The sequence below is a fragment of the Nonomuraea sp. 10N515B genome (genome assembly GCF_052245915.1).
Taxonomy (GTDB): domain Bacteria; phylum Actinomycetota; class Actinomycetes; order Streptosporangiales; family Streptosporangiaceae; genus Nonomuraea.
On the sequence record NZ_JBQQBQ010000056.1, the window covers coordinates 1 to 54,314 of the forward strand.

A 54,314-nucleotide genomic window follows, 5' to 3' on the forward strand; every position below is an offset into this window, starting at 1 on the left:
TTCGTCCCCTTCGTGTTGATATGAGCGAATCGAAGGATTACGGAGTGGCCGTCTCTTGTCACATGGATCTCACCCGTACCAGTCCAAGGCTTGATCACCCGCACACCATCTCCCTGGACGTGAACCGCAACTCCCGGCTAAGTACGAACCGGAAGGTCAAGGACTTCTTCTGAATTGCGCATGGAGAGGTCGTTCAGGATCGGGCGGGAAACGGTCACCCGCCTTTCGAAAACACTATGGAAAACTTCGGTGACACTGGGTAATATTTGCGATGGGTGACGACGCTGTGACAGGAGGTGCATAAATGGCGACCCGCCGCTCCACCACCAACAAGCAAGACCTGCCGTCGGTGGTGCAACCGCAGCGCGCCGCCACCCCGGCCCAGGACCCCGGCCTGGAGAAGCGGCAGTTCGGGCAGCGCGCCCGGCTGGCGCTGACACCCGCCCAGGCCCGGCTTCTCGACGAGCAGGCGCACGCGGCCCGCGCAATGTGGAACCTGTTGCACGACTGGTGGACGATGCTGGCCAGCAACCAGCGCACACTGGCTGCGGCGGATGCGGCGATCCGGCAGGCCCGCCAAGACATCGACTGGCTCGCCGTGCTGCCCGCCCAGGCCGCGCAGGCCGTGCTGAAGACGTACTTCCAAGCGTGGAAGAACTGCTGGGAGGGCCGCGCCAATGCGCCGACCTTCAAGGCTCGCTTCCGGTCGGTGATGTCGGTGGACATCCCACAGGGCCGCGACCTGCAGGTCACGCGGGTGCACCGCCGCTGGGGCATGGTCAACATTCCCAAGGTCGGCCGGGTCCGGTTCCGCTGGACCAAGGACATGCCCGTGGGCAAGAAAGCCACCGCCGACAACCGCATCACCGGGGCGCGGCTGGTCAAGGACCCGCTCGGCTGGCACATCGCCTTCCGCGTTCAGACCCACGAACCCAAGCCCGCACCCCACACGGGGCCGGAAGTCGGCATCGACGCCGGCGTGGCCGTGCCGCTGGCCCTCTCGGATGGCTACCATCACACCCACGAGGAATGGAAGTCCACCAAGGACAAGCCGAACGCCTGGCTGACCGACAAGGAGCAGGCCACGCTGCGCGCTTTGGAGCGACGGGCGGCCCACCGCAAGAGCTTCCGCAAGCCGGGCGAGCGCACCTCGCGCCGGCTGCGGACCACCTATGACCGGATCGCGCGCCTGCGTGCAAGAGCCAAGCGCCGGGCGATCGACTGGCAGCACCAGACCACCACCTTGATCGCCCGCACCTACGGTGTGATCGTGGTGGAGGACCTGGCCATCACGAACATGACCAAGAGCGCCAAGGGCACCGTCGAGGAGCCGGGGAGGAACGTCGCACAAAAGTCCGGCCTGAACCGCGCCATCAGCCAGGAGGCCTGGGGCCGCACCGTGACGATGCTGACCTACAAGGCGGCACACTATGGCGGCACCTTGTGCAAGGTTCCCGCCCCTGGCACCTCCCTGCGCTGCTCGGCCTGCGGGTTCACTACCCCGGGCAGCAGGGAGAGCCAGGCCGTGTTCGTGTGCAAGAACGAAGGCTGCGGATGGTCCGGTAATGCCGACCACAACGCCGCCCGGAACACCTTGCACTTGTATCGGATGGGCCTTGCGCTCGTCCCGGCTGCCGGGAGGGCAGTCGTCAGGCGCGCTCGCCGCGTCAAGCCCGCCACCGCAAGGTAGGGGGGAATCTCCTTTCGTTTGCGGAGGAGAGCACTTCAACACTGGAGCTGGATGCTCATGGATGCTCATGGCCGTCGCCGTGCTCGGCCTGGTGCATCTGACCAGACGTCGCGCCACGGTCCTCGGCCACGTGGCGGGGGCGCTGACGATGCTCGGCTACCTCGTCCTTTCCAGCCTGCCGCTGGGCGACCCCGTGGAGTGGTGGCTGGGGCAGCACTACACCCCGAGCAGGCGGGGAAGAGCTTCGACGAGATGATGAACCTACCCGATGATCTTCGGGTATCAGCTCCCGTGGATGTTCTTCGGCCTCTTCGGCCTGCCGGTGCTGCTTGTGGCCGTGTGGCGGACCGGGTTCGTGGGCTGGTGGGTGCCGCTCGTCGTGGCCGCCGGCTACGTCGGCTCCTTCGCGGTCCCGTACGGCCCCGCGACCGTGCCCTTCTGGGCCGCCCCCGTCGTCGCCCTCGGCTGGATCGGGGTGAAGATCCTCAGGATGGGCGACGAGGCGTGGGCGGCGTATTACCCCAGCGGGGGGATCCAATCGACGGAGACCGCGAATATGACGAAGAACCCGAGCACGATCCGGTAGATCACGAAGCCCGTGAAGCGGTGGGTGCTGATGTACCGCAGGAACCAGGCCACCGCCAGATAACCGACGATGAACGAGATGATCGTGGCGAGGATGGTCGGCCCCCACGCTGGGGCCGGCCCATTGCCGATCTCACTGAGCTCGAAAATGCCCGACGCCAGGACGGCCGGGATGGCCAGCAGGAACGAGTATTTGGCCGCGTCCTCGCGGCGGTAGTCGAGCAGCAGGCCCGCGGTGGTGGTGCCGCCGGAGCGGGACACGCCGGGGATCAGCGCGAGGGCCTGGGCGAAGCCGTAGACGATGGCGTGCGTGAAGCTGAGGTGCTTCTCCAGCGTGAGCTTGTTGCGGGCGGTGCGGTCGGCGAACCACAGGATGAGCGCGAAGACGATCAGCGTGGTGCCCACCAGGCGCAGGTCGCGGAAGACGGTCTCGATCTGGTCCTTGAGCACCAGGCCGAGCACGCCGATCGGCAGCGTGCCGACGATGACATACCAGCCCATGCGGGCCGCCCAGTGGCCGCGCAGCTCCTTGTTCCACAACGACCGCGTCCAGGTGGAGATGATCTCCCAGATTTCCTTGCGGAAGTAGATGATCACGGCCGTCTCGGTGCCGATCTGGATGACGGCCGTGAACGCCGCCCCCGGGTCCTGCCAGCCGGCGAACGCGGAGACCACCCGGATGTGGGCGCTGGAGGAGATCGGCAAGAACTCCGTGAGTCCTTGGATCAACCCCAGAATCACCGCTTCGAACCAGCCGATCACAACGACACCTTTCGAAAACACGAGAGTGACGAGGTGAGGTTAGCGGAAATAGGGGACCCGGGAGCCGCTCTCAGGCGCGACTAGAGCTTCCAGAGGTGGGCGTTGGCCCTGGCGAAGTCGGCGAAGTCGCGGGCCGGGCGGCCGAGCGCCTGCTGGACGCCGTCACTCACGCTCGCGTTGCGGCCGTCGAGGATCTCGGTGAACATCGCGGACAGGCTCTCCGCCTCCGCCTGGGGCAGGCCGTGCGCGACGGCCGCGGCCACGTACTCCTCCGGCGTCACCCGGACGAACGAGATCTTCCTTCCGGCAGCCTGGGACAACTCCTCGGCGGCGTGCGCGAACGTCAGCAGCCGCGGCCCGGTCAGCTCATACAGCTTGCCGATGTGGCCGTCCTGGCTGAGCGCCGCCGCGGCCACGTGGGCGATGTCGTCGACGTCCACGAACGGCTCGGGCACGTCGGCGGCGGGCAGCGCGATGACGCCCTCGCGCACCGGCTCCAGCAGGAAGTCCTCGCTGAAGTTCTGCATGAACCAGCTGCAGCGCACGATCGTCCACTCCGCTCCCGACTCCTGGACGGTCACCTCGCTGGCCTGCGCCTCCGGCTCGCCCCGGCCCGACAGCAGGACCAGCCGCCGCACCCCGTTGCGTACCGCGAGCTCGGTGAACGCCTTGATGTCGTTGTAGGCGCCGGGGAAGGCCGCGTCGGGGTAGTAGGCGAGGTAGACGGCCGAGACGCCGGCGAGCGCGGCCGGCCACGTCGAGCGGTCGGCCCAGTCGAAGGGCGGTGTGGCGGAGCGGGACCCGATGCGTACGGGCAGGCCGAGAGCGGTGAGCCGGTCGGCCACGCGGCGGCCGGTCTTTCCCGTGCCGCTGGTTACCAAAATCGTCATGTGTCCAGTAAGCCGCCGTGCGCGGCAGACTCTCCATGGTTGAGAAGCGCAATCCCATATGCGATCGTCTGGCCATGGACCAGCTCGCGGCATTGCTCGACGGCCCACGCGCGCGTGGCGCCTTCCTGCTCCGCGTGATCCTCGATTCGCCCTGGTCGCTGCGCATCCAGGACGAGGCGCCGCTGGCGGCCACCGCGGTGGTGCGCGGGCAGGCGTGGGTGGTGCCCGACAAGGGCGAGCCGGTACGCGTCGGGCCGGGCGAGGTCGTGATCAACAGAGGGCTGGAGCCGTACACGCTGGCCGACGATCCCGGCACCGCGCCGCAGATCGTGATCCACCCAGGCGAGCGCTGCACCACACTCGACGGCGAGTCGCTCGCGCAGGCCATGGACCTGGGCGTGCGGACGTGGGGCGACAACCCCGACGGCGACACCGTCATGCTGACCGGCGCCTACACCATGGAAGGCGAGGTCAGCAGGCGGCTGCTGGAGGCACTGCCCCCGATGATCGTCCAGCCCGGCGGACCGATCGCCGCGCTGCTCGGCGCCGAGATCGTCAAGGACGAGCCGGGGCAGGAGGCGGTCCTGGACCGGCTGCTCGACCTGCTGCTCATCGCGGTGCTCCGGTCGTGGTTCGCCACGCACGAGGCGCCGGCCTGGTACCGCGCCATGAGCGACCCGGTGGTCGGCAAGGCCATGCGGATGTTGCACAACAACCCCGCCCACCCCTGGACCGTCGCCGCCCTGGCCGCCGAGGTCGGCGTCTCCAGGGCGTCGCTGGCCCGGCGCTTCACCGAGCTGGTCGGCGAGCCGCCCATGTCCTTCCTCACCGACTGGCGTCTCGCCCTGGCCGCCGACCTGCTGCGCGAGCCCGACGCCACGATCGGGTCCGTCGCGAGGAAGGTCGGATACGGCAGCCCGTTCGCGCTCAGCGCGGCCTTCAAGCGGGTGCGGGGGATCAGCCCGCAGGAGTACCGCGTACGGGACGCGACGGCCGGAGCGGTGACGTGAAACCGCTGCTGCTGCTCGACGTGGACGGGGTCCTCAACCCCATGGGCCGGCCCACCCCCGACTTCCGCCGCTACCGGTGCACGATCGACGGCGAGCTCTACACCGTCCACCTCAACCCCAGGCACGGCCGCCGCCTCCTCGACCTGGCGCTGGCCACCGGGGCGGAGTTGGTCTGGGCGACCACCTGGGAGCACCACGCCAACGACTGGATCGCTCCCAGGATCGGGCTGCCCTCGCTGCCCGTCATCCCTATGACGCCGGACTTCCCGCCGCCCCCGCCGAGCGAGTACGGCGAGCTGTTCAAGACGCCGCACGTGGCGGCGTACGCCGGACGCCGCCCGTTCGTCTGGTTTGACGATCAGGTGTGGGCGGAGGACGAGGATTATCTCAGGGTGCATCAGGGTCTGGATGATTTCCTCCTCATCCACGTCGACCCGGCACGTGGACTGACCAGCCGCCATCTGGGCATGGCACGAGAATGGCTGACCCTTACAGGGTTTTCTCAGGGTTCTTAGCGGGAGTTCTGCGGCCTGGCTGTCCGTTTTCCAGATAGGTCGTCATTCACGGAGGAATCAATCATGTACCGCTCACGAGAGCACAGGATCATCGCGGGAGTCTGCGGGGGCCTCGCCGACAAGATGGGCCTGCCGCCCACTCTCGTCCGGATCCTCTGGCTGCTCCTGTCCCTTATCCCGGGCCCGCTGTGGGTCGTCTACGTCGTCATGTGGATCCTCATCCCCGAGGAGCCCAAGGGCTACCGCACGGCGTAGTCCCCGCGGCCCGGCAGAGACCCCGGACACGCCGTCCGGGGTCCGATGAGTTTCGCCGCTCCCGCTGGTCTCCATCACAGGCATCGAGAAGGAGCGACCACATGACAACCGAACCCAAGACCCGCACCCTGGAGGTCCCCGGCGCCACTCTCGCCTACGACGTACGGGAGTCCGCGGCGAGCACCGTGCCGATCCTGCTGATGATCGGATCGCCGATGGATGCCAGCGGGTTCGCCAGCCTGGCCGGGCACTTCCAGGATCGTACGGTGGTGACCTATGACCCGCGAGGGATCGGGCGGAGCAAGCGGACCGACGGCGCCGCCGAGTCGACGCCCGAGCTGCACGGCGACGACCTGCACCGGCTGATCGACGCGCTTGGCGGCGGGCCGGTGGACATCTTCGCCAGCAGCGGGGGCGCGGTCAACGGACTGGCGCTGGTGGCCCGGCATCCGGAGCAGGTCCGCACGCTCGTGGCGCACGAGCCCCCGGCCGCCCAGGAATTGCCGGACCGGGAGCAGGCGCTGGCCGCGGTGGTGGACATCCGCCAGACGTACGAGCGGGACGGTTTCGGACCCGCGATGGCGAAGTTCATCGCGATCACCAGCCTGCGCGGCGAGATCCCGGCTGATTTCGCCGATCAGCCCGTTCCGAACCCGGCCGATCTCGGGATGCCGACGGAAGACGACGGTTCCCGTGACGACCCGCTGTTCGGGCAGAACCTCATGACCTGTACGCACTACCGCCACGATTTCGAGGCGCTACGTGCTGCGCAGACCCGCATCGTCGTCGGCGTCGGAGCCGAATCGGAGGGCGAAATGGCCTACCGCGGAGGTGTGGCGGTCGCCGAGCGGCTCGGCACGAAGCCGGTGACCTTCCCCAGCCACCACGGCGGCTTCCTCGGCGGCGAGTTCGGCTATAAGGGCGACCCGGACGCCTTCGCCGTGACGCTCCGCCAGGTCCTGTCCGCGTAGGGCGGATTCTGATCCCCGCGCAGGCGCCCCCGCTGCCCGCGCGCCCGAACGGGCCGCGCAGCGGAGTGCTGCGCGGCCGCTGCTGATGGTCAGCTCCCGGCAGGCGGTTGCCCCTCGGAGCCGCCGACGTCGTTCCAGGTGGGGTCCTCGACGGCGACGCACGGCTTGACCGGGCCGGTGATCAGGCCGGTCGTGAGCCGCCAGAGCACGCCCTCCTTCTCCTGCCCGGCCGACGGGTCACTCTCGGCGAACTCCAGCAGCAAGGTCTGGTCCTTGCCGATGTACTTCGGATAGATCTCCAGGCCGCCGTCTCGCGGCCGGGCGACGTTGGCCGAAGGCGACTTGCGGAACTCCTCCGTGCCTGGCCGCCCCTGGCCCCCGGCGCGTTTGCCCCGGTCAGGATCGCACTCCGTGCCGGCCTTGAGGTAGGTGACGTCGGCCGTGACGCCGGCGTCCTTCAGATCCCGCTCCAGCCGGTCGGCGTCGCGGAACTCGTTGATCTCCACCAGTACCGTGCCATCGGCGCTCTTGCTCACGGCGTAGGCGGGCGTTTCGGTCCCCGTCACCAGCGGCACCGCGATCGCCGCCGCGGCGGTCAGCCCCGCTACCGCGCCCCCGGCATAAATCCTGCGGGCGATGCGTCGGCGCCGTTCGGCGCGGGCCGCGATCTCGGCTTTCAGATCCATCAGCAGGTGCTCCTCGAATCTCATCCTGGTGCTCCATCCATGACGAAGGGCAGGTTCCGCAGCGTGCGGCGGGCGCGGTGCAGCCGTACCTTGGCGGCCCCCTGCCGGATGCCGAGGGCCTGCGCCGCCTCCGTGACCGTGAGCTGGTCGATGACGACCAGCTCGAGCACGGCGCGTTCGCCCTCGGGCAACCCGGCTATGGCCTCGAAGGCCCGCCTGGCATGCCGCTCGGCGTCGATGCGCTCTTCGAGCCTGGCGACGTCGTCGGTGTCCAGCGGGCGGCGCCCGCTCACCCGATCCGTCAGCTGGTGCTGCTTGTACGCCCGCCGCCGCTCCGCTGAGATCGTCTTGCGGGCCACTCCGTAGAGCCACGCGATCTCGGTGCCCAGCTCGGCCCGGTAGGTGTGGGCGGAGTCGAGCACTGCCACGAACACCTCGGCCACGAGATCTGCGACCGTGTGCGGGTCGTCGACGCGACGGGCGAGGAAACGGGTGACCGCATCGACGTGCCGCCGGTAGAAGGCCTCGAAGGCCACAGGATCTGTGGCGATCTTCGCCTGTTTGCGAGGCACCGGCCGTGCTCCCTTCGTCGATTCACACCCCTGCTTGGCGAGAACCGGGGAAAGGGTTACAAGACTGGACCATTGTGGCGTTGAGCTGGGCATGCGCTGGTGTCCTGGATGCGCCTTATCCTCGAAGCATGAGGGCAAGGCCGCTGACACTCATTCAGGACGATCTCGTCGACTACGACACGGCGATGGAGCGCATGACCGACCTCGTCGGGCAGCGCCAGCGGGACGAGCGGCCGGACACGCTCTGGCTGCTCAGCCATCCGTCCGTCTACACCGTCGGCCGCCGCACGCCGCTCACCCACCTGCCCGATCCCACGCGCGGCATCCCGGTGGTCGAGACGGGGCGCGGCGGGCAGCTCACCTACCACGGTCCCGGGCAGCTCGTCGGCTACCTGATCGTCAAGTTGGACCAGGACCAGGGCATCGTCGACTACGTGCGCGAGGTGGAGCTGCGGCTGGTGGAGGCGCTGGGCAAGCTTGGGCTGCCGGCCGAGCGGCGCGACACCCCGCCGGGGTCCGAGCTGCTCACCGGCGTCTGGACCGTGGAAACCGGCCGCAAGATCATCTCGATCGGGATGCGGCAGAGCCGGGGCGTGACCAGCCACGGATTCGCGCTCAACGTGGACGGCGACCTGACGCCCTGGAACTGGGCGATCGCCTGCGGGATGCCGGACGTGGACATGACCTCGCTCAGGCGCGAGCTGGGGACTGCTTCCATGGACGAGGTCCGCACGGCCGTGGCCGCCGCCTTCGAAGCGTCCTGACCTCGGGGACAGCTGCGCGGAAACACCTGCACGTCGGCGTTGTGCTGACAAATCGATGACGATCATCGACGGCCCTTGGATGCTCAGTGGGTACGGCTCGCGGAAGCCGTACCCACTGACAAGGCGTCAGGCGGTCGGGACCTCGTCGACGGTGCGGCGGGGACCCGTGAACCAGTGCTTGGCCGACACCGCCCACCACAGGGCGATGCCGACGAGCACGAGCCCCACCGCGATCGGCGCGTAGTTGACCGACGTCCAGGTGAAGTCGGGGTTGCCCGGCACGCCGGCCGGCGAGAACGGCATGATGAAGTAGATCGAGACGATCACGATCTCGGCGCAGGCGATCCAGCACAGGACCCGATACTTCTTGCCGAGGGTCCACGGGCCGGGCTCGAAAGAGTCGCCCATGCGCAGCCGCAGCCAGATCGGGATGAGGAACGCCAGGTAGAGCCCGATGACCGCGATCGACACGACGGCATAGAACGCGACCGGCGTGCCCGGCAACCCGGGAGGGGCGTACAGCGCGGGCAGGGTGATCAACGCGGCCACCACGCAGCCCATGAGGATCGCGTTGACGGGGGTGCGGTTGCGGTCCACCTTGGACCACAGCCGCCATCCGGGAATCGCGCCGTCACGCGAGAACGCGTAGGTCATCCGCGACATCGACGTCACGCAGCTCATCCCGCAGAAGAACTGCCCGATCGTGGAGATCGCGAAGATCGCCGTGGCCAGCGGAGAGGAGAGCGCGGTCTCGAAGATGGCGCCGACGAACCCGCCGCCCTTGTTGATCGCCTCCACGTTCGTCGCGGCGAACAGGAACGACAGCAGCAGGATCCAGCCGCCGATCGCCGAGTAGAAGATCGACTGCCACAGGCCGCGTGCCGCGCTCTTGGCGGCTCCCTGCGTTTCCTCCGACACGTGCGCGCAGGCGTCGTAGCCGGTGATCGTGTACTGGGTGAGCAGGAAGCCGAGCGGCAGCACGTACAGCCAGAACGGCAGCCCGTCGGAGCCGTCGCCGAAGCCGGAGTTGTTGTTCGTGCCGAAGAAGACGAAGTCGGCCGTCTGGTGCTGGCTGGGCGCGAAGATCAGGATGGCGACGATGATCGCGGCGCCGGCGACGTGCCACCAGACCGAGACGTTCTGCAGCACCGAGATCAGCTTGTGGCTGTAGATGTTGATCAGGGCGTGCAGCGCCAGAATGATCACGAACAGCAGGAACGCCTGGGGGAGCGTGGCTTCCCAAGCGCCGCCGGTCAGCCGGTTGAGGGTGATGTTGAGGAACGTTGCGCAGCCGTAGTCGACCGACGCGGTGACGGCGATGAGGCCGATCAGGTTGAGCCAGCCGGTGAACCAGCCGTGGATCGGCTTGCCCATCTTGGCGGCCCACCAGTAGATGCCGCCCGCCGTCGGATAGGCCGACACCAACTCCGACATGCAGAAGCCGATGATGAGGATGAACAACGAGATCAACGGCCAGCCCCATGAGATGGCGATGGGGCCGCCGTTGTTCCAGGCCTGTCCGAAGGTCGTGAAGCAGCCGGCGAGGATCGAGATGATGGAGAAGGAGATGGCGAAGTTAGAGAATCCGCTCCAGGTACGGGCCAGCTCCTGCTTATAGCCGAGCTCGGCGAGTCGCCTGGAATCCTCGTCAATGGTCATGAGGTCTCCCTGGGGGCGCGGAGGACGCTCCAATTGGACTACATCTAGACCATTTCCTTTCAGGTGACAAGGCGTTACAGGCGAGTTTCGATGCGGTCAGGGCAGAAAGAAGCCCGCGGCCCGGTGGACCGCGGGCGGTAGGTTACTGGCCGAATGCGTCGTTCGCGGCCTGGCAGAAGGCCTTGAGGTCGTCCGGCTTGCGACTGGTAACGAGCGTGTTCGGGCCGGCCGTGCACACCATGACCTCCTGGTCCACCCAGGTCGCGCCGGCGTTGCGCAGGTCGGTCTGGAGGCTGGGCCAGGACGTGAGCGTACGTCCGCGCACCACGTCGGCCTCGATCAGAGTCCAGGGCGCGTGGCAGATGGCCGCCACCGGCTTGCCCGCGTCGAAGAAGGCGCGGACGAACTGCACGGCCTGCGGCACCGTACGCAGGTAGTCGGGGTTGGCGACACCCCCCGGGAGTACGAGGCCGTCAAAGGCGGTCGCGTGGGCGCCGTCCGTCGTGTCGTCCACGGCGAACATATCGCCCTGGCGCAGGTGGTGGAACGCCTGGATGTGGCCGGGTTCGGTGGAGATGAGCCGGGCCGCGCCACCGGCCTGCTTGACCGCCTTCCAGGGCTCGGTGAGCTCCACCTGCTCCACTCCCTCGGGAGCGACCAGGAACGCGATGGTCTTGCCGTTCAGCATGTGAACTCCTCCCCACGGGCTTTCCCTCCACCTATCCGCCGAGGTGAGATGTATGCGCATTTACCCCCTAGGGGTATACTGTCGCCATGACTGTTACGACATACCAGGTTGAGGGCATGACCTGCGGCCACTGCGTCAGCTCGGTGACCGCCGAGGTCGGCAAGGTGGCCGGAGTGAGCGGGGTCCAGGTGGACCTGACGTCCGGGGCCGTGACCGTGACGAGCGCGGAGCCGCTCGACCGCGGGCTGGTCGAGGCGGCCGTGACCGAGGCCGGTTACGAGCTGGCCGGCAAGGTTGAGCTGCTGCCGCAGGTGGGCGGCTCCTGCTGCGGCTCCGGCGGTTGCCACTGACCTGTCCGGCAAACCTTCGCTGAGATGATCAGGGGCGCGCGGGCGTGCGGCGCCTGAGCCAGAGCGCGTGCGCGCCCCACGCGGCGCCCGCCCCCACCGCGTACCAGAGCAGGTCGGGCGGGTTGAACGTGCTGCCGAGCACCGGCTGCAGGGCCGGCGGAATCTCGCCGAGCTGGGCGAACTCTATGGCCCAGCTCAGCACGGCGGCAACCGCAGCCGCCGCCCACGGCCGCGTCCGGGGTCGGACGAGCAGGACGAGTGTGTAGATCAACACGGTGTAGAGAGCGTCGCCCGCGTATTTGGACACCGGGCCGTCCCACACCAGCCGCACCCCCAGCCCGGCCGCGATCGTCAGGGCGGCGGCGAGGGCGATGGGCAGGCGAGACACGCAGCTCACGGTAGTCCCAAGAGGACTGAAAATTTACACCGCCGAAGGAAACGAAGATGAAACAATTTTCCGTGATGCGTTGACACGTGGTCTTCGTATGGTGTGCCTTTCTCTACACAGGAATCCCCGCCTGAAGGTGAGGCACTTATGAGGAAATGGCTCGCGCGCCTGGCAGCGCTAGGCGTGGCGCTTTTAGTAGCAGGTCAGGGCACCACCGCCGCCCTTGCCCAGGACCCGTCGGCGGGGAAGAAGACCATGCGCGTCGGCGCGACGCAGGCCATGGACTCGATGAACCCGTTCCTGGCCGTCCGCCTGGTCTCGACGTCGATCCACCGCTGGATGTACGGCTTCCTCACGGTCCCCGACTCCAAGACCCTGCAGCCCAGCCCCGACCTGGCCGAGTCGTGGACCACGTCCGAGGATGGGCTCACGTGGACGTTCAAGATCCGCGCCGCCAAGTGGTCGGACGGCAAGCCGATCACGGCCGACGACGCGGCCTGGACGTTCAACAAGATGATGACGGACGAGGCCGCCAAGACCGCCAACGGCCCGGCGGTGGAGAACTTCGAGAGCGTCACGGCCAGCGGCCAAGACCTGACCATCAAGCTCAAGTCCCCGCAGGCGTCCATGCTGGAGAACCCGGTCCCGATCATGCCGAAGCATGTCTGGGAGTCGGTCACCGACATGGCCAACTACGACGCCGAGAAGTACCCGAGCGTGAGCAGCGGCCCGTACATCGCCGTCGAGCACAAGAAGGACCAGTACGTCAAGCTGCAGGCCAACCCGAACTACTGGCGCGGCGCACCGAAGATCAACGAGCTGCAGGTCATCTTCTACGACAACCCGCAGGCCGCCATCGCGGGACTGAAGAACGGTGACATCGACCTGATCGGCCGCCTGTCGCCGCCCGAGTTCCAGGCCATCCAGAACGACCCGAAGATCGAGGCGTGGAACACTCAGGGCCGGCGCGCGGCCTACCTGCAGATCAACCACGGCGCCACCACGACCGACGACAAGCCCGTCGGTGACGGTCACCCGGCGCTGAAGGACGTCAAGGTCCGCCAGGCGCTGCACTATGCCATCGACAAGCAGAAGCTGGTCGACGAGGTCCAGAACGGCCTGGCCAAGCCGGCCGACGGCTCGATCGTGCCGCCCATGTACACGGACTTCTTCTGGGAGGCCGCCGGCGACGCCAAGGTCGCCTACGACGCCGCCAAGGCCAACCAGCTCCTCGACGACGCCGGCTACAAGAAGGGCGCCGACGGCGTCCGCACGATGCCCGACGGGAAGCGCAAGCTGGAGTTCCGCTTCACCATCCACACCGACACCCCGATCGAGGACAAGCTCGCCGAATACCTGACGGGCTTCTTCAAGGACATCGGCATCACGCTGACCACGGTGAAGCTGGACTCCAGCAAGTTCAGCGAGGAGACCGGCGTCACCGGCAACTTCGACATCGCGATCAGCGGCTGGTCGGTCAACCCCGACCCCGAGGAGGTCATGGCCACGCATCTGTGCAGCCGCAGGCCGGCCCCGGGCGGTGAGGGCGGCGGCACCGAGTCGTTCTTCTGCGACGAGACCTTCGAGAAGCTCTACCAGGACCAGCTGAAGGAGCTCGACCGGCCCAAGCGCGCCGAGATCCTCAAGCAGATGCAGGAGCGGCTCTACACCCAGGCGCCGATCATCGCCATCTACTACCCGAACGACCTCGAGGGCTACCGCAAGGACCGGATCACCAGCATCACCCCGATCCCCGAGACCAAGGGCCTGCTCTACGGCGGCAGCGGCTACTGGCCGTTCTACACCGTGGACGTCAAGGCCACGGCGACGGGCGGCGGCGCGTCCGGCGGCGGCTCCAACACCGGCCTCATCGCCGGGATCGTCGGCGGCGTGGTGGCCGTGGGCCTCGTGGCCTTCCTCGCGACCAGGCGACGCAAGAGCACCGCAGACGAACGCGAATGACGACTCCTCTCGAAGCAGCAGAGCCCGCCGCCGTCCAGGCGGCGGGTCCTGGTGACGCGCGCCCCACCCACCGCGGCACGGTGCAGTACGCGCTGTCCAAGGCCGGTGGGGCGTTGTTCAGCATCGCCATGGTGATCGTCGGCACGTTCTTCCTGTTCCGGCTGCTGCCCGGCGATCCGGTACGCAACCTGGCGCAGGGCCGCAACATGACCCCGGCCCAGCTGGATCTCGAACGCCGCCGGCTCGGCCTGGACAAGCCGCTCATCGAGCAGTTCGTCGACTTCGTGGGCGACACGCTCCGGCTCGACCTGGGCACGTCGTACGAGTACAAGCGGCCCGTGCTCGACCTGATCGGCGAACGGCTCGGCCCGACGCTGCTGCTGGCCGGGACGGGCCTGGTCATCGCGGTCAGCCTCGGCATCTGGCAGGGGACGCGGGCCGGGTGGCGGCACGGCAGCAGATTCGACCGGTTCTCCACCGGTGCGTCCCTGGTGTTGTGGTCCGTGCCGACGTTCTGGCTCGGGCTGCTGCTGATGATGGTGTTCGGCGTCGGCATCGGGCCGATCCCGGGCCTGTTCCCGTTCCGCGGCATCGAGAGCGTGGACGCGCCCGACGGGTTCGCCTACATCCTGGACGTGGCGTCCCACATGGTGCTGCCGTGCCTGACCCTCGTGGCCGTGGTCTACGCGCAGTACCTCCTCGTCATGCGCTCGTCGCTGCTGGAGGAGGTCAGCCAGGACTACGTCACCGTGGCGCGCGCCAAGGGCCTGAAGGACGACGACGTACGCCGCCGGCACGCGGTGCCCAACGCCCTGCTGCCCACGGTGACGCTGGTGTTCATGCGCGTCGGCTTCGTGGTCGGCGGCGCGGTCACCGTGGAGACGATCTACACCTGGCCCGGTCTGGGGCAACTGTTCTACGAGGCGGTCCGAGTGCCTGACTTCACGCTCATGCAGGGCACGTTCATGCTGATCACGGTGGCCGTGATCCTCATGAACACGCTGGCCGACGTGGTCTACCACATGCTCGACCCGCGGGTGAGGGCAGCATGACCAGCGTCGCCGCAGCCCGCAGACGGCTCGCGTTGAGCCGTTTCTGGGCCGATTTCCGCCATCACCGCGCCGGAATGATCGGCCTGGGCGTCCTCGTCGCCGCCGTGGCGCTCGCGCTGGTCGCGCCGCTGTTCATCAGCGAGGACGTGACCAGCGTCGTCAGGGGCACCGGTGAGAAGTGGGCGGCACCCAGCCTGGGCGAGCCGTTCGGCACCGACGAGTCCGGGCGCTCGATCCTGCTGATGGTCTGGTGGGGCTCGCGCACGTCGCTGCTGATCGGCTTCCTGGCCGCGCTGCTCAGCATCGTGATCGGCCTCGTCGTCGGCGTCGCGGCCGGTCACTTCCGCGGCTGGCTCGGCGGCACGCTCATGCGCGTCACCGACTGGTTCCTGGTGTTGCCGTCGCTGGTCACGGCCCTGGTGCTGGCGGCCATCCTGGGCGGCAGCACGTTCACGATCATCATGGCGATCGGGATCACGACCTGGCCCTCGACCGCCCGCCTGATCCGGGCGCAGACGCTGGCCGTCGAGGCTCGCCCGTACATCGAGCGGTCCAAGGCACTCGGCGCCGGGCACTGGCACATCACCACCCGGCACGTGCTGCCGAACGTGGCGCCGCTGCTGCTGGCCAGCACGACGCTGGAGGTGGCCAGCGCCATCGTCACCGAGTCCACGCTGGCCTTCCTCGGCGCCAGCGCGAACAAGACCTCCTGGGGGACCATGCTGCGCGGCTCGTACGACTACGGCGCGGCCACCCAGGGCGCCTGGTGGTACATCCTCATCCCCGGCCTGGCCATCCTCGGCGTCGTCATGGCGTTCACCCTGGTCGGCCGGGCCCTGGAGGCCGTGTTGAACCCTCGCCTCAGGAGGGCCGCATGAGTTTGCTCGAACTCGACGACCTGTCGGTGACCTACCGCATCGCCTCGGGCGAGGTGCCCGCGGTGCGGGGTGTGTCGCTGACGCTCGACTCCGGAGCGGCACTCGGAGTCGCCGGCGAGTCGGGATCCGGCAAGTCGACGCTGGCCATGGCGCTGCTCCGGCTCCTGCCCCGGGACGCGCGCGTCGGCGGCCGGATCCTGCTCGACGGTGATGACGTCCTCGCCATGAAGTGGGGCCGCATGCGGGCAGTGCGCTGGGCGGAGGCCTCGATCGTGTTCCAGGGAGCCCAGCACGGGCTCAACCCGGTGCGCAGGATCGGCGACCAGATCGCCGAGCCGCTGCTCGTGCACAACCTGGCCAAGCCGGACGCCGCTCGCAAGCGCGTCACCGAGCTGCTCGAACAGGTCGGCCTGCCGGCCTGGCGGGCCCGCAGCTACCCGCACGAGTTGTCGGGCGGCCAGCGGCAGCGCGTGATGATCGCGATGGCGCTGGCCTGCTCGCCCCGGCTGATCATCGCCGACGAGCCGACCACCGCGCTCGACGTGATGGTCCAGGCCCAGGTCCTCACGCTGATCAAGGACCTGGTCGCCCAGCACGACATCTCGCTGATCATGATCTCGCACGACCTGTCGGTGCTCGCCGACGTGTGCGACCAGCTCGCGGTCATGTACGCGGGCCGCGTCGTCGAACACGGCCCCTCGCACGAGGTCTTCCACGACGCCAAGCACCCCTACAGCCGGGCCCTCGCCGCGGCGTTCCCGACGGTCGGCGACCCGGCCTCGCGGCTGGCGCCCAAGGGGCTCGGCGGCGACCCGCCCGACCCGATGCAGCTGCCGACCGGCTGCTCGTTCCACCCGCGCTGCCCGGTCGCGCTGGAGGAGTGCGCGACCATGGACGTGGAGCTCTGGGCTGCCGGCAAGGGCCGTACCGCGGCCTGCGTGCACGTACAGGAGGCCTCATGACAGAGACGCAGACCGCCGCCGGGGCGGTCTCGACGACGCGGCCGACCCTGCTGGAAGCCCGTGACCTGCACGTCGATTTCGCCTCCCGCGGCCGCCGCGCCCGTGCCGTGGACGGCGTGAACCTCGCGATCGGCGAGGGTGAGATCGTGGCGCTGGTCGGCGAGTCCGGCTGCGGCAAGACCACGCTGGCGCGCACCTTGCTCGGCCTCGAACGCCCCACCTCCGGCGAGGTCCGCTACGGCGGCGCCGCGCTGGGTTACTCCTCCAAGGCGCTCAAGGCCTACCGCCGGCAGGTGCAACTCGTCCTGCAGGACCCGACGGGGTCGCTCAACCCCCGTCACACGGTGTACGAGGCCGTCGCCGAGGGCCCGCGCATCCACGGCCTGCCGGACGAGCGGGAGGTCGTGGCCACGGCCCTGTCCAGGGCGGGGCTGCGGCCGCCCGACCGGTTCTTCCTGCGCTACCCGCACGAGCTGTCCGGCGGGCAGCGGCAACGCGTGGTGATCGCGGGCGCGCTGGCGCTGAACCCGAAGGTGCTGGTGGCCGACGAGCCGGTGGCCTCGCTCGACGCCTCCGTGCGCGGCGAGATCCTGGCCCTGCTGCTCAAGCTGAGGGAGGAGCTGGGGTTGTCGGCGCTGGTCGTCACCCACGACCTGGGGCTGGCCTGGAACATCGCGGACCGGGTGGCCGTGATGTACCTGGGCAGGATCGTCGAATCCGGGCCTGTCGAGCAGGTGCTCACCGCGCCGCGGCATCCGTACACGCAGGCGCTGATGTCGGTGTTGCCCGAGTCTCCCGAGCGGGTGGTTCTGACCGGCGAGCCGCCGGACCCGACGCGGATCCCCGGCGGGTGCCGCTTCCACGCCCGCTGCCAGGTGCTCGCCTCCGGGCGGGCCACCGAGGCCGGGGTGGACGCCAAGTGCCGGGCTGAGCCACTGGCCATCCTGCCCGCGGTCCCCGAGGCGCAGGCGGCCTGCTATTACGCGGACGCTGTCGTTCAGTAGGGGTGATGGTCGGGCTTGTTCGCCCAGGTCGCGTACGCTTGGGCGCCGAGCTCGGGATGTATTTGATCCAGCTCGATCTTGCGCTGATCGTAGGGTTTCGTGAAGTCTTCGTATTGGAAGGCGTCATCGAAACCGATCTTCCGGGTCGCCTCCAGGTCCGCGCTGAAGTGCACGGCGTCGATCCTTGACCAGTAAATGGCGCTCATGCACATGGGGCAGGGATAGCCGCTCGTGTAGAGGGAGCAGCCCATGAGCATCCTGGCCCGCTCGGGCAGCGGGTCAGGTGACCCCGCGGGGCGTGGCACGAGCTCGAGTGTCGACTCGTTCTGGTGTTCCTCCGGGACGGAGGGCGCCTGCGGATTGAGGACCTGAATGGCCTTGCGGATCGCCTCGACTTCGCCGTGCGCGGTCGGATCGCCGGTGAGGAGGACACGATTCTGGCCGCGGGCCACAATTTCTCCGTCCTTGACGATGACCGCGCCGAACGGACCGCCCCAGCCATGAGTCACTGACTCGGTGGCGAGCCGTACGGCTTCGGCCATGAAATCCTTGGGTGTCATTTGATGACCTCCGGCAGGTAAAATACGACTGAAATCTCGACCCTGATCAACCGTTATGGTGGATTCGTTGGCGCATTTCTTCCCTGGGTGCCCTGGACTACACTTGCCCAGGTGAAGCCTTATGCGCACCGCGGACCCGGAGGCGGCGTCGCCACCGTGGTGATCTCCTCGAAAGTCCGCGAAGGCCGCGAGGTGGACTATCGGCGCTGGCAGCAGAAGATAAATGACACCATGCGCTCCTTTCCTGGTTGTCAGGGCTCGGATGTTTATCCGCCAATTCCTGGCGAGCAGGATGTCTGGGTGGTCGTGTTCCGCTTCTCGAGCACCGCCGAATTGACCGGGTGGCTGGATTCGGAAACGCGAAGAAGACTGCTCGAGGAGGTTCGCCCGCTGCTGGAGACGCCCTCGGAACTGGAGATCCTGGCAGGGGAGCCGCCGACGAGGGAGGCGGTCACGGCAGTGATCTCCCACAACGTGCGGCCGGGCCGTGAGCGTGATTTTCAGCGCTGGCAGGACAAGGTGCGCAAGGCGCAGGAGAAGTTCCCCGGATTCCTGGGGTTCGAAGCGTTCGAACCCGTGCCGGGTGTCCAGGAGCACTGGGTCGTCATGTTCCGCTACGACACCCGAGAGCGCCTCGACGACTGGCTCGAGTCAGACACCCGCAGGAAACTCCTGGACGAGGGGCGCCACTACTTCGCCGACTTCGACGTGCGTACGGTCAAGTCGGCGTTCAGCGGCTGGTTCGGGTTCAACGGCGAGACGGCGCAAGAACCCCCGCCCAACTGGAAGCAGGCCATGTCCGTGCTGCTGGGCCTCTATCCCACGGTGATGATCCTGAATTTGACGGTGGGCCGCGCGTTCGAGGCGGTGCGCCTACCGGGATACCTCGCCATGTTCATCAGCAACGGCTTGAGCGTCTCCATCCTCACGTGGCTGATGATGCCGCTCGTCAACAGAACCTTCACGTCCTGGCTGTCGCCCAGCGGAGGCGGCTCGGTCTACACGAACATCGCAGGCGCGTTGGTGATGGTGGCGTGCATGGCGCTGTGCATCGCCGTCTTCGGCCTGATCACGAGTTAGACGGTCAGCCCAGGTCGGCGTCATGGACCAGGATGGCCGCCTGGACGCGGTTGGCCAGGCCCAGCTTGGCCAGCACGCGGCTGACGTGCGCCTTCACGGTGGCCTCCGTCAGGTGCAGCTCGCGGCCGATCTCGGCGTTGGACAGGCCTCGGGCCAGCGCTCTGATCACGTCCTCCTCGCGGCCGGTGAGCGTGGTCAGGTGTTTGCGAGCGGTCTCGGCGCGGGAAGGCGGGCGGTCCGCGTACGAGGCGATCAGGCGTTTGGTGACCGAGGGGGAGAGCATGGCCTGGCCGCCGGCGACCGTGCGGACGGCGGCGGCCAGTTCCCTGGGCGGGGTGTCCTTGAGCAGGAACCCGACAGCGCCCAGGCGCAGCGCCTCGTGCACGTGCTCGTCCAGGTCGAACGTCGTCAGCATCACCAGCTTGGGCGCGCCGGGGCGGGACAGCAGGCGCGCGGCGGCGGTCAGGCCATCCATGCCCGGCATGCGCACGTCCATCAGCACGACCTCGGGCCGCAGCCGGTCCGCCGCCGACACCGCTTCCGCCCCGTCGCGGGCCTCGCCGACGACCGCGATATCGCCGGCCGCCTCCAGGATCAGCCGCAGCCCCGACCGTACGAGCTCCTCGTCGTCGACCACGAGCACCCTGATCATGCCGGCCGCCGGTCGCCGGTCACGGGGAGCGCCGCCCCGCTCGCCGGGATCCTCGCGCTGACCAGGAAGCCGCCGCCGTCCTGAGCGCTGGTGCGCAACGTGCCGCCGAGCAGCTCGACCCGCTCGCGCAGCCCCACGAGCCCCCAGCCCGCGCCTGGAAGCTCCTGGCGCTGCGACTGCGACGCCCGGTTGCGCACCTCCACCTCCAGCTCGCCGGCGCCGTAGCGGATGCGCACGTCCGTGCGAGCGTCCCCGGCGTGCTTGTGCACGTTGGTGAGCGCCTCCTGGACCACCCGGTACGCGGTCCGCTCCACCGTCGGCTCCATGGCCCGCTCCTCGCCCTCGTCGTGCCTGGTCACCGCGATGCCGAGCGCTCTGGACTGGTCGAGCAGCCGGTCGAGGTCCGCGAGCGTGGGCGGCGGCTCGGTGTCCGTCGCGGACGAGCGCAGCACGCCGAGCACGTCACGCAGGTTGGCCAGCGCCTCCCGCCCGATCCCACCGATCATGGCGGCCGTCCGCACGGTCTCCTCGTCGGCCGCCCGCACCTCCAGGGCGCCGGCGTGCAGCACGATCAACGAGACCCGGTGCGCGACGACGTCGTGCATCTCCCTGGCGATCCTGGCCCGCTCCTGTGCCCTGGCCTGTTCGGCCCGCATGACCTGCTCGCGCTCCGCGCGCCGCTGGACCTCGACGCGGGCGCGTACCCAGAGGCCGAGCGCGAACGGCAGCCCGATCACGGCCAGCGCCATGAACAGCGCGTTGCCCAAGCCCGCGGTCAGGACCTCCTGCAGACCGTCCTGCCACTCGCCGACCAGCGCGGAGATCCCGCACACCCCGAGGCAGCCGCCGAGGTAGGCGGCGACGTGGCGCCTCCCGCTCAACGAGCGGCCGGCGTAGTAGGAGGCGACCAGCAGCGGCGGCCACATCACCAGCCACGCGTACGTGACGGCGCCCACGGCGGCCAGCGGCCACCAGGACCGCCGCGCCCACCAGGCGGCCAGCCCCGCCGCGGTGGCGACGGCCACCAGCACCGGGAGGGGGAGACTCGACGGCACCCCGGCCTGCCCGTGCAGGACGGGCAGCGAGAGAGCGAACACACCCGCGCCGAGAAGAACGAACCGCATGGGCCCAGCGTATGGGTCCGACCGGAAAGGGCTTTACGACGAAAGTAGTAAGAGCCGACCGACGATCGGGGCGGACGGCCGGCGCCTTCCCGCCGCGATCGTAGAACCCATGATCGCTCTGTCTCTGATCGCTCTTGCCGCGCATACGACCCTGCCGGCCGACCTCGCCCTGCCGGAGCCGACCGGCCCGAAGCCCGTCGGCACGACGAGCCTGCACCTGATCGACTCCAGCCGCCCCGACCCATGGAACCCGAACGCCGGCGAGCGCGAGCTCCTGGTCACGCTCTGGTACCCCGCCCGCAAGGCCACCGGGGAACGGGCGCCCTACGTCACCCCGCAGGAGTCGGCCGCCATACTCAAGCCCTACGAGAACGTGCCCCCGGACGCCCTCACCCGGGTCGAGACGCACGCCAGACGCGAGGCCCCCGTACGCGGAGGCCGCCTGCCGCTCGTCGTCATGTCGCCCGGGTTCAGCTTCCCGCGGGGGAGCCTCACCTCGCTGGGCGAGGACCTCGCCAGCAAGGGATACCTGGTCGCGGCAGTGGAGCACACGTACGAGTCGGCGGCCACCACGTTCCCCGACGGGCGGACCACCACCTGCCTGGCGTGCGTGAAGGGCCAGGACGGCGCGAAGGTCGCCGCGAGCCGGGTGGTGGACGTGCGCTTCGTGCTGGACGAGCTGGCCAAGGGCCGCTGGGGCAAGGCGATCGACCGGTCGAGGATCGCCATGGTGGGCCACTCGATGGGTGGCAACAGCGCCGCCCACGCCATGGCGGCCGACCCGCGGATCAAGGCAGGCGCCAACCTGGACGGCTCCTTCCAGCCGATCGTCGAACGACTGGACCGCCCGTTCCTGCTCATCGGGGCCCCGCCGCAGCGCACGCCGGACGGGAGCGATCAGTCGTGGAAGAAGTCCTGGGCCGGCATGACCGGGCCGAAGCGCTGGATCACGGTGGCGGGGACCGACCACGCCGCCTTCGTCGACTACGCCGTGCTCAGACCGCCGCTCGGCATCCCCGCCCAAGAGCTCGACGGCACGCGGGCGTTGCGCATCACCCGCGCCCATCTCGCCGCCTTCCTCGACCGGCACCTACGCGGTAAGAACACGCCGGTCGAGGCCTATCCCGAGGTCACCGATCACACGCGGAACGCGTCGGCGTTCTCCGCGGCCCACTGAGCGAAGCCGCGCGCGTCCCGGCCGGTGACCTCTCGCACGGTCGGGACGACGGTGTAGCCGACCTCCGGCGTGTTGCCGAGCGCGTTGACGAGGAACTCGATGGTCTCCTCGCCCATGCCGTCACCGCGCCACTTGGCCCGCGCCTCGTCCACGGTCAGCTCCACGAACCGCACGTCTCTGCCGATCGCCGCGCCCAGGATCACGACCTTCTCCCTGAGCGTGATCGCCTCGGGGCCGGTCAGCGTGTACGTCTTGCCGTCGTGTCCCCCCTGGACCAGCACCGTCGCGGCCACGGCGGCGATGTCGCGCTCGTGCACCAGCGCGCTCAGCCGGTCGCCGAACGGCTCCTTGATGACGCCTTCTGTCCTGATCGTGTGCGCCCACCAGCGCAGCGTGTTGGACATGAACTCGACGGGGTGCAGCAACGTCCACTCGATGTCGGTGCCGGCCAGCGCCTGCTCCAGCTCGCCGTCCACGCGCCCGCCGAGCACCGTGACCCGCCGCACGCCTGCCGCGGCGACCAGCTTCACCAAACCGGCGCCGTCCGGCAGCGGCTGGTAGTCGTCACCCGCGAAGTTGATGAAGTGCACGCCCTCGATCCCGTCGAAGACGCCGGCCAGCGTGTCGAGCCTGGCCAGGTCGCCCGCGACCACCTCGACGCCCTCGGGCAGGTCTGCCTTGGCGGGATTCCTGGTCAGGGCCCGCACCTGCTGCCCGGCCGCGAGGAGCTCCTCGACGACGAGACGGCCGACGGTCCCGGTGGCTCCGGTGACGAGGAAAGTCATGGCGAACCTCTTTCTGTTCGGAACGGAACGTTCTGCTCTGACTATAGCAGAACGGAACGCTTCATTCCTTATAATTCTTGAGTGAGATGGCGTTCGCGGCTCGGTGAATCGGCCCGGCGATCCGCTCGACCATGCGGTCGCGTCCCGGCAGGTGGGGCAGCAACTTGATCATCTTGATCTGGATCCAGAGGGCCAGGCGTGACGGGATCACCATGCCCTTGAGGTTGGCCTCGGCGAGCGCCTGGTTGGCTGCGACGAAGCCGCGCAGCTCCCGCTCGTAGCCGTCCGCGCCGCCGCCGGTGGCCAGCTCGCCGGCCAGCACGTACGCCCCCACGAGCGCCAGACTCGTGCCCTGCCCCGAGGCCGGCGAGGCGCAGTACGCCGCGTCGCCCACCAGCATGGCCCGGCCCTTCGACCAGCGGTCCATCTGGATCTGGCCGACCGAGTCGAAGTAGAAGTCCTTGGCGTCCCGCACGGCCTCGAGCAGCCCGGGTACCTCCCAGCCGGTCCCATCCATGGCTCGCGCCAGCAGCTCCTTCTGCTCGGTCACGCTTCTGTGGTCATAGGCCAGCGGCGGCGACGACCACATGAATAACGCTTTGGCGCCCGTGTCCTGGCGGGTGCTGTAGACGTTCGCGGTCCGGCCCGGCGCCGCGTGCACGGCCTCCTCGCGGTCCAGGCCCAGTGTGTTGGGCACCGTGCAGATCGAGATGTAGTGGCCGAGGTGGCGGGCGAAGCGCTCCTCCTCGCCGAAGGCCAGCCTCCTGACGTTGGAGTGGGCGCCGTCCGCCCCGATGATCAGGTCGAACGCGCGCGGCTGCGAGTGTTCGAAGGTCACCGTGCCGTCGTCGGCGATGGCGATGATCGAGTCGTCGAAGATGTACTCGACCTCGTCGCACGTCAGCTCGTACAGCAGTTCGTTGAGGTCGCCGCGCATGATCTCGACGTCGTCGCCCGTGCGGCCGCCGAACAGGGCGGCGTCCATGGTCGCGACCGGCCTGCCTTTGGCGTCGTAGTGGGTGGCGACGCGCATGTCCGTGCTCCTGGCGCGGACCGCGTCCATGAGCCCCATGCGCTCGATCACCTGGAGCGCCGCGCCCCGGATATCGATCTTGTAGCCGCCCTCGCGAAGGGCGGGGGCGCGCTCCACCACGGTGACGGCGAAGCCGTGCCTGCGCAGCCAGTAGGCCGTCGTCGTGCCGGCGATGCTGGCGCCGGAGATCAGAATATTCGTCATGCCGATGACGCTACATCCGTCTCAGACGCTTGTCTAGTACGACTGTGCTATTCTCTGGATATGGGAAACAGGGAAGATCTGCTGGCCGGGGCGAAGCGGTGCCTGATCGAGAAGGGCTACTCACGCACGACGGCGCGGGACATCGCCAACGCTTCCGGCGTGAGCCTGGCGGGCATCGGCTACCACTTCAGGTCGAAGGACGCGCTGATGAACGAGGCGCTGTTCGAGGTGATGCGGGAGTGGGGCGACGACCTGGCCGCGACCCTGGCGGCCGACGTCAAACGGGACGCCACGCCGCTTGAGCGGTTCGAGGCGGCGTGGGATCGGGTGGTCGAGTCGTTCTCGCGGTTGCGGCCACTGTGGGTCACCCAGTTCGAGCTGCTCGGGCAGATCGACCACATTCCGGAGGTGCGCGAGCAGCTCGTGCACGGCATCAAGGAGGCGCGGCTGGGGCTCGCGGAGCTGTTCGAAGGCATCCAGCCAGAGAGCGATCCCGAGCGTGCGCGGCTGACCGGGACCTTCTATCAGGCCATGCTGACGGGGTTTCTGTCCCAGTGGCTGTTCGACCCGGACAGTGCGCTGTCGGGCCGCGAGGTGGTCGCGGCCCTGCGCATGATCGCCTCCTAGAAGGCGCTTATCGTGGCCGGGGCGCGCTCGGCGCGGCTCAGCGTGCGGATGACCGCGGTCGCCCCGTGGCGGTGCACGGCCAGCCGGGCCAGCAGGTCGACCACCGGCTCGATGACCGACTCCGGCAGGGCGGGCGTCTCGATGCCCACGCTGGCGGCCAGGTCGTCGGAGTGCACGACCAGCTCGACCAGCCTGGTGAGCAGGAAGTCGTCCAGCATGAGCGACCAGTCGGCCCACGGCAGGTGCACGACCCGGTCGGCGGGTTCGGCGGGCAGTGCGGCGGTCAGCAGGTCGAGCAGCGCCTGCGTGCGCTCCACCAACGCGGCCGACCCGTCGGCGGCGGCCGCCTCGCCGCCGCGCCGGACGAACACATTGCTCTCGTGGTCGAGGCCTGCCTGCACCCACGGCGACTTCGAGAAGTGCTCGATGAGCCCGATCGGCTCCTGGGTGGCTCCGTTTTCGGCCGCCAGCGCGTCGCGGACCCTGACGATCTGGTGGGCCAGGTGCCCGGCCAGGCCGCCGACGCTGAACTCTGTGAGCGCGCTCGGCTTGTCCCACGCCGCCGCCACGGCCGGGTCGCGCAGGAGCGACACCGCCGACGTCGCGGCCACCAGATAGGACTGCCTGCTCTCCCCCATATGTCGCCCTTCCTCTGGTTTAGGTGGTAACTCGGGCCAACACTATCCCCCCGCCGATGAGTGCGAGTGCCGTCATCCTGCCCATTGAGACGGCCAGCATCAGGATCAGCCAGTTCATCGGGCCGCCTCCTTCAGCGCCGCCGCCAGGGACTCCTCGTGCCGGGCGCGCAGGTGGGCCAGCGCCGGGTCGAGGCGGGCTCGCGGGGCGTGCCCGGGCCGTACGCGCCGCCGCGCGCGCCGCACCACCTCGGCCAGCGGTGGCTCCACGACGGTCCACGCCCGCCGGTGGGCGCCAGGTCGCGGTAGACGTACCCGGCCTGCGGATTGGCGGCTCGCTAACCGGACGACGTGTCCACCTACAATGGCCGACATGGAAAGAGCCGACGCCGCGCGCAACCGCGCCCGGATCCTCGAAGCGGCAGCCCAGCTCTTCGCCGAGAAGGCGCCGCAGGACGTGACGATGGACGACATCGCCAGGAGGGCGGGCGTGGGCCGGGGCACGCTTTACCGCCGCTACCCGGACCGGGCCTCGATCGCCGTCGCGCTGCTCGACGAGCACGAACGGGAGCTGCAGGAACGGCTGCTGCGCGGCGAGCCGCCGCTGGGCCCTGGCGCGCCGGCCGCCGAGCGGCTGGCCGCCTTCTACACCGCCATGGTGCGACTGCTGGAGGACCACGCGCACCTGGTGCTCGGCTCGGAAGTGGGCCGCACGCGTTTCGAGACCGGCGCGTACGGCTTCTGGCGGGCACACGTGCGGGTGCTCCTGGTCGCCGCCGGCACGCCCGGCCCCGACGCGCTGGTCGACGTCCTGCTCGCGCCTGTGGCCCCCGAGGTGTACGGCTATCAGCGCTCGGTGCTCGGCCTGACCCCTGCCCAGATCAGCGAGGCGCTGACCAGGCTCACGGCGATCCTAGAACCCTCGTGATCGTGGACCTGATGAACGCGCGGGCCAGCTTGGCCCTCCTGAACCGGCTCAGCGGCGGTGCCGTCGTGCCGTACCTGCGGGCGCGCACATCGGCCACCACGATCGCGGGCGCGCCCAGCTCGTGCAGCACCTCCAGGGCCTCCCGCTTGCTGATCAGCCGCCCGTCCCGCAGCGTGACCACGGCCCTGGCGACCGTGACCATGCCCAGGTCCACCCAGATGTCGTGCAGCCACCGGCGCCGTCCCCCCGTCCTGTCCAGCCAGAAGTTCCGCAGGTCCGCCCGGACGTACTCGGCCAGCTCCGCGTCCGAGACCGGCGGCAGCAGGCCGGTGGGCGGCGGCCCGTGCAGCTCCAGGGGCGTGGTGTGCAGTTCGCGCCGGGTGACGGCGGTGACCGGACGCCGGAAGATCTGCGCGTGCGCCCATGTCACGTGCTCGGTCGACAGGTCCGCCAGCTCCTGTCTGGCCATGTACGAGCAGTGCAGCTTGTCCGCGAGCGGCAGGTCGATGGCCCGGTGCAGGGCCTTGAGCCGCCGCCACTGCGCCATCGTGATGGGCTCGGCGACGACGGCGATGAGGTCCAGGTCGCTGCGGCCCGGCTGGTAGTCGTCGGTCGCCAGTGAGCCGTGCGCCCATAACGCGACAAGGGGAACGGCCGGCTCCACTGCCTCGAGGAAATGCCTTAGCAGGCGGTCGGTCGCTGCGTGCATGATGGCAACTATGATCGATACACGCCGACGTGAAAAGGTCGCGTTGATCACTGGTGTGGGACGCACCATTGGCATCGGCGCGGGAATCGCCCGCCAACTGGCGGCTTCAGGCTGGGACATCGCCTTCACTTACTGGCATGCCTACGACGAACGCATGACCTGGGGGCCCGAGCCGGCGGCGACGGAGACGATCACCAAGGATCTCGCCGAGCGCGGCGCGGCCACCGCCGCCATCGAGGCGGATCTCATCGACGTCGAGACCCCCGCACGCGTCTTCGACGCGGCGGAGCGGCAATTGGGCCAGGTCACCGCCCTGGTGATGTGCCATTGTGAGTCGGTCGACTCCGGCCTGCTCGACACCACCGTGGAGAGCTTCGACCGGCACTTCGCCGTGAACGCGCGCGCCACGTGGCTGCTGATCCGGGAGTTCGGCAGGCGTTTCCAGGGCGCCAAGGGGTCCGGCCGGATCATCGCCCTCACCAGCGACCACACGGTCGGCAACCTGCCGTACGGGGCGAGCAAAGGCGCGCTGGACCGCATCACCCTGGCGGCCGCCTCTGAGCTCGCTCACCTCGGCATCAACGCGAACGTCATCAATCCCGGCCCGGTGGACACCGGTTGGATATCGGACGAGCTACGCGAGACCCTCGTCGGACGCATAGCGCGCGGCCGCCTCGGCACCCCGGAAGACACCGCGCACCTCGTCGACTTCCTCTGCTCGCCGCAGGGGGAGTGGATCAACGGCCAATTGCTGATGAGCAACGGCGGCTGGGCCTGAACGGAGAGCAGATGCCTATGCCCGTCACCCCCTCCGCGACGGTCGCCGATTGGGCCAACACGATCACCGGCGTGTTCGCCGGCTGACCGCCCAGATCGTCAAGGTGTGCTGAACAGGGCGCTCACCGACTCGCCGTCGTGGATGCGGCGCATGGCCTCGGCCAGGGCGGGCGCGATCGACAGGACCGTGAGCTTGTCGCTGGGCTTGGGCGGCGGCACGGTGTTCGTGCAGACGATCTCCTCGATCTCCGGCAGCGCGCTCAGCCGCTCCACCGCCCCGCTGGAGAACAACCCGTGCGTGCAGGCCACGCGCACCGAGCGCACGCCGCGCTCGCGCAGCCGGTCGAGCAGCTCGATGACCGTGCTGCCCTTGGCGATCTCGTCGTCCAGGACGATGACGTCCTTGCCCTCCACGTCGCCGATGACCGAGCTGATCACCACGCGGTCGTCGCTGAAGCGTTGTTTGGCGCCCATCGCGACGCCGGTGCCGAGCAGGCGGGCGAAGTGGGCGGCCTCCTTGGCGTTGCCGAGGTCGGGGGAGACGACGACCGTGTTCGACAGGTCGTACTGACGGAAGTGCGCGGCCAGCTCCCGCAGTGCGTGCAGGTGGTCGACCGGGACGCTGAAGAAGCCGTGCACCTGCGGCGAGTGCAGCGTCATCGCCAGCACCCGGTTGGCGCCCGCGGCCACCATCAGGTCGGCGACCAGCCGCGCGCCGATGGAGATGCGTGGCGCGTCCTTCTTGTCCGATCTGGCATAGGCGTAGTGCGGGAGCACGACGGTGGTCCTGGCCGCGGACGCGCCGCGGGCGGCGTCCAGCATGAGCAGCAGTTCGACCAGGTGCTCCTGGACGGGCGGGACCAGTGGCTGGATGAGGAAGACGTCACGCTCGCGGCAGTTGGCCTGCAACTGCACTTCCAGCACGTCGTTGGCGAAGCGACTGACCTGGACGGGGTGCAGGGGAGTGCCCAGGTGGGCACAGATCTCTTCGGCCAGTTCGGGATGGGCGGTGCCGCTGAAAACGGTGATGTCTCGCACGGTTCCCAGAGCATAGCGACCAGGTGCACACGTTCACGAGAGCAGGTCGGGGGTGAGCGCGTCGAGTCCAGGCAACACCCGCCAGGCCAGCGCGAGCGCGTCCGGCGCGGGCGGGTATGTCGGGTGCGGCACGGCGATCACCCGCATCCCGGCGGCGTGCGCCGACCGCAGGCCGTTGCTCGAATCCTCGACCGCCACGCACCCGCGCGGGTCGACCTTCATCCGCCGGGCCGCCTCCAGATATCCGTCCGGCGCCGGCTTGCCGCGCGCGACCTCCTCGGTGGACACCGTGGCCGCGAAACACTCCTTCAGCTCGGCCGCGTCCAGCACCACGTCGATCAGCCGGCGCGGCGACGAGCTGGCCAGCCCCAGCGTGACGTGCCCGGAGGTGCGCCGCACCGCCTCCACCGCACCGGGCAGCAGCGGCACCTCGTCGCGGTAGCGCGCGGCCATCTGGTCCACCACGCCGCGCGCGATCTCGTCCGGCGTCATCCGCACCCCCAGCTCGGCCAGGTACGCGGCCCACTCGCCCGTGCTCATGCCCATGAGCCTGGACTGGGTGTCCGGCTGCCATGTGCCGCCGTGCTCGGCGACGAACGCCCGTCGCACCTCCTCCCATACCGGCTCTGAATCGACCAGCACGCCGTCGAGGTCGAACACGCACGCTTCCATGGCATCTCCCGTGGGGATCGACAGGTCCAACATCATCGCATGTCCTTATTGCCCGAGATTCATCCTCTTAGGGGCGTTCATTGAGCTACCCCGGGCTGAATACCGGGCATGCGGCTAGGCATGGCAGATCTTCCATTTCACGACAAGGGCGACTTTGCGGACGCGGATCGGGGATTCATCGCCAAGCTCAGCCCCGCCGTGATCAAGACTGTGGACGGCAGGGTCATCTGGGACGGCGACTCCTACGACTTCCTCCAGGGGGAGTGCCCGGCGACGGCCCATCCCAGCCTGTGGCGGCAGGCCCAGTTGTGTGCCAGACAAGGTCTGTACGAGGTCACCGACGGCATCTACCAGGTACGCGGCCTGGACCTGTCCAACATGACGCTGGTCGAGGGCGAGAGCGGCGTCATCGTCGTCGACCCGTTGATCTCCACCGAGTGCGCCGCCGCCGCGCTGAAGCTGTACCGGGCCCACCGCGGCCCCCGGCCCGTCACCGCCGTGATCTACACGCATCCCCACGCCGACCACTTCGGCGGCGTCCGCGGCGTCACCCGCGGCGGGGTGCCCATCCTGGCCGCTGCCGGGTTCCTCGAACAGGCGGTGTCGGACACCGTGTACGCGGGCCCGGCGCTCACCCGCCGCGCCGTCTACATGTACGGCCCCGCCCTGCCCCGCTCGCCCGAAGGCCAGATCGGCTGCGGCCTCGGCATGACCGTCTCGACGGGCAGCCTGTCCTTCATCCCGCCCACGGTCGGCATCACCCGCACTGGACAGGAAGAGACGGTCGACGGCGTACGGATGGTCTTCCAGCTCGGCTCGGGCGCTGAGATGACGATCCTCCTGCCCGACCGCCACGCGTTGTGCCTGGCCGAGAACGCCACCCACAACCAGCACAACCTGCTGTCCCTGCGCGGCGGCCCGTACCACGATGCCCGGGCCTGGGCGCGGGGCCTCAACGAGACGCTGTCCCTGTTCGCCGGCCAGGCCGACGTCGCCTTCGCCGCACACCACTGGCCGACGTGGGGCCGCGACGACATCGCCCGTTTCCTGTCCCGGCAGCGCGACATGTACGCCTACCTGCACGACCAGACCCTGCGCCTGCTCAACAAGGGCCTGACGGCGGCCGAGATCGCCGAGGCCGTGCAGCTGCCGCCCGAGCTCGAGCGCTCCTGGCACACCCACGGCTACCACGGCTCGGCCAGCCACAACGTCAAGGCCGTCTACCAGCGGTACGTGGGCTGGTTCGACGGCAACCCCGCGCACCTGTGGGAGCACCCGCCGCGCGAGAGCGCGATCCGCTACGTCGAGTGCCTGGGCGGCGGCGCGGCCGTGGTCGCGTTCGCCCGGCGTTACCTGGCCGAGAACGACCTGCGCTTCGCCGCCCAGCTGCTCAACCACGCCGTCTTCGCCGACGAGGGCAACAAGGAGGCCCGCGACCTGCTCGCCGAGGTCTACACCAGGCTCGGCCGCGGCGCGGAGAACGCCACGTGGCGCAACTTCTACCTCATGGGCGCGCTGGAGCTGGCGGACGGAATCGTGCCCGCCACCGCCGACACCGTCCCGGCCGATCTGTGCGCCGCGCTGAGCGTGGAGCAGATCTTCGACTCGCTGGCCATCCGCGTGGACGGCCCGCGGGCCTGGCACGAGCGCCTGGCCATCGACTGGCACCTGACCGACCTGGGGGAGCGGCACCGTACGACGTTGTCCAACGGGGCGCTGATCCACCAGGCGGAGCCGCGTGACGAGGCCGCGGACCTGACGTTGCGGCTGACGAAGGCGCAGCTGCTCGGCCTGCTGTCGGGCAAGGGCGTCGAAGGCGTGGAACGGGAGGGCGACACCTCGGCGCTGCGGCGGCTGGTAGCGGTGCTGGACCGGCCGGTGCCCGACTTCGCCATCGTCACGGCGTGAGGGCCCGTCGGCGCTGCTAGAGGGCTATCGGGCGGCGCTTGCGGCGGCCTCAGTCGGAGCGCCGTCCGGCCGCCGCACCCAGCGCCCGGCAGGCCAGGGCCAACAGGGTGACCACCATGGCCGCGACGCCGGGGCCCAGCACCAGCGGCACCGTCAGCCCGCCCGCGTGCCAGGCCGCCGCCAGGACCGCCGCCGACGTCAGCGCGCCCACCCCGAACATCGCCCCCCACAGGGGGAGCACGTGCAGGTAGGAGAAGAGCAACGGGAACACGAGCCACACGAACGGCGGCGCCGCCACGGCCAGCACCGCCCAGCCCGCGGTCACCGAGCCCAGCCACACCCGCTTGCCCTCGATCGCGATACCGGCGGCGTAGACCAGACCGAGCAGCATGCCGCCGACGGCCACGGCCACGCGGTCCTCGCGCAGCAGGCCGAGCACGGCGACCACCAGCAGCCCGTAGGCGGTGGCGTGCACCGTCCACAGCAGCATTCGCAACGGTATGTCCATCATCAATCACTAACAGTAACTGGAAGGTGACTGCCGCCGCCAGGTGCGTCAGGTGGTGCGGCGAGGTCGCTGGACAGCGGTGATCAGGTAGTACAGGACCCCGGCCAGCACGAGCGCGATGACCACGCCGATGTTCGCCGCCCCGAACGTGCTCTTCTCCAGATCCTCACTCATGAGGAAGCCCACGACGTTCGCGATGTTCTGGTCGGCGGACGTGATGAGGCCTAGCCCCACCGCCGACGCCACCACCAGCGACAACACGCCGGGCCAGTTGACGGCCGGCGCCCCGGCCCGCAACAGGCGCTCGTCGTAGGCCCGGCCGCCGGCCCGCAGCCGCCACATGTCCACCAGGAAGATCGCGACCCAGGCCGCCATCACCACGCCGACGATCGCCAGGAACGCCTGGAAGGTGGCGAGGAAGCTGCTGGAGACGAACAGCAGGTAGTAGCCGCCGAGCACCATGAGCAGCCCGTCGATCAGCACCGCGTAGTGCCGCCTGATCGGCACCCCGAGCGCCAGCATCGACAGCCCGGACGAATAAATGTCCATGATCGCCCCGGCCAGGAAGCCGCCGATGGCGGTCAGCAGGTACGGCAGCAGGAACCACGTCGGCAGCACCCCCGCCAGCGCCCCCACCGGGTCGCCGCCCGCCGCCCCGGCCAGCTCCGGATCGCCGCCCGCGAGCAGCACCCCGAACACGAGCAGCACCATCGGCGGCAGCGCGCCCCCGAGCGCCGTCCACAGCGCCACCGATCTCGGAGGGGAGCTCGTGGGCAGGTAACGCGAATAGTCGGCGCCGCAGTTGACCCAGCCCAGGCCCAGCAGGGTCATCGCGAAGATGATCCCGCCCACCCAGCCGCCGGGCCCGGCCGTGGTCTCCAGCGACGCACCGAGCCGGGGCGCCATGAGGATCATGTAGATGACGGTCAGCACAATGAACGCGTACGTCAGATACCGCTGCACCACCATGATCATGGCGTGGCCGTACACGCCGACGGCGATCACCACCACGGCGGCGACGGCGAAGCAGATCGCGGTGGCCGTCGTGCCGGGCAGGCCGGGCACGAGCCGCGCCAGGATGGCCGCGCCGCTCTGGGCCGCCAGCGTGACCAGGACGATTTCCCAGCCGACGTTCGAGATGTAGGAGAAGACCGTGGGCAGCTTGTTGCCCTGGTAGCCGAACGGGGCCCGCCCCAGCGTCATCGTCGGCACGCCCGACCGCGCGCCGCCGACCGCGACCAGGCCGACCAGCAGGAACGACAGCGCGTACCCGATGGCGCCGGTGATGACGGCGGGCACGACGCCGAGGCCGAGGCCCACGATGTACACGCCGAACGCGACGCCGAACAGGGACAGGTTGGAGCCGGCCCACGGCCAGAACAGGTCACTGGGGCGGCCGCGCCGCTCCGCCTCGGGAACGGCGTTGATGCCGTTTTGCTCGACGGTCATCGTGTCCATGATCGGACGTTACCTGCCTTCCACGGAGAAGCCCATCCCTGGGGTATTCATGGGTAGCCAGGGCTGATATTTCATAGCTTGCGGGGAATCATCGTCGGGCCGCGGCGGCCGTACCGACTCCTGCCGCGCGGAGAGGTAGCCGTCATGGGGGCGTCCGGATTCGACTCGCGCCGGCACGCTCTGGCCGTGTGCCTGGTGGCGGCGTTCATGAGCGGTCTCGACGTGAGCATCGTGAACGTGGCGCTGCCGTCCATCAGGGAAGGGCTGGGGGCGACGGAGGACGGGCTGCAGTGGACGCTGTCGGGGTACGCGCTCACGTTCGGGCTGCTGCTGATTCCGGCCGGCAGGTTGGGGGACGCCAGGAGCCGGCGGGCGATCTTCATGTTCGGGGTGGCGTTGTTCACGCTCGCCAGCGCGGCGTGCGGGTTCGCCGGCAACATGCCGCTGCTGATCACGGCCAGGCTGGTGCAGGGCATGGCGGCCGGCATGCTGAACCCGCAGGTCTCGGGGCTGATCCAGCAGATGTTCCAGGGGTATGAGCGGGCGCGGGCGTTCGGCGTGCTCGGCGCCACCATCGGCCTGTCCACGACCGCAGGACCGCTGATCGGCGGCGCCCTGGTCAGCGCCTTCGGGCCCGATTACGGATGGCGGTGGGTGTTCCTGGTGAACCTGCCGATCGGCATCGCCCTCCTGCCTCTGGCCTACCGCGTGCTCCCGGCCCCGCGCCCCACGGCGGTGTCCCGGGATGGCCGGGGGCGGCGCGAGAGCATGGACCCGGTGGGCGTGCTGCTGCTCGGCGTCGGCATCGCGGGCCTGTTGCTGCCGTTCATCCAGCGGCATCAATGGGAGGGCGGGACCAAGTGGCTGCTCATCCCCGCCGCGTTCACCGTGCTGGCCGGGTTCGTGGCATGGGAGCGGATCTATCCCCGCGAGCCGCTGGTGAACCTGTCCCTCTTCCGCAAGCGCTCCTACAGCCTGGGCTCGGCCATAGCCCTGTTCTACTTCGCCGGCTTCACCGGCATCTTCTTCACCTTCACGCTGTACCTGCAGAGCGGCCTCCACTACAGCCCGCTGATGGCCGGGTTGTCGATCACGCCGTTCGCCCTCGGCTCGGCCTCGGCGTCCGTGGTCGGCGGGCGGCTCGTGTCGCGGGCCGGACGGCGAGTGGTGGCCGTCGGCCTCACCACGGTGATCGTCGGGCTCTGCGCCACGATGGCCGCGACCGCGCTGGTGCCCGGCCAGGGGGTCGGGCTGGCGACCGCGTTGCCGCTCCTGGTCGCGGGGGTGGGCAGCGGTCTGGTGATCTCGCCCAACCAGGCGATCGCCCTGTCCGAGGTGCCACCCGAAGGCGGTGGAAGCGCGGCCGGGGTGCTGCAGACGGGTCAGCGGCTGGGGTCGGCCATCGGGATCGCGGCGGCGGGCTCGACGTTCTTCGGCTCACTGGCCGACGGCTGGCCGACGGCCTTCCGTCACGGCCTGCTGGTGGTGCTGCTCTTCGTCGCCGTCGCCCTCGCCGCCGCCGTCTACGACCTCATCCGCACCTACCGCTCCGCTCCACGGGACCAGCGCTGACCGCCCCGCCCGGCTTGTTCAGCAGCACAGGAGCCTCGCCTCCACCGCCCGGCCCGGATCGATCCCCTTCAGCGGCCGATCCGGCCGCATCGGAGCCACACCGCCGAGGCTCAGCAACCACGCCCACGTATCGGCCACCGTCTCCGCCACGGGCCGCAGGCGCAGCCCCGCCGCCACGGCCTTGGACACGTCACCTCCGTGCATGTAGTCGTAGTCCTCGCCCACCAGCCAGATCGGCAGCTGGATCCACGGCGTCACCCCAGCCGCCAGGATCACCTCAGCCTCGACCCACCGCAGCTCGGCTTCGGCCCCGGTCACCTTCACGCAGGTCTCGAGCAGCTCCCGCATCGTCACGAACCCCGGAGGGCTCACCACGTTGAACGCCCCGCCGATCCCGCGCTCGGCCGCCCGCAGGCACCACACGGCCAGGTCACGCGCGTCGACGTATTGCAAACCGAGGTCGGCGGGACCGGGCGCGAGCACCGGCCCGCCACGGGCGATCCTGCTCAGCCACCACGGCAGCCGCCCGACGTTCTCGTAAGGCCCGATGATCAGCCCCGCCCTGGCCAGCAGTGCCCGCTCCCCGAACGCCGCGACCGCCGCCAGCTCCGCCCCCGCCTTGTTCCTGGCGTAGTCGGAGGCGTCGTCATCGTCGGCGGAGGCCGCCACGACCGGCGCGCTCTCGTCCGCGCCGAAAGGCAAGGGCTCGGCGTAGACCGACCTGCTGGACACGTAGACGTAGTGACCCGCGCGCTCGGCCAGCAGCGACGCGGAGTCCCTGACCGCGGAGGCCGCCCACGACCAGGTATCGACCACGACGTCCCATTCGCCGTGCTCCAGCGCCGCCAGCCCGCCGGCCGCCGTCCGGTCACCGCGTAACGCCGTCACCCCCGCGGGCGGCTCGTGGCTGCCCCGGTTGAACACCGTCACATCCCATCCCAGGCCCAGCGCCTCTTCGACGACCGCGCGCCCGACGAACTCCGTGCCACCCAGCACCAGAACCTTCATGGCACCTCACTCTGGCCCAGGCGCCTCCGCGCGAACAGACGTCCACGCCATCAGCGGAATCGCCACAAGCGAAAACCCGAGGTGCTCAGACCGATCCCGGGCCGACCGCATGCACAGAGCGTGGCGAATCGCCCCTCTTGGCCCCCTGTTTACCCAATCTCGATCTATATAGCACCAGATCAAGCGGCTTGATGTTGTGTGGGCCACACCTGGGTAAGTGTCACAGACAGTGAGTACGGGGGATGGATGGCGACGAGGCTCTTTCCGCGTTCGATCCGGGCGCGCCTGACCATGATCGCGACTTTGGTCGCGGCGCTGGTCTTCACCGCCACGTCCACCATCACCCTCGCCACCGTGCCGAGCAGCCTGCACGGCCTGGTCTATGCCCGGGAGGAGCTGGCCGTGCGCAGGGTCGCCAACGACGCTCGCGACGGTCAGCTCCCGGCCGAGCTCGAGCCGGCGTCGAAGGTGCACCTCTTGCAGGTGGTCTCCCAGCGGGGCAAGGTGCTGGCCGCCACTCCTGACCTCCGTAGCGACCCGCCGATCCTGGGGGCCATGCGGGCCGTCCAGCCCGGAAAGATCTACGTGACCGAGCAGATGTTGCCGCCGGCCCTGGGCGAGGAGGAGGGTGAATACCTCGTCATGGCCATGCCCGTGCGCACACCCCAGGGCCTCCTCACCGTTTACGGCGCCGTCTCGCTCAACGAGGTCAACCGCTCCCTGACCTGGCTCTACCTTCTGGTCTTCCTCGGCACCCCGCTGGTCCTGCTGATGGTCGCGGGCACCACGTGGGCGGTGGTCGGATTCGCCCTGCGCCCGGTCGAGCGTATCCGCGCCGAGATGGCGGAGATCACTGGTCAGGACCTCAGCAGGCGCGTCCCCGTACCCGACACCGGTGACGAGATCACCAACCTCGCCGCCACGACGAACCACACGCTCGACCGCCTCGAACGCTCCGCGGAAACCCAGCGCCGCTTTGTCGCCGACGCCTCGCACGAGCTCCGCAGCCCCATCTCGGCCTTGCGCACCCAGCTCGAGTTCGCCAACGCCTATCCGGAGGAAACGGACTGGGCGGCCACCGGCGCCCGCGCCCTGGCCGCCGCCGAGCGCCTCACCTCCATCATCGACGAGCTGCTGATGCTGGCCAAGCTGGACGCGGGCGCGGTCATGCACCGCCGCGTGGTGGACATGTGCCACGTGGCAGCCGAGCAAGTGCGCCGCCGCGAACCGCCCAGAGTCCCCATCGTCCTGGCCCCCTGCCACCCGGCACCCGTCCACGGCTCACCCGTGCAGCTCGACCGCCTCCTGACGAACCTCCTCGACAACGCCACCCGGCACGCCGCCACCAGAATCGACCTCACGGTCACGGTCGAGGACGACAAGGTGATCGTCACGGTGGCGGACGACGGCGAGGGCATCCCGCCGGAGGACAGGGAGCGGGTCTTCGAACGATTCACCCGCCTGGAGAGCGCCCGGGTCAAGGACAAGGGCGGCAGCGGCCTCGGACTCCCCCTGTCCCGCGAAATCGCCACCGCCCACGGCGGCACGCTGACCATCGCCGAGCACGAGCCCGGGGCCCGCTTCGTGGTCGTGCTCCCGCTGTACGAGGGCGGGCCGTAGCTTCCGGAGGCGATGGCTCAGTAGGAGACCGTGATCGCGCGGGCGGGGCCGTCGAGGCGGATCCGGCCACCGTACGGGATCACCAGTTTCGGATCGGTGTGCCCGAAGTCGACGTCGAAGACGATCAGCGCGTCGTCGTTGTACTCGGCGAACGCACGCAGCACCGCCTCCCGCTGGTCCCGCGCGTACACGATCCGCTCCTCAGGAGTGGTGCGGCGCTCGAGCGACCAGCCCCGGGCACGCCCGACCATGACGCCGCCGAAGCGGCGCAGCAACCCACGCTCGCCCATGCAGCGCAGGATCCGGTAGACCTCCGTGGCGCTCGGCATCTCCTCCGAGGTCTCGAAGAACAGCACCCCGCCCTCATGCTCGGCGGCCGGCCGGATCGCACGGCCGGCCATCAGCAGCCACGACACGATCTCCAGGCATCCGCCCCAGCTCACGCCCTCGACGACCCGGTCCGCGTTGTGCCAGGTCCAGCCGTCCGGGCACGGCGTCATCGGCGGCTCGCTCGCGAACGTCTCGGGCTCGTCCCACGGCCGGTCCACGTCGGTGTAGGCGGCGGCCGCCCGCAACTCGTACGGACCGCTGGTGAACAGCGCGGCGCGCAGCGACTCCGCGGTGAGCGGATGCATCGCCCCAGCCCGGCCGAACTCCGTCATGACCGCGCCGCCGTGGTATCCGACGATCCCGAGGTCCCAGAGGAAGGCCAGCATGTTGGTGGCGTCGCTGTAGCCGAAGAACGGCTTCGGATGGGCCTTCAGCAGGTCGCGGTCGAGGTGGGCCAGCACGGTGATCTGGTCGTCGCCGCCGATGCTGCTGATCACGGCGGCGATGTCCGGGTCGGCGAAGGCGGCATGGAGGTCCCTGGCGCGGTCGGCCGGCGACGACCCCATCCTGCGGGTCGTCGGATACTCCACGGGGACCAGGCCGAAGTCGTCGCGCAGCCGCCGCAACCCCAGCTCGTACGGCATCGGGAAGATCTCCGGCAGCCCGGCGGACGGCGACACGACGGCCACCCGGTCACCAGGCTTCGGCTTGCCGGGGTAGGAGGGGTTATGCATGAAAGTATCTTTACTGATTCCCTGCGCCCACGCGGACACAAGCGTCACACTGTTCCGTGCGGCCACGCACGTGCTCTCTTCCGTCTTCGGACGATGCCCCTCCAGGGAACACGTGCTGGCCGTCGCCGGACGCACGGCACGGGCTGACGACTATTGGCCGAGATAGTCGTAGCGCGGCGGAGCTTGGCTGACGATGAGCTCACCATCGCGGACTTGCCATTCGGTTTGGCCATGTATTTCGTGATAGGCGAAGAACAGGCAGCAGACGCGGTCGCTATCTTCATCGACTGCGGGAAGCGCGGCGATCTGCCGGATCAGGTCGAGCACCTCGTGGACTTCCTGCTCGCGGACGGCTCGGGCGTAGCAGGCGGCGTCCAGCCAGCCTCCCGCAGGGAAATGGTGGTAGAGGAGGCCGGCTTACTCCCGGGAGGGTCAGTTCCGGTCCCAGATCCGCCCGGTGGCCCAGGCGTACTCCCATGCCTGGAGGTCCGGCGGCTCGATGCCGAGACCGGTCAGGATGGCGCAGACCTGTTCGCGGTGATGGTTGGCATGGTTGACGGCCTGAGCCACGAAGATGCCGGCGCGCACCTCACGAGTTCCGTTGTCCACGACGATCACGCGTTCCACGTCGATCGGCTTGGCCAGCACCTGCTCCCAGAGCTGCTCAGCCTCTGACGCCCAGACGAAGAGCTTGTGAAGGCCGGCGTCCTCATCGCCGTCAACCCAGTCGAGGTCGATCTCAGCCAGGCGCCGCACGTAGCTCCCGTCCGACACGATGATGTGGCGCAGCGTGGAAAGGATGCCGCCAAAAGTGCCGACGCCGCGAACGTCGAGCTGTCGCGCAGACAGATCCTGATCCCGGCAGAAGCTCACCAGCTGTTTTGTCGCCCAGTTGTTGTGGCGGATTGCATCGAGCACGACCTCATTCACGATCCGCTCCTCTTTGCGGCACCACGTAGCCAAGATGCTGCCGAGACATCCCTTGCGGCCGCAACGCAATATAACGCCAATGCGCCGACCAGGCCGATACCCGTCACATCACGGCCTCCTGCTCACCACGAGCTGTACAGGTGATCCGTCGAGCCGGTCAGCCTGGGCCGGGTGTAATGGGCCTGGGATAGGTGCACGCCAGTGGCCAGTGGCCCATCCGCTCTCGGCCAGGACCGTACCTCCTGCCGCCTTGTACGCTGCGATGGTGTGCTCGCCGGAGGTGTTCGGGGTCACGCCGAAGCGTCGCAATACTTCGCTGGGAAGCAGGTCCTGGACGAAATTGATGCACAAGAGGGTAGTGCCGACATCGTCGGTCCATCGGTCACACAACCAGGTGTAATCCGCCGCGGTCGCCTTGATCATGGTTTCCCTTGAGTCGTCCCGAACAAGGCCATCAGCAACGGGCACGAGACGATTACGGTGGCAGGCCCGACCTCGCAGGCCGCCGCGACGGCGGGAATCGCACCGTCGCGGCGGGCCCATCGGAGATCGAGAAGGTCAGTCGATCACGGTGATGCGGTTGGTGGCGGGCGGCGCGGTGGGCTTGTTCGCGCCGAGGTAGTCGACGAAGGCGTCGATGTCCAGCGGCCCGCTCCACAGATCCGTCCCGTCCTGGAAGGCCAGGAAAGCGTCACCGCCGCCCACCAGGAAGCTGTTCGCCGCGACCCGGATGGTCTGCGTGTCCGTCACCGACACCTCGTCGATCTTCATGTCCGACACCTTGGAGCCCCATGCGGCGCTCCGGCTGTAGGTGTAGGTGAAGTTCGCCGAGGGCTGCAGGATCTTGGTGAACGCCTGCTTGTTGGGCCCGCCGGTGAACTGCTGCTCCAGCACCGTCTTCAGCTGGGCACCCGTCAGGGTCACGACCTGCATGAGGTTGTTGAACGGCTGCGTGGCGAACGCCTCACCGTACGTCACGACGCCGTCGCCCTCGTTCGCCGGCGAGGTCGCGTACGTCAGCGGCTCCCGTACACCGCCCGGGTTCATCAGGGCGATCTGCGCGTTGCCGCCGGTCTTGGTGGCGGCCAGCTGGGCGTCGGCGATGAGGTCGCCGAGCGGGGTCTCGCCGGAGGGGGCGGCCACGATGGCGAGGTCGGTGGTGATCATGCCGACCGGCTTGTTGGCGACCGGAGCGACGCGATTCTTCCACGTCTGCACGAAAGCAGAAATTTCAGGATCGGGGGCAACCGTCCGCGTGACCACGTGGTTGTCGGCCACGACCGAGGTCCGCACGATGTCACGGGTCCGGACATTGACGTTCATGTCCACCTGCGTGATGACGCGGCCGAACGAGCCGCCCTGCGAGTAGACGCGATCGTTGCCCGCCGGGTCCTTGACCTTGCACAGGTACGCCTGGTGCGAGTGCCCGCTGAGCACGAGGTCGACCTCGGCGTCCACCTGCGTGGCGATGCGGTTGCCGGCGCCCGGGATGGCGCTGCACGCGTCCGGCGACTGGCCGACGGTCACCTGGTCGCCCTCGTGGACGAGCACGACCTGCGCCTTGACGCCCACCAGCTTGAGCAGCTTGGAGGCGACGTTCGCGGCCTTGACCTCGTCCACGAACTTGAGGTCCTTGATGCCCTCGGTCGTGACGATGCTCGGCGTGGTCTGCGTGACGAGTCCGATGAAGCCGATCGGCACGCCGTTCATCCACTTGACGCTGACCGGCGGCAGCGCGGGCACGCCCCAGTCGGCCAGCAGCTGCTTGACCTCCGGCTGCTTGGCACCGAGCGCGGTGAGCGTGGCGAGCGCGTCGGTCTTCTCGCTGGGGTTCTTGAACAGGACGTTCGCGCCGACGTAATCGAACTGAGCGCCCTTCCACTCGCCGACCGGCGAGCAGCCGTCGACCGGGTGGCAGCCGCCGTCCATGATGCGGCGCAGCTCGGCGTACCCCTCGTCGAACTCGTGGTTGCCCACCGCGGCCACCTTGAGTCCCAGCTTGTCCATGAACTCGATGGACGGCTCGTCGTGGTACGCCGCGGAGATCAGCGGCGTCGCGCCGATGAGGTCACCCTGGGCCACGGCGATGGTGTTCTGGTCGGCCAGGGCCTTCATGTGCGTGGCCACGTAGGCCGCGCCGCCGGCGTTGATGGTCTGCCCGTGCTCGTCCACCATGCGGCCGGAGGACCCGGTGGGAGGCTCGAGGTGACCGTGGAAGTCGTTGAGCGCGAGCAGTCGTACGGGAACCGTACGCGGCGGGGCCTTGCTCGCGTCCGCCGGGAGGGTGGCGAGCAGGATCGCTCCCGACGTGACGGCTCCGGCGAGCGCCAGCCGGAGTAAGGAACGAGACGTCATGGCCTTAGACGTTAGGGCCGGAAGCTATGCGGCCAATGTCGCAAAGATAACGATTTGTCGGGAGATCTCATGGCGTTATTTGCCAGTCGTACGCCTAGAGTTCTCGTGTGAGCGCGCATGTGAAGATCAGGGAACGGCTGGACGATTCGGAGATCACCGAGGTGCTCGGCCTCGTGGAGGCGGCGACGGAGGCCGACGGCGTCCGCCCGCTCAACGAGCACGTGATGCTCCACCTGAGGTACGGCGGCGACCCCCAGGCGCGCTCGCTCCTGCTATACGGGGACGCTTTGGCGGGCTATGCCCACGTCGATCCGACGGACGAGGTCGAGGGCCCGAGCGCCGAGCTGGTCATCCACCCGGCACACCGTCACCAGGGCCACGGCGCCCTCCTGCTGCGATCCGTGCTCGACCTGACCGGCGGTCGGGTGCGCCTGTGGGCACACGGCGACCACGCGGGTGCCGGCGCGCTGGCGGCGCAATTCGGCCTCGAACGCGCGCGCTCGCTCTGGCAGATGCGCCGCTCCCTGTTCGCCCCTTTGGAGGCGTTCGTGCTCCCGGAGGGGGTGCGGCTGCGGACGTTCGTCCCCGGACAGGACGAGGAGGCCTGGCTCAAGGTCAACGCCGCGGCCTTCGCCCATCACCCCGAGCAGGGCGCGTGGACGATGGACGACCTGCTGCGGCGCGAGCAGGAGCCGTGGTTCGACCCGGAGGGCTTCTTCCTGGCCTTCCGCGGCGACAAGCTGGCCGGCTTCCACTGGACGAAGATCCACGGCTCGTCCGAGCACGGCCACGAGCCGCTCGGCGAGGTCTATGTGGTCGGGGTCGACCCCTCGCAGCAGGGCACCGGCCTGGGCAAAGCGCTCACCCTGGCCGGCCTGAGCCACCTGCGCGCCCGCGGCCTCGCCCAGGCGATGCTGTACGTGGACGAGGCCAACACCTGGGCGATCAGGATGTACGAGTCCCTGGGCTTCGCCCGCTGGGACGTGGACGTGATGTACGCGGTCGCGTAGCGGTTATTCCACGATCGCGTGGAGGAGGAAATAGGAGACGGCGGCCACCGCGGCGGCGGCCGGAATGGTCAGGATCCAGGCGGTGATGATGTTGCCCGCCACGCCCCACCGCACGGCACTGAGCCGCTTGGTCGCGCCCACGCCCATGATCGCCGAAGTGATCGTGTGCGTGGTCGAGATCGGCGCGCCGAACCCGATGGCGGCCGCGTACAGGACAGTCGCCGCCGCCGACTCGGCCGCGAACCCCTGCGGCGGGTCGAGCGCGATGATGCGCCGCCCCAGGGTGCGCATGATGCGCCAGCCGCCCGCGTACGTGCCGAGGGAGATCGCACCCGCGGCGGCCAGGATGACCCACTGCGGGATGGGATCGTCCGGCGCGGCGAAGCCGCCGACGGTGAGGGACAGGAAGATCACGCCCATGGTCTTCTGCGCGTCCTGCAGGCCGTGCCCGAGCGCCATGGCGGCGGCCGAGACGGTCTGCGAGTAGCGGAAGCCGCGGTTGGTCTTGCCCGGCTGGCTGTTGCGGAAGATCCAGTAAATTGCGATCATGATCGCGGCGGCGAGGGTGAACCCGACCAGCGGCGAGAGGATCATCGGGATGACGACCTTCTCCAGGACGCCGTCCCAGTGCACCACGCTTGCCGAGGCCACGGCGGAGCCCACCAGGCCGCCGATGAGCGCGTGACTGGAGGAGGAGGGCAGGCCGAAATACCAGGTGATCAGGTTCCAGGTGATCGCCCCGATGAGCGCCGCGGCCACGATGACCAGGCCGTGTGAGCCCTTCGGCGCGTCGATGATGCCCTTGCCGACCGTCTGGGCGACCTGGGTGCCCAGGTGAGCGCCGATGAAGTTCATGGCCGCGGCCATGAACAACGCGGCCCTGGGGGTGAGTGCGCGGGTCGAGACGGAGGTCGCGATGGCGTTCGCCGCGTCGTGGAACCCGTTGGTGTAGTCGAAGATCAGAGCGACGACGACCACGCCGATGACGAGGGCGAGCGAGAGGTCCACTGGGCCTAGCTTTCTTTGACCGCGATGGACTCGACAGTGTTGGCCACGTGCTCGAAGGCGTCGGCCGCCTCCTCGAGGGCGTCGACGACCTCCTTCATCTTCATGACCGTGAGGGCGTCGTACTCGCCGCTGAACAGCTTGGCCAGCAGTCTCCTGTAGACCTGGTCGCCCTGGTTCTCCAGGCGGTTGACCTCGATCCAGTATTCGTTGAGGTTTTTCATCGACCGCAGCCGCGGCATGGCCTCGGCCGTCAGCTCCGCGGCCCGCTCCAGGACCTCGACCTGCCTGACCACGTCTTTGGGCAGGTGATCGAGCTGGTAGAGGACGATGAGGTCGGAGGCGGCCTCCATGGCGTCCATCACGTCGTCGAGGTTGGATGCGAGGCGGTAGATGTCCTCGCGGTCGAACGGAGTGATGAAACTCTCATTGAGCCGGTTCATGATCGCATGAGTGCGTTCGTCACCGGCGTGCTCGCAAGCGCGCATCTTCTCGGCCAGGGCTTCCCTGTCCGAGCCCTCGCTGATGATCTCCACCAGCAAGCGCGATGCGGTGACCAGGTTGTTCGCCGAGTCGGCGAACAGGTCGTAGTAGCTGTCCTCACGTGGCGTGAGACGCAGGCGCACGTCGTTCTCCAGCTGTGCGGGGATGGTCCGTGAAGAGGGTACGGCCTACCAGGCGAAATGCGAACTTCATCTCTCCTTCGCCTAATGGCTACCCGCCGTATGTTGCGCAACACCGGGATTGCGGGTACTTCTAGGGGATTTTGCTGCTCGCACGCCTTCCTACCAGTACGTACGACCCCGCCGAAGGCCTGAGACGAGCCCTCCGATCACCTCAATGTTCTCTTTTTATTCACCTTCCGTTCATCTTGTTCATATCTTCGTGCGGTGGAAGTTCCGGAACGACCGGGACGGCGTCGGCCCCCGCTGGCCCTGGTAGCGCGACCCGTACTTGGCGGACCCGTAAGGATGCTCGGCCGGCGAGCTGAGCTTGAACACACACAGCTGCCCGATCTTCATCCCCGGCCACAGCTTGATCGGCAACGTCGCCACGTTCGACAGCTCCAGCGTCACATGCCCGCTGAACCCCGGATCAATGAACCCGGCCGTCGAGTGCGTCAACAACCCGAGCCGTCCCAGCGAGCTCTTGCCTTCCAGTCGCGACGCCAGGTCATCGGGCAGCGTGATCACCTCGTACGTGGAGGCCAGCACGAACTCGCCCGGATGCAAGATGAACGGCTCGTCCCCGGGAGGCTCCACCATACGCGTGAGATCCGGCTGCTCGATCGATGGGTCGATGTGCGGGTACCGATGGTTCTCGAACACCCGAAAGAACCGGTCAAGCCGCACATCGATGCTGGAGGGTTGGATCATCTCCCGATCGAAGGGGTCGAGCATGAGGCGGCCGGTGTTGATCTCGGCAAGGATGTCGCGGTCAGATAGCAGCACGGAGAGCAACTTACCGTCCGGGTGGAAACTGCGCGGGCTCGGGATTGCTGTTGTGGGGCAAGTTTCCGCTACAGTGGAGGGCGCGACTTCGGGTCGTGCGCGGGTGTAGTTCAATGGCAGAACATCAGCTTCCCAAGCTGACAGCGCGGGTTCGATTCCCGTCACCCGCTCCACTGTTAAGGCCTAGGTCAGGAACATGTGATCCCAACCCGGGCCTTGATCTTTTGTGTGGGGCTATTCTCACTCGCGTGCCAGATCAGTTGATCTTGCGGGCCATTACGGGCCATTACGGGCCATTAGCCGGACGGCACCAGCGCTCCCGCCTCGCCCTCGTCATCCTTCCCTTCGGCTTGAGATCTTCCTTGACGATCTCTCCGAGAGCATCGGCGATCTTCCGGTCACGATCTTTCGCCGTGTGCAGATTGATCCTCCACGCCAACGGCTCATGCTGGAGCCCGCACTGGCCCGCATCGGAGTAGAACCGCATGGCGCTGACACTCAGACCGGTCCGGCATGCCACATCCCCGCTCGGGTACAGCTCGTTGTCGTCCGCCACTGTGGAGTCAGGCATCGAGGGCTAGAGCGTGTCCTGTGGATCTTCAGGGTGATTTGTTGTAGATCTTTCCTGTGGTTGATCGACTGAATCGTCATGACTTGTCCGATGAGGAGTGGGGCTGCTGGAGCCCCTGCTGCCTTCGACGTCGCCACAGCGCGGAGGCCGGTGGGCCGACCACCGGACTGTCATCAATGGCGTCTTCTTCCGGGTGCGGACCGGATGTCCGTGGCGCGATCTGCCGGAGTGCTACGGGAACTGGAAGACCGTTTACAACCGGCATCGCCGCTGGTCAATGGATGGCACCTGGGAGAAGATCCTCGATGGCCTGCGCGCGGGATGCGACGAGGCCGAGGGCGAGGATTGGACGGTGAGTGTCGATTCCACCGTGGTGCGCGCTCACCAGCACGCCGCCGGAGCCCGACACGCCCCGGCCGCCGACCTGCCCGTAAAGGGGACCGCGTAGATCGCGAAACGGGGAAGAACCAGGAGGGATTGGGTCGTTCCCGGGGCGGCTGGACGACCAAGGTGCACCTGGTGGCCGACCGGCGCTGCCGCCCTGATGCCGCTCTCTGAAGTTGGACCGCTCTGCTCTGTGAATTTCCCCAGGTAGCCGACCCGCCGGTGGTGGTTGTCCGCTGGTGGGCGGGCTCCCCGCAAGGCTGCGATTGACGAAGATCAGCAGCTTGTCGGGGAGCCCAAGGAAGATGCTCACACAGGGGGAAGACGTGGAGGCGCACGCATTGCGCAAAAGAGGCTGGTCGATCTCGGCGATCGCCCGGCATCTCAACCGTGACCGTAAGACGATCGCCGCGTATCTGAACGGCAACCGGGTGCCCGGCCAGCGACGATCGAGCAGGGGCGATCCGTTCGCCGAGTTCGAGCAGTACTGCCGGATCCGGCTGGCCCAAGACCCGCATCTGCTGGCGATGACGCTGTTCGACGAGATCGTCGAGCTGGGGTATGCCGGTGGGTATTCAACCTTCACCCGGGCGATCCGCAAGCGAGGGCTGCGGCCTCACTGTGAGCCGTGTCAGCAGGCCCGTGGCCGGGACGTGGCGATCATTTCCCATGAGCCCGGGGCCGAGGTGCAGTGGGACTGGCTGCATCTGCCGGACCCGCCTGCCGGGTGGGCCTGGCCGCGTCGGGAGGCCTATCTGCTGGTCGGCAGCTTGCCGTACTCGGGCCGGTGGCGGGGCTGGCTGTCGCCGTCGATGGATGCGGCCCATCTGATCCGTGGCCTGCACGAGGTGTCGGCCCGGCTGGGCGGGCTGCCGCTGGCGTGGCGGTTCGACCGGATGGCCACCGTGGTGGAGCGCACGAGCGGTGACGTGCTCGCCTCGTTCGCGCCGGTGCTGAAGTACTACGGTGTCGCGGCGGCGATCTGCCGGCCCCGGCGGGCGCAGCGCAAGGGCGCGGTGGAGAAGGCCAACGACAGCGCTGCGCAGCGGTGGTGGCGCACGCTGGCCGAGGAGGTGACGCCCGCGCAGGCCCAGGCATCGCTGGATGCGTGGTGCCGCACGCGGGGGGATGTGCGGGTGCGCTGGGCGGACAGGGCCAAGACCACCGTCGCCTCGGTCGCGGCGGCAGAGCCGCTGGCCTCGCTGCCCGAACGTCCGTATCCGGCGCTGCTGGAGGTCGAGCGGGTCGTCTCGGCCCAAGGGCTGGTCGGCTTCGATGGCAATCACTACTCCGTCCCGCCCGGGCATCGCGACCAGCACGTGCTCGTACGCTGGCGGCTGGACGAGACCGTCCTGGAGATCATCTCGGCGGCGGGCAACACGCTGGCCCGTCACCGGCTGGCGGTGCGCGGCGCGCACGAGATCGTCCGCGCCGAGGAGCACGTGCGGGCGCTGGAGAAGGCGGTGCTGGCCGCCACGGGCGTTGACCGCGCACCCTGCCGACGCAAGAAGCGCATCCCGCCCTCGCAGCAGGCGCTGGCCGAAGCTGAGCGGATCCGCACCGCCCGCCAGGGCCGCCCGGCGAGCCCGGCGCCTGCGTCGGCGGGCGGGAACGGGCTGGCCAGCGTCACCGATTTCGCCGCCTATGCCGCCGCGGCACGCGCCCTCGGCCCCGCCTCCAGCAGCCGCCAGGCGGGCCAGGACGAAAAGGCGGGCCGGCCATGACGAGGACGCCGATGTCCACCTTCACCAGCGCGTTCTTCGACCCGCAGATCGAGCAGGAGATCTGGCAGCAACGGGCCGCCGCCCAACTGCCCGCCATCCTGGCCGCCGGCCGGGGCCTGCCACCGGTGGCCTGGACGGTCGGCGCCGCCGGCGCCGTGATCGCCGGTCGCCTGCCCCGGTCAGGGCGGCCGATGAGCCAGCGGGCGGCGTTTGAGGCCTGGCGGCACGCCCTGGGATTGACGATGCACGTCGGCGTCGGCCCCGGCGATCCGATCGGCCGCCCGGCATCTGCCCACCTGAGCGCCACCGGAACGCGCGGCGGGGTGCGCGTGCACCTGTCGGCCACGATCCTCTGCGACGACCACGACGACCACGACGAGGGGAGGACGGGCTCGTGACCGCCACCAGCAGCGGCAGCGGCAGCGGCAGCCAGGCGCAGATCTATCAGCGGCTGCGTTCCCACCTGGCCTTCCTCAAACTGCGCGCCGCTGCCGAGGCCCTGCCCGCAGTGCTGGATGCCGCCCGTGACGGCGAGGTGTCCGTCTTGGAGGCCCTCGAACGCCTGCTGGGCATCGAAGCGGATGCGACCGGTGCTCGCCAGACCGCCTCCCGGTTGCACTTCGCCAACCTCCCGGCTCCCTGGCGCATCGAGGACTACGACTTCACGGCCCAGCCCGGCGCCGATGAGGCACTGATCCGGGAACTGGCCTCCTTGCGCTTCCTCGCCGACGCCAGCAACGTGCTGTTCATCGGCCCGCCCGGGGTGGGCAAGACCATGCTCGCCATCGGCCTTGCTCGCGCCGCCGCCCAGGCCGGGCACCGCGCCTACTTCACCACCTGTGAGGCCATCGTCCGCAAGCTCACCAAGGCCATCGCCGAGCACCGCTTCGACACCGGCCTGCGCTTCTTCAGCCAGCCGAAACTGCTCGTGCTGGACGAGTTCGGCTACCGGCGGCTGGATGAGGACGGCCGCAGCCTGCTGTTCGAGGTCGTCAACGCCCGCTATCTGAAGGGCTCGATCATCATCACCAGCCACGTGGGGATCGCAGAATGGGCCGAGAGGCTCGATGATCCGATGCTGGCCGCCGCCCTGGTCGACCGTCTGTTGCACCGCGGCGTCATCGTGGCCATCAACGGCCCCTCCTATCGGATGCGCACCCACCAAGCCCGCGCCGAGGAACTCCGCCTGGCCACCACCGGCACGACAGGAGATCAGGCGTGAGGCCCCGCACCGAAGCGCGCCCGTGTGAACACTGCGGCCAGACCTTCACCTGGAGCAGCCGCTACCCCTTGCGCCGCTTCTGCGACCCCCGGTGCAAGGCCGCGCACGCCCGCGAATACAAAAATGCCCGTCGACGCGAGCTACGCCGCCTGCGCAAGACCGCCCCGCAGCACGCCGCCACGCCCCGCCAGAACACCCCTGATCACCACGACAACCATGAGGAGAGCCACGAGGAGAGCCACGGGAACCGCGAGAGCCACGACAACCACGAGGACCGCGTACGCCTCACCCAAGCAAACGCCGTGCAGCCCTGCCCGCACTGCCACCGGCCTGTCGCAGTGTTCAACCTGCTCCTCAGCCCGCACGCGGCACACGTCGACACGCCCATCACGTTCCGTGACATAGCAGGATCAACTACGTAGTATGAAGTCCAACGACCTGGGGATTTTCACAGAGCAGCTCTGGGGAACGTCACAGAGCGCCAACAGCCCGATTGCCCGCATGACCAGCCCCGGCCAGCACGGCGACAGCCCGTACTTCCGGCGAGTTCTCAAGCGGGTTCGGATCCTCCGGCGTGGCCTGGGCCGTCCCCGGCAGCGGCCTGCGCGAGTGCTGGCAGACAAGGCCTACTCCTCCCGCGGAAACCGTGCCTACCTGCGCCGTCGAGGCATCAAGACCGTCATCCCGATCAAGAAAGACCAGGAGGTCAACCGCCTCAAGAAAGGCAGCAAGGGCGGACGACCTCCCGGCTTCGACGCCGAGCGCTACCGCGAGCGCAACAGCGCTGAGCGGTGCATAAACAAGCTCAAGGGCCACCGCGCGGTCGCCTTACGCACCGACAAACGCCAGCTCATCTACGAAGGCACCTTCGATGTCGCCTCCATCAGAATCTGGCTCCGTGACCCCGTCGAATGATCCACGGGACACCCCCTAGGCCCCGCTGGAGGACCTCGGAAGGTACCCGGGGTCCTCCAGCGGCTGTCGGTTGTTCGGTCAGCTGACGCTGGCGGGTTGGGCGGACAGGAGGGTTTGGGTCCAGCCTTCGGTGCCGACGGCGCCCTGGCTGCTGAGGTCGTCGCCCTGGCCGTCGTAGGGGTTCTGGTCGTCGTAGCGCAAGAGGGAGCCCTCGCTCCGGTGGCCGTAGTACACGCCCCCACCGGGCGACAGGAGATGGTCGAAGACCTGCCAGGTGGCGTCACGTAGCTGGTACCTCTGCCAGGAACCGGGGCCGTTGATCCGGTAAGAGATCAGCTTGCCGTCAGCCGTTGTGCCGAGAATCCAGCCAGGGCCGGTCGCGGTCAGGGTCTTGAGGGTGAAGCCGTCGCCGATGGTGTTGCCACTGATGTTGTCGATCGTGGGCTTGGTCGCGTTGACGGTGTAGCGGCGCAGGGTCCCGCCGGCGATGCCGAACAGCTGGCCGTTGCCGTCGTAGGCGAGGAGGTCGTGGGTGTAACCGCTGCCGAGGTAGACAGGCGGCTCGAAAATGAGGCTGTCACGATTGGTCTGGATATCGACCCGGTAGAGCCGGCCCTCCGGCCCCTTCTCGGTGACCAGGATTGTATTGAAGTCTAGCGTCGCCATCGCCTTGGGAGTGAAACCCAGAGTGGCCGTGGACACAAAGGCGCCACGCGTGCGCTGTCCGGTAGCGGCATCAATGGCGGTGTAGGTCAACTTCCCGTCCGGCAGCGCCCCGTAAACCGAGGCGGTCTCCACCGAGGAGGAGGCACGGTTCTGCGCGTGGGTGAGGGTTTCCCAGCCCAGGAAGTGCGACGTCCCCATGGGGCGCTTCTGCTCGACCCACTTGGCGGCGTAGGGGAAGTCGTTGTAGCCGAGGCGGTTGTGCAGCGCGTTGTAGCCGACCTCGTAGTGGTTGCCGAGGTCGGCCTTGACCTTGCCGCCGCACAGCCAACTTGGGACTGAGCCGCCGAGTTGTATCTTGGCGTGCAGGTCCATCGCGCGGCGCAGCCGGTGTTTGGCCGTTGAATACAGGTCCACGCCCTGGTGGTGGGCCGTCTCCGCGACGTGGGAGATGGCCGCCAGACCCCAGCCGGTGTGCCAGAAGTCACGGCAGGTCTCCTGGGTCAGGCCGTCCACGAACGTGGTCTGGTCGTACCAGTAGTCGATGATCTCGGCTTTGGTGTTGACCGTGCTGCCGGGCGGCGCCTTAGGGATCGAGCCGTCGGTGGCGAGGTAGATGTAGGCGGGCAGCCTGCCGCGCCAGGTCGCGACCGCCCGGTCGAAGGAGGCACGGTCGTCCAGGTGCACGGCGATGCCGATGGCGGCATCGGTCATGATCAATTCCCAGTTGCCGTTGTTGTCGGGCCGTCCGGCGATCAGGGTCGGGAGGTACACGGTGCGGAGCTTGCTCGCGAACCGGCCGGCCTGGCTCCAGCCGCCGCCGTAGGTGTGCTTGATGAGCTCGGCCGCCCGGGAGAAGTTGGCGCCCGCCCAGCCGGTCTGCAGCGGCGCGTTGCTGCCGGTGTGCTTGGTGATCACGGCCGACCAGGCGTCCATGATCTGGATCGCCTTCTTGGCGTAGCGGGAGTCCTTGCTGAGGTACCACCGCAGGGCGTGCGTGTAGGCCGCCATCGCGTCCTTACGCTCGTCCGAGCAGCCGTTGTCGGGAATGGAATTCCCGCCGCAGTTCACGTCGGCGCGAGGCTTGGCCGTGTAGGACAGCGAGGCGAAGGAGCTGTTCTGCAGGGCGTCCCAGGCTGACTTCCAAGGCTCCTTGTCGAGGTTGGCCTTGACGAAGTCAAGCTGGGCACGGCTGACCAGGACACCGGGGTGCTTGAACCCGGCAGCCTGTGCGGGCTGCGGAACAGACAAAGCGGCGGCCACGAGCATGGCGGCAGCAACCGGACGAGCGAGACGCACGGGATTCCTTCCCAAAGGGGGGCTGGCTGGACGGAGAACGGCGTAGCTGGGGCTTATGGATGGTCGGAGCCAGACGGCCTTGGAGGTGACGAAGGCGCGCGGGGCGGGGCCTTCCAGCGGGTGGCCGACGTTCGCGGCCCCTGACTCCTAGGCCAAGCTCATGAGCGCCTTGGCCATGGCATCCCGGTGCTGCCGGCGGCGGGCCGGACTGACGCATGGAGCAGGTGCACCACGCGGATCCGTACCCACGGCTTGCCGCCAGAACGGCTCGATGCCCTGGGGCAGAGCCCCTTCGGGCCATCGCAGACCACCGATCGCCCAGGACGCGGCGCGATCTCACGCATGCTTGTGATCACTTTCTCCCTGTGACGGCGGTACCTGACCAACGGCGGAAGCGGCGGCAGTCTTTGGCGGAGCGCTGAGGCCGACTGCGCCGATTACAGGGCGCCGACCCGGTTCGTTCCTCACCTTGCTCGTGCGCCTCTGCGGACGTGGAGCGATGGTAGTTCAGCCTGGTATGTCGGCGGTATGTCGGCGCTTTCGCGCAGCGCGTGGAGTTCGCCGCGCTGCAAGCGGCTGCGGCCGCCGTCGCGGCGCAGGTTCGATGAACTCCATGTCCTTCCCTGCCAGCGTGAAGAACGGAAGCACCACCAGTAAGAATCGTCGCGGCAAAGATCGCAAACTGTCCCGAGTGCCAACATAACCGCAGCTCAGCGTTGCAGGCGGCCGCACGGGCTGCGTTCCGAGATCGGGGAGACTCGCGCGGGTTCGATTCCCGTCACCCGCTCCACACCTTGCTGTCGTTTCCGATGTTCATGAGCGTTGTCCTCCTCCCTCTGTACTCTCCAGAGGCAGAGAGAGGAGCCGACCATGACCGCCCAGCCGCAGGACTTCACGTCCACCGAGGCGCCCATGCCGGAGAAGAACTTGCGTGCCAATGCGCTGCGCTGGTTCTCCCACAGGATCGTGAGGCGTTCGACGCTGGGCTCAAGGCCGTCCTCGATGATGTCCGAGTCAGCCTTGACCTTGGAGTATTGAGCGCGTTCGTGCACCGCTGGTGGATCTCCGCGTGCGACTCGGTGAAGGATCCGGAAGGGCGACGCCAGATGCACTCCCGGGCCGAGCGCGCCCTAGCCGGCCAAGAGGGTTCCCCGAGGGGGCCATGGCGTGAGGTCCTGGCCGCACGCGGGATCGACGTATAGGTGTACAAGCTCGTCCTCGATCCAATCGCCGACGAGCAGATCGCGGCCCTCCCTGAGGAAACCCTGCGACCTCTCGCGGAGCACACTCCTGGAGACCGCTCCATGGAGCGGGGATCCGTACAACTCGGCCAACCCCAGGGCGAACATGCTCACCCACCCCTTCGGTGAACGTGGCCTCGCAACCTATGTCGTCCTGGAACGGCAGCGCGAGACCTACCTTGTCCGCGTCGAATGGCCAAAGCTCAGGCACCTGTCGATGTGAGGCCTCAGGACATGCTTAACCATTCGTTCTCGGGACAGTCTTGACCGATCGTGGCATGATGCTCGCCCAGAGTGACTCTGATGTCGGGTGGCGAGCGTGGATCAGCAGGCTCTGGTGGAGTACCGGTACCGGGCTGTACGGGAGGTTCTGGGCGGGTCACCGATCGGGGAGGTCGCGGCCCGGTACGGAGTCTCGCGGCAGTCGCTGCACAGCTGGCGGAAACGGTTTGAGCAGGAAGGCATGCCGGGACTGGCCGACAGGTCGCGGCGGCCCAAGTCCAGCCCGCACCGGCTGCCGGCCGAGGTCGAGGCGCTGGTGTGTGAGCTGCGGCGGCAGCACCCACGATGGGGCGCCCGGCGGATCGTGCATGAGCTGCGCCTGCGGGGAGTAGATCCAGTTCCCGGCCGGGCGACGGTGCATCGGATGCTCGTCCGCAACGGGCTGGTGCGACACCAGGAACAGGAGCATCAGCGCAAGTACCGGCGCTGGCAGCGCGAGGCGCCGATGCATCTGTGGCAGCTCGACCTGGTCGGCGGCGT

General features: G+C 68.7%; 61 protein-coding genes and 1 tRNA gene (1 of these 62 running past the window's edge). 32 read left to right on the forward strand and 30 right to left on the reverse strand.

Features of this window, described 5'->3' with window-relative positions:
* The first annotated feature begins 304 nt into the window (after positions 1-304).
* From ACTWQA_RS46350 to ACTWQA_RS46360, 3 genes are all read left to right on the forward strand, one after another.
* Entirely contained in the window at positions 305-1,690 is a 1,386-nt protein-coding gene (locus ACTWQA_RS46350) for an RNA-guided endonuclease InsQ/TnpB family protein (RefSeq protein ID WP_443165233.1), read from the forward strand.
* Positions 1,691-1,757: 67 nt separating this feature from the next.
* Entirely contained in the window at positions 1,758-1,946 is a 189-nt protein-coding gene (locus ACTWQA_RS46355) for a hypothetical protein (protein ID WP_443165234.1), read from the forward strand.
* Between the two features lie 12 nt (positions 1,947-1,958).
* Positions 1,959-2,276, forward strand: coding sequence for a hypothetical protein (locus tag ACTWQA_RS46360; protein WP_443165235.1), 318 nt, complete (start codon positions 1,959-1,961; stop codon positions 2,274-2,276).
* Here the strand turns inward: ACTWQA_RS46360 and ACTWQA_RS46365 are convergent.
* Both ACTWQA_RS46365 and ACTWQA_RS46370 read right to left on the reverse strand, forming a co-directional pair.
* Positions 2,207-3,037: an undecaprenyl-diphosphate phosphatase gene (locus tag ACTWQA_RS46365; protein ID WP_443165236.1), complete on the reverse strand. Its 831-nt coding sequence runs from the start codon at positions 3,035-3,037 to the stop codon at positions 2,207-2,209. The genes ACTWQA_RS46360 and ACTWQA_RS46365 overlap by 70 nt on opposite strands.
* Before the next feature lie 80 nt (positions 3,038-3,117).
* Complete coding sequence (locus ACTWQA_RS46370) at positions 3,118-3,927, reverse strand: NmrA family NAD(P)-binding protein (protein ID WP_443165237.1); 810 nt, start codon at positions 3,925-3,927, stop codon at positions 3,118-3,120.
* A 74-nt stretch (positions 3,928-4,001) separates the two neighbouring features.
* Between ACTWQA_RS46370 and ACTWQA_RS46375 the strand changes: the two genes are divergently transcribed.
* The 4 genes from ACTWQA_RS46375 to ACTWQA_RS46390 all read left to right on the forward strand — a co-directional run bounded on the left by ACTWQA_RS46375 (position 4,002) and on the right by ACTWQA_RS46390 (position 6,678).
* The gene (locus ACTWQA_RS46375; RefSeq protein ID WP_443165238.1) at positions 4,002-4,937 is read left to right on the forward strand and encodes an AraC family transcriptional regulator; all 936 of its coding nucleotides are present in this window, start codon (positions 4,002-4,004) and stop codon (positions 4,935-4,937) included.
* Positions 4,934-5,452 (forward strand): HAD domain-containing protein, encoded by a 519-nt coding sequence (locus ACTWQA_RS46380; protein ID WP_443165239.1) that lies wholly within the window; start codon positions 4,934-4,936, stop codon positions 5,450-5,452. Before ACTWQA_RS46375 ends, ACTWQA_RS46380 begins: the two co-directional genes overlap by 4 nt.
* A 63-nt stretch (positions 5,453-5,515) precedes the next feature.
* Positions 5,516-5,707 (forward strand): PspC domain-containing protein, encoded by a 192-nt coding sequence (locus ACTWQA_RS46385; protein WP_327585977.1) that lies wholly within the window; start codon positions 5,516-5,518, stop codon positions 5,705-5,707.
* Positions 5,708-5,808: 101 nt separating this feature from the next.
* The gene (locus tag ACTWQA_RS46390; protein WP_443165240.1) at positions 5,809-6,678 is read left to right on the forward strand and encodes an alpha/beta fold hydrolase; all 870 of its coding nucleotides are present in this window, start codon (positions 5,809-5,811) and stop codon (positions 6,676-6,678) included.
* Between the two features lie 89 nt (positions 6,679-6,767).
* Here the strand turns inward: ACTWQA_RS46390 and ACTWQA_RS46395 are convergent, their stop codons facing one another.
* Positions 6,768-7,388, reverse strand: a complete 621-nt coding sequence (locus ACTWQA_RS46395; protein WP_443165241.1) for a hypothetical protein — start codon at positions 7,386-7,388, stop codon at positions 6,768-6,770.
* On the reverse strand, positions 7,385-7,936 hold the full coding sequence (locus ACTWQA_RS46400; protein WP_327585974.1) for an RNA polymerase sigma factor: 552 nt from the start codon (positions 7,934-7,936) through the stop codon (positions 7,385-7,387). The genes ACTWQA_RS46395 and ACTWQA_RS46400 overlap by 4 nt, the downstream gene beginning before the upstream one ends.
* A gap of 128 nt (positions 7,937-8,064) precedes the next feature.
* Here ACTWQA_RS46400 and lipB point away from each other — a divergent pair, with 128 nt between their 5' ends.
* Positions 8,065-8,700: a lipoyl(octanoyl) transferase LipB gene (gene lipB / locus ACTWQA_RS46405; protein WP_443165242.1), complete on the forward strand. Its 636-nt coding sequence runs from the start codon at positions 8,065-8,067 to the stop codon at positions 8,698-8,700.
* A 126-nt stretch (positions 8,701-8,826) separates the two neighbouring features.
* Here the strand turns inward: lipB and ACTWQA_RS46410 are convergent, their stop codons facing one another.
* Together ACTWQA_RS46410 and ACTWQA_RS46415 are read right to left on the reverse strand one after the other, a co-directional pair.
* Positions 8,827-10,359 (reverse strand): amino acid permease, encoded by a 1,533-nt coding sequence (locus ACTWQA_RS46410; protein ID WP_443165243.1) that lies wholly within the window; start codon positions 10,357-10,359, stop codon positions 8,827-8,829.
* 142 nt (positions 10,360-10,501) lie between these two features.
* The gene (locus ACTWQA_RS46415; RefSeq protein WP_305914852.1) at positions 10,502-11,047 is read right to left on the reverse strand and encodes a type 1 glutamine amidotransferase domain-containing protein; all 546 of its coding nucleotides are present in this window, start codon (positions 11,045-11,047) and stop codon (positions 10,502-10,504) included.
* Between the two features lie 86 nt (positions 11,048-11,133).
* Between ACTWQA_RS46415 and ACTWQA_RS46420 the strand changes: the two genes are divergently transcribed.
* Positions 11,134-11,397 (forward strand): heavy-metal-associated domain-containing protein, encoded by a 264-nt coding sequence (locus ACTWQA_RS46420; protein ID WP_443165244.1) that lies wholly within the window; start codon positions 11,134-11,136, stop codon positions 11,395-11,397.
* Between the two features lie 28 nt (positions 11,398-11,425).
* Here ACTWQA_RS46420 and ACTWQA_RS46425 read toward each other — a convergent pair whose 3' ends face one another.
* A complete protein-coding gene (locus ACTWQA_RS46425) occupies positions 11,426-11,785 on the reverse strand; it encodes a ribosomal maturation YjgA family protein (RefSeq protein WP_443165245.1) in 360 nt (119 codons plus the stop codon).
* A gap of 147 nt (positions 11,786-11,932) precedes the next feature.
* Between ACTWQA_RS46425 and ACTWQA_RS46430 the strand changes: the two genes are divergently transcribed.
* From ACTWQA_RS46430 to ACTWQA_RS46450, 5 genes are read left to right on the forward strand one after another with little or no spacing between them, the layout of a single operon-like run.
* Positions 11,933-13,747 (forward strand): ABC transporter substrate-binding protein, encoded by a 1,815-nt coding sequence (locus ACTWQA_RS46430; RefSeq protein ID WP_443165246.1) that lies wholly within the window; start codon positions 11,933-11,935, stop codon positions 13,745-13,747.
* Positions 13,744-14,799: an ABC transporter permease gene (locus ACTWQA_RS46435; protein WP_443165247.1), complete on the forward strand. Its 1,056-nt coding sequence runs from the start codon at positions 13,744-13,746 to the stop codon at positions 14,797-14,799. Before ACTWQA_RS46430 ends, ACTWQA_RS46435 begins: the two co-directional genes overlap by 4 nt.
* Entirely contained in the window at positions 14,796-15,677 is an 882-nt protein-coding gene (locus ACTWQA_RS46440; protein WP_443165248.1) for an ABC transporter permease, read from the forward strand. Before ACTWQA_RS46435 ends, ACTWQA_RS46440 begins: the two co-directional genes overlap by 4 nt.
* The gene (locus ACTWQA_RS46445) at positions 15,674-16,639 is read left to right on the forward strand and encodes an ABC transporter ATP-binding protein (protein WP_443165249.1); all 966 of its coding nucleotides are present in this window, start codon (positions 15,674-15,676) and stop codon (positions 16,637-16,639) included. Before ACTWQA_RS46440 ends, ACTWQA_RS46445 begins: the two co-directional genes overlap by 4 nt.
* Positions 16,636-17,643, forward strand: coding sequence for an ABC transporter ATP-binding protein (locus ACTWQA_RS46450; protein WP_443165250.1), 1,008 nt, complete (start codon positions 16,636-16,638; stop codon positions 17,641-17,643). Before ACTWQA_RS46445 ends, ACTWQA_RS46450 begins: the two co-directional genes overlap by 4 nt.
* Here ACTWQA_RS46450 and ACTWQA_RS46455 read toward each other — a convergent pair.
* Positions 17,637-18,203: a nucleoside deaminase gene (locus ACTWQA_RS46455; RefSeq protein ID WP_305914861.1), complete on the reverse strand. Its 567-nt coding sequence runs from the start codon at positions 18,201-18,203 to the stop codon at positions 17,637-17,639. The genes ACTWQA_RS46450 and ACTWQA_RS46455 overlap by 7 nt on opposite strands.
* A gap of 156 nt (positions 18,204-18,359) precedes the next feature.
* On the opposite strand from ACTWQA_RS46455, the gene ACTWQA_RS46460 reads away from it, so the two are divergent.
* Positions 18,360-19,283, forward strand: a complete 924-nt coding sequence (locus ACTWQA_RS46460; protein ID WP_443165251.1) for an antibiotic biosynthesis monooxygenase — start codon at positions 18,360-18,362, stop codon at positions 19,281-19,283.
* 4 nt (positions 19,284-19,287) lie between these two features.
* On the opposite strand, the gene ACTWQA_RS46465 is transcribed toward ACTWQA_RS46460, so the two are convergent.
* Positions 19,288-19,935 carry a response regulator gene (locus ACTWQA_RS46465; RefSeq protein ID WP_443165252.1) on the reverse strand — a complete coding sequence of 216 codons (648 nt, stop codon included), beginning with the start codon at positions 19,933-19,935 and terminating at the stop codon, positions 19,288-19,290.
* Complete coding sequence (locus ACTWQA_RS46470; protein ID WP_443165253.1) at positions 19,932-21,059, reverse strand: sensor histidine kinase; 1,128 nt, start codon at positions 21,057-21,059, stop codon at positions 19,932-19,934. Before ACTWQA_RS46470 ends, ACTWQA_RS46465 begins: the two co-directional genes overlap by 4 nt.
* A 109-nt stretch (positions 21,060-21,168) precedes the next feature.
* Here ACTWQA_RS46470 and ACTWQA_RS46475 point away from each other — a divergent pair, with 109 nt between their 5' ends.
* Positions 21,169-22,236: an alpha/beta hydrolase family protein gene (locus ACTWQA_RS46475; RefSeq protein ID WP_443165254.1), complete on the forward strand. Its 1,068-nt coding sequence runs from the start codon at positions 21,169-21,171 to the stop codon at positions 22,234-22,236.
* Here the strand turns inward: ACTWQA_RS46475 and ACTWQA_RS46480 are convergent.
* Positions 22,197-23,021, reverse strand: a complete 825-nt coding sequence (locus ACTWQA_RS46480; RefSeq protein ID WP_443165255.1) for an NAD(P)H-binding protein — start codon at positions 23,019-23,021, stop codon at positions 22,197-22,199. The genes ACTWQA_RS46475 and ACTWQA_RS46480 overlap by 40 nt on opposite strands.
* A gap of 61 nt (positions 23,022-23,082) precedes the next feature.
* Complete coding sequence (locus ACTWQA_RS46485; protein ID WP_443165256.1) at positions 23,083-24,258, reverse strand: FAD-dependent monooxygenase; 1,176 nt, start codon at positions 24,256-24,258, stop codon at positions 23,083-23,085.
* 60 nt (positions 24,259-24,318) lie between these two features.
* Between ACTWQA_RS46485 and ACTWQA_RS46490 the strand changes: the two genes are divergently transcribed.
* Positions 24,319-24,885, forward strand: coding sequence for a TetR/AcrR family transcriptional regulator (locus ACTWQA_RS46490; protein WP_443165257.1), 567 nt, complete (start codon positions 24,319-24,321; stop codon positions 24,883-24,885).
* Here ACTWQA_RS46490 and ACTWQA_RS46495 read toward each other — a convergent pair.
* Positions 24,882-25,523 carry a maleylpyruvate isomerase N-terminal domain-containing protein gene (locus ACTWQA_RS46495; RefSeq protein ID WP_443165258.1) on the reverse strand — a complete coding sequence of 214 codons (642 nt, stop codon included), beginning with the start codon at positions 25,521-25,523 and terminating at the stop codon, positions 24,882-24,884. The genes ACTWQA_RS46490 and ACTWQA_RS46495 overlap by 4 nt on opposite strands.
* Positions 25,524-25,637: 114 nt before the next feature.
* Positions 25,638-25,790, reverse strand: coding sequence for a hypothetical protein (locus tag ACTWQA_RS46500; protein ID WP_443165259.1), 153 nt, complete (start codon positions 25,788-25,790; stop codon positions 25,638-25,640).
* Between the two features lie 103 nt (positions 25,791-25,893).
* On the opposite strand from ACTWQA_RS46500, the gene ACTWQA_RS46505 reads away from it, so the two are divergent.
* A complete protein-coding gene (locus ACTWQA_RS46505; protein ID WP_443165260.1) occupies positions 25,894-26,448 on the forward strand; it encodes a TetR/AcrR family transcriptional regulator in 555 nt (184 codons plus the stop codon).
* Here ACTWQA_RS46505 and ACTWQA_RS46510 read toward each other — a convergent pair.
* Positions 26,423-27,157, reverse strand: coding sequence for a nucleotidyltransferase domain-containing protein (locus ACTWQA_RS46510; RefSeq protein WP_443165261.1), 735 nt, complete (start codon positions 27,155-27,157; stop codon positions 26,423-26,425). The genes ACTWQA_RS46505 and ACTWQA_RS46510 overlap by 26 nt on opposite strands.
* 1 nt (position 27,158) lies before the next feature.
* Between ACTWQA_RS46510 and ACTWQA_RS46515 the strand changes: the two genes are divergently transcribed.
* The gene (locus ACTWQA_RS46515) at positions 27,159-27,935 is read left to right on the forward strand and encodes an SDR family oxidoreductase (protein WP_443165293.1); all 777 of its coding nucleotides are present in this window, start codon (positions 27,159-27,161) and stop codon (positions 27,933-27,935) included.
* Between the two features lie 98 nt (positions 27,936-28,033).
* Here the strand turns inward: ACTWQA_RS46515 and ACTWQA_RS46520 are convergent, their stop codons facing one another.
* Positions 28,034-28,972, reverse strand: a complete 939-nt coding sequence (locus ACTWQA_RS46520) for a ribose-phosphate diphosphokinase (RefSeq protein WP_443165262.1) — start codon at positions 28,970-28,972, stop codon at positions 28,034-28,036.
* A 33-nt stretch (positions 28,973-29,005) separates the two neighbouring features.
* Positions 29,006-29,680 (reverse strand): HAD family hydrolase, encoded by a 675-nt coding sequence (locus ACTWQA_RS46525; protein ID WP_443165263.1) that lies wholly within the window; start codon positions 29,678-29,680, stop codon positions 29,006-29,008.
* Between the two features lie 84 nt (positions 29,681-29,764).
* Between ACTWQA_RS46525 and ACTWQA_RS46530 the strand changes: the two genes are divergently transcribed.
* A complete protein-coding gene (locus ACTWQA_RS46530; RefSeq protein ID WP_443165264.1) occupies positions 29,765-31,552 on the forward strand; it encodes an alkyl/aryl-sulfatase in 1,788 nt (595 codons plus the stop codon).
* Between the two features lie 49 nt (positions 31,553-31,601).
* Here the strand turns inward: ACTWQA_RS46530 and ACTWQA_RS46535 are convergent, their stop codons facing one another.
* Together ACTWQA_RS46535 and ACTWQA_RS46540 are read right to left on the reverse strand one after the other, a co-directional pair.
* On the reverse strand, positions 31,602-32,048 hold the full coding sequence (locus ACTWQA_RS46535) for a hypothetical protein (protein WP_443165265.1): 447 nt from the start codon (positions 32,046-32,048) through the stop codon (positions 31,602-31,604).
* Between the two features lie 60 nt (positions 32,049-32,108).
* On the reverse strand, positions 32,109-33,509 hold the full coding sequence (locus ACTWQA_RS46540; protein WP_443165266.1) for a purine-cytosine permease family protein: 1,401 nt from the start codon (positions 33,507-33,509) through the stop codon (positions 32,109-32,111).
* A gap of 153 nt (positions 33,510-33,662) precedes the next feature.
* Between ACTWQA_RS46540 and ACTWQA_RS46545 the strand changes: the two genes are divergently transcribed.
* On the forward strand, positions 33,663-35,090 hold the full coding sequence (locus ACTWQA_RS46545; protein ID WP_443165267.1) for an MFS transporter: 1,428 nt from the start codon (positions 33,663-33,665) through the stop codon (positions 35,088-35,090).
* Positions 35,091-35,108: 18 nt separating this feature from the next.
* Here ACTWQA_RS46545 and ACTWQA_RS46550 read toward each other — a convergent pair whose 3' ends face one another.
* Positions 35,109-36,098, reverse strand: a complete 990-nt coding sequence (locus tag ACTWQA_RS46550; RefSeq protein WP_443165268.1) for an NAD-dependent epimerase/dehydratase family protein — start codon at positions 36,096-36,098, stop codon at positions 35,109-35,111.
* 291 nt (positions 36,099-36,389) lie between these two features.
* On the opposite strand from ACTWQA_RS46550, the gene ACTWQA_RS46555 reads away from it, so the two are divergent.
* Positions 36,390-37,718: an ATP-binding protein gene (locus ACTWQA_RS46555; RefSeq protein WP_443165269.1), complete on the forward strand. Its 1,329-nt coding sequence runs from the start codon at positions 36,390-36,392 to the stop codon at positions 37,716-37,718.
* A 17-nt stretch (positions 37,719-37,735) separates the two neighbouring features.
* Here the strand turns inward: ACTWQA_RS46555 and ACTWQA_RS46560 are convergent, their stop codons facing one another.
* From ACTWQA_RS46560 to ACTWQA_RS46580, 5 genes are all read right to left on the reverse strand, one after another.
* Positions 37,736-38,782, reverse strand: coding sequence for a S66 family peptidase (locus ACTWQA_RS46560; protein ID WP_443165270.1), 1,047 nt, complete (start codon positions 38,780-38,782; stop codon positions 37,736-37,738).
* Positions 38,783-38,932: 150 nt separating this feature from the next.
* A complete protein-coding gene (locus ACTWQA_RS46565) occupies positions 38,933-39,109 on the reverse strand; it encodes a hypothetical protein (RefSeq protein ID WP_443165271.1) in 177 nt (58 codons plus the stop codon).
* 105 nt (positions 39,110-39,214) lie between these two features.
* Positions 39,215-39,712: a DinB family protein gene (locus ACTWQA_RS46570; protein ID WP_443165272.1), complete on the reverse strand. Its 498-nt coding sequence runs from the start codon at positions 39,710-39,712 to the stop codon at positions 39,215-39,217.
* Positions 39,713-39,820: 108 nt separating this feature from the next.
* Complete coding sequence (locus ACTWQA_RS46575; RefSeq protein ID WP_443165273.1) at positions 39,821-40,135, reverse strand: hypothetical protein; 315 nt, start codon at positions 40,133-40,135, stop codon at positions 39,821-39,823.
* A 135-nt stretch (positions 40,136-40,270) separates the two neighbouring features.
* The gene (locus ACTWQA_RS46580; protein WP_443165274.1) at positions 40,271-42,067 is read right to left on the reverse strand and encodes a bifunctional metallophosphatase/5'-nucleotidase; all 1,797 of its coding nucleotides are present in this window, start codon (positions 42,065-42,067) and stop codon (positions 40,271-40,273) included.
* A gap of 107 nt (positions 42,068-42,174) precedes the next feature.
* Here ACTWQA_RS46580 and mshD point away from each other — a divergent pair, with 107 nt between their 5' ends.
* The gene (gene mshD / locus ACTWQA_RS46585) at positions 42,175-43,077 is read left to right on the forward strand and encodes a mycothiol synthase (protein WP_443165275.1); all 903 of its coding nucleotides are present in this window, start codon (positions 42,175-42,177) and stop codon (positions 43,075-43,077) included.
* A 3-nt stretch (positions 43,078-43,080) separates the two neighbouring features.
* On the opposite strand, the gene ACTWQA_RS46590 is transcribed toward mshD, so the two are convergent.
* The 3 genes from ACTWQA_RS46590 to dcd all read right to left on the reverse strand — a co-directional run bounded on the left by ACTWQA_RS46590 (position 43,081) and on the right by dcd (position 45,533).
* Entirely contained in the window at positions 43,081-44,085 is a 1,005-nt protein-coding gene (locus ACTWQA_RS46590) for an inorganic phosphate transporter (protein WP_443165276.1), read from the reverse strand.
* A gap of 5 nt (positions 44,086-44,090) precedes the next feature.
* On the reverse strand, positions 44,091-44,708 hold the full coding sequence (locus tag ACTWQA_RS46595) for a DUF47 domain-containing protein (protein ID WP_127939425.1): 618 nt from the start codon (positions 44,706-44,708) through the stop codon (positions 44,091-44,093).
* 249 nt (positions 44,709-44,957) lie between these two features.
* Complete coding sequence (dcd, locus tag ACTWQA_RS46600) at positions 44,958-45,533, reverse strand: dCTP deaminase (RefSeq protein WP_305914886.1); 576 nt, start codon at positions 45,531-45,533, stop codon at positions 44,958-44,960.
* Positions 45,534-45,632: 99 nt separating this feature from the next.
* Here dcd and ACTWQA_RS46605 point away from each other — a divergent pair.
* The 7 genes from ACTWQA_RS46605 to ACTWQA_RS46635 all read left to right on the forward strand — a co-directional run bounded on the left by ACTWQA_RS46605 (position 45,633) and on the right by ACTWQA_RS46635 (position 50,349).
* A tRNA-Gly gene (locus tag ACTWQA_RS46605) sits at positions 45,633-45,706 on the forward strand.
* A 495-nt stretch (positions 45,707-46,201) separates the two neighbouring features.
* A complete protein-coding gene (locus ACTWQA_RS46610) occupies positions 46,202-46,552 on the forward strand; it encodes an IS5 family transposase (RefSeq protein ID WP_443165277.1) in 351 nt (116 codons plus the stop codon).
* A gap of 241 nt (positions 46,553-46,793) precedes the next feature.
* Positions 46,794-48,212, forward strand: a complete 1,419-nt coding sequence (locus tag ACTWQA_RS46615; RefSeq protein WP_443165278.1) for a Mu transposase domain-containing protein — start codon at positions 46,794-46,796, stop codon at positions 48,210-48,212.
* Positions 48,209-48,610, forward strand: a complete 402-nt coding sequence (locus ACTWQA_RS46620) for a hypothetical protein (protein ID WP_443165279.1) — start codon at positions 48,209-48,211, stop codon at positions 48,608-48,610. The genes ACTWQA_RS46615 and ACTWQA_RS46620 overlap by 4 nt, the downstream gene beginning before the upstream one ends.
* Positions 48,607-49,434 carry an IS21-like element helper ATPase IstB gene (istB, locus tag ACTWQA_RS46625; RefSeq protein ID WP_443165280.1) on the forward strand — a complete coding sequence of 276 codons (828 nt, stop codon included), beginning with the start codon at positions 48,607-48,609 and terminating at the stop codon, positions 49,432-49,434. The genes ACTWQA_RS46620 and istB overlap by 4 nt, the downstream gene beginning before the upstream one ends.
* A complete protein-coding gene (locus ACTWQA_RS46630) occupies positions 49,431-49,856 on the forward strand; it encodes a hypothetical protein (RefSeq protein WP_443165281.1) in 426 nt (141 codons plus the stop codon). The genes istB and ACTWQA_RS46630 overlap by 4 nt, the downstream gene beginning before the upstream one ends.
* 1 nt (position 49,857) lies before the next feature.
* Positions 49,858-50,349, forward strand: a complete 492-nt coding sequence (locus ACTWQA_RS46635; protein WP_443165282.1) for a transposase — start codon at positions 49,858-49,860, stop codon at positions 50,347-50,349.
* A 78-nt stretch (positions 50,350-50,427) separates the two neighbouring features.
* Here the strand turns inward: ACTWQA_RS46635 and ACTWQA_RS46640 are convergent, their stop codons facing one another.
* The gene (locus ACTWQA_RS46640; protein WP_443165283.1) at positions 50,428-52,311 is read right to left on the reverse strand and encodes an alginate lyase family protein; all 1,884 of its coding nucleotides are present in this window, start codon (positions 52,309-52,311) and stop codon (positions 50,428-50,430) included.
* Between the two features lie 710 nt (positions 52,312-53,021).
* The gene (locus ACTWQA_RS46645) at positions 53,022-53,363 is read right to left on the reverse strand and encodes a hypothetical protein (RefSeq protein ID WP_443165296.1); all 342 of its coding nucleotides are present in this window, start codon (positions 53,361-53,363) and stop codon (positions 53,022-53,024) included.
* Between ACTWQA_RS46645 and ACTWQA_RS46650 the strand changes: the two genes are divergently transcribed.
* On the forward strand, positions 53,259-53,513 hold the full coding sequence (locus ACTWQA_RS46650) for a DUF6247 family protein (protein WP_443165294.1): 255 nt from the start codon (positions 53,259-53,261) through the stop codon (positions 53,511-53,513). The genes ACTWQA_RS46645 and ACTWQA_RS46650 overlap by 105 nt on opposite strands.
* Positions 53,514-53,871: 358 nt before the next feature.
* Positions 53,872-54,314: the 5' portion of an IS481 family transposase gene (locus tag ACTWQA_RS46655; RefSeq protein WP_443165284.1), read on the forward strand. Its footprint extends 1,348 nt past the window's final position; 443 of the gene's 1,791 nt are visible here — the first part of the coding sequence; its start codon is at positions 53,872-53,874; its stop codon lies beyond the right edge, outside the window.

Coding starts and splice junctions, on each gene's coding strand:
- ACTWQA_RS46350 (WP_443165233.1), top strand. CDS start 305: ATGGCGACCCGCCGCTCCACCACCAACAAGCAAGACCTGCCGTCGGTG.
- ACTWQA_RS46355 (WP_443165234.1), top strand. CDS start 1,758: ATGGCCGTCGCCGTGCTCGGCCTGGTGCATCTGACCAGACGTCGCGCC.
- ACTWQA_RS46360 (WP_443165235.1), top strand. CDS start 1,959: ATGATCTTCGGGTATCAGCTCCCGTGGATGTTCTTCGGCCTCTTCGGC.
- ACTWQA_RS46370 (WP_443165237.1), bottom strand. CDS start 3,927: ATGACGATTTTGGTAACCAGCGGCACGGGAAAGACCGGCCGCCGCGTG.
- ACTWQA_RS46375 (WP_443165238.1), top strand. CDS start 4,002: ATGGACCAGCTCGCGGCATTGCTCGACGGCCCACGCGCGCGTGGCGCC.
- ACTWQA_RS46385 (WP_327585977.1), top strand. CDS start 5,516: ATGTACCGCTCACGAGAGCACAGGATCATCGCGGGAGTCTGCGGGGGC.
- ACTWQA_RS46390 (WP_443165240.1), top strand. CDS start 5,809: ATGACAACCGAACCCAAGACCCGCACCCTGGAGGTCCCCGGCGCCACT.
- ACTWQA_RS46395 (WP_443165241.1), bottom strand. CDS start 7,388: ATGAGATTCGAGGAGCACCTGCTGATGGATCTGAAAGCCGAGATCGCG.
- lipB (WP_443165242.1), top strand. CDS start 8,065: ATGAGGGCAAGGCCGCTGACACTCATTCAGGACGATCTCGTCGACTAC.
- ACTWQA_RS46410 (WP_443165243.1), bottom strand. CDS start 10,359: ATGACCATTGACGAGGATTCCAGGCGACTCGCCGAGCTCGGCTATAAG.
- ACTWQA_RS46415 (WP_305914852.1), bottom strand. CDS start 11,047: ATGCTGAACGGCAAGACCATCGCGTTCCTGGTCGCTCCCGAGGGAGTG.
- ACTWQA_RS46420 (WP_443165244.1), top strand. CDS start 11,134: ATGACTGTTACGACATACCAGGTTGAGGGCATGACCTGCGGCCACTGC.
- ACTWQA_RS46430 (WP_443165246.1), top strand. CDS start 11,933: ATGAGGAAATGGCTCGCGCGCCTGGCAGCGCTAGGCGTGGCGCTTTTA.
- ACTWQA_RS46435 (WP_443165247.1), top strand. CDS start 13,744: ATGACGACTCCTCTCGAAGCAGCAGAGCCCGCCGCCGTCCAGGCGGCG.
- ACTWQA_RS46440 (WP_443165248.1), top strand. CDS start 14,796: ATGACCAGCGTCGCCGCAGCCCGCAGACGGCTCGCGTTGAGCCGTTTC.
- ACTWQA_RS46445 (WP_443165249.1), top strand. CDS start 15,674: ATGAGTTTGCTCGAACTCGACGACCTGTCGGTGACCTACCGCATCGCC.
- ACTWQA_RS46450 (WP_443165250.1), top strand. CDS start 16,636: ATGACAGAGACGCAGACCGCCGCCGGGGCGGTCTCGACGACGCGGCCG.
- ACTWQA_RS46455 (WP_305914861.1), bottom strand. CDS start 18,203: ATGACACCCAAGGATTTCATGGCCGAAGCCGTACGGCTCGCCACCGAG.
- ACTWQA_RS46465 (WP_443165252.1), bottom strand. CDS start 19,935: ATGATCAGGGTGCTCGTGGTCGACGACGAGGAGCTCGTACGGTCGGGG.
- ACTWQA_RS46470 (WP_443165253.1), bottom strand. CDS start 21,059: ATGCGGTTCGTTCTTCTCGGCGCGGGTGTGTTCGCTCTCTCGCTGCCC.
- ACTWQA_RS46475 (WP_443165254.1), top strand. CDS start 21,169: ATGATCGCTCTGTCTCTGATCGCTCTTGCCGCGCATACGACCCTGCCG.
- ACTWQA_RS46480 (WP_443165255.1), bottom strand. CDS start 23,021: ATGACTTTCCTCGTCACCGGAGCCACCGGGACCGTCGGCCGTCTCGTC.
- ACTWQA_RS46485 (WP_443165256.1), bottom strand. CDS start 24,258: ATGACGAATATTCTGATCTCCGGCGCCAGCATCGCCGGCACGACGACG.
- ACTWQA_RS46490 (WP_443165257.1), top strand. CDS start 24,319: ATGGGAAACAGGGAAGATCTGCTGGCCGGGGCGAAGCGGTGCCTGATC.
- ACTWQA_RS46495 (WP_443165258.1), bottom strand. CDS start 25,523: ATGGGGGAGAGCAGGCAGTCCTATCTGGTGGCCGCGACGTCGGCGGTG.
- ACTWQA_RS46505 (WP_443165260.1), top strand. CDS start 25,894: ATGGAAAGAGCCGACGCCGCGCGCAACCGCGCCCGGATCCTCGAAGCG.
- ACTWQA_RS46510 (WP_443165261.1), bottom strand. CDS start 27,157: ATGCACGCAGCGACCGACCGCCTGCTAAGGCATTTCCTCGAGGCAGTG.
- ACTWQA_RS46515 (WP_443165293.1), top strand. CDS start 27,159: ATGGCAACTATGATCGATACACGCCGACGTGAAAAGGTCGCGTTGATC.
- ACTWQA_RS46525 (WP_443165263.1), bottom strand. CDS start 29,680: ATGATGTTGGACCTGTCGATCCCCACGGGAGATGCCATGGAAGCGTGC.
- ACTWQA_RS46530 (WP_443165264.1), top strand. CDS start 29,765: ATGGCAGATCTTCCATTTCACGACAAGGGCGACTTTGCGGACGCGGAT.
- ACTWQA_RS46540 (WP_443165266.1), bottom strand. CDS start 33,509: ATGACCGTCGAGCAAAACGGCATCAACGCCGTTCCCGAGGCGGAGCGG.
- ACTWQA_RS46545 (WP_443165267.1), top strand. CDS start 33,663: ATGGGGGCGTCCGGATTCGACTCGCGCCGGCACGCTCTGGCCGTGTGC.
- ACTWQA_RS46550 (WP_443165268.1), bottom strand. CDS start 36,098: ATGAAGGTTCTGGTGCTGGGTGGCACGGAGTTCGTCGGGCGCGCGGTC.
- ACTWQA_RS46555 (WP_443165269.1), top strand. CDS start 36,390: ATGATCGCGACTTTGGTCGCGGCGCTGGTCTTCACCGCCACGTCCACC.
- ACTWQA_RS46560 (WP_443165270.1), bottom strand. CDS start 38,782: ATGCATAACCCCTCCTACCCCGGCAAGCCGAAGCCTGGTGACCGGGTG.
- ACTWQA_RS46575 (WP_443165273.1), bottom strand. CDS start 40,135: ATGATCAAGGCGACCGCGGCGGATTACACCTGGTTGTGTGACCGATGG.
- ACTWQA_RS46580 (WP_443165274.1), bottom strand. CDS start 42,067: ATGACGTCTCGTTCCTTACTCCGGCTGGCGCTCGCCGGAGCCGTCACG.
- ACTWQA_RS46615 (WP_443165278.1), top strand. CDS start 46,794: ATGCTCACACAGGGGGAAGACGTGGAGGCGCACGCATTGCGCAAAAGA.
- ACTWQA_RS46620 (WP_443165279.1), top strand. CDS start 48,209: ATGACGAGGACGCCGATGTCCACCTTCACCAGCGCGTTCTTCGACCCG.
- ACTWQA_RS46635 (WP_443165282.1), top strand. CDS start 49,858: ATGAAGTCCAACGACCTGGGGATTTTCACAGAGCAGCTCTGGGGAACG.